The 55,274-nt window shown below is 65.7% G+C and carries 58 protein-coding genes (1 of these 58 running past the window's edge); 17 read left to right on the forward strand and 41 right to left on the reverse strand.

The window, feature by feature from the left end; all coding sequences use genetic code 11:
- A partial coding sequence (locus ABD050_RS18775) for a phosphate acyltransferase (protein ID WP_343891026.1) occupies positions 1–1,914 on the forward strand: 1,914 nt, incomplete at its 5' end.
- 41 nt (positions 1,915–1,955) lie between these two features.
- On the opposite strand, the gene ABD050_RS18780 is transcribed toward ABD050_RS18775, so the two are convergent.
- Both ABD050_RS18780 and ABD050_RS18785 read right to left on the reverse strand, forming a co-directional pair.
- Positions 1,956–2,744, reverse strand: a complete 789-nt coding sequence (locus ABD050_RS18780; RefSeq protein WP_343891027.1) for an SDR family oxidoreductase — start codon at positions 2,742–2,744, stop codon at positions 1,956–1,958.
- Positions 2,745–2,873: 129 nt separating this feature from the next.
- Complete coding sequence (locus ABD050_RS18785; RefSeq protein WP_343891095.1) at positions 2,874–4,016, reverse strand: acyl-CoA dehydrogenase family protein; 1,143 nt, start codon at positions 4,014–4,016, stop codon at positions 2,874–2,876.
- 223 nt (positions 4,017–4,239) lie between these two features.
- Here ABD050_RS18785 and ABD050_RS18790 point away from each other — a divergent pair, with 223 nt between their 5' ends.
- The 3 genes from ABD050_RS18790 (at position 4,240) to ABD050_RS18800 (ending at position 7,284) form a co-directional block, all read left to right on the forward strand.
- On the forward strand, positions 4,240–5,070 hold the full coding sequence (locus ABD050_RS18790) for an SDR family NAD(P)-dependent oxidoreductase (RefSeq protein WP_343891028.1): 831 nt from the start codon (positions 4,240–4,242) through the stop codon (positions 5,068–5,070).
- Positions 5,067–6,530, forward strand: coding sequence for an MFS transporter (locus ABD050_RS18795; protein WP_343891029.1), 1,464 nt, complete (start codon positions 5,067–5,069; stop codon positions 6,528–6,530). The genes ABD050_RS18790 and ABD050_RS18795 overlap by 4 nt, the downstream gene beginning before the upstream one ends.
- Positions 6,531–6,726: 196 nt before the next feature.
- Positions 6,727–7,284: a CHAP domain-containing protein gene (locus ABD050_RS18800; RefSeq protein ID WP_343891030.1), complete on the forward strand. Its 558-nt coding sequence runs from the start codon at positions 6,727–6,729 to the stop codon at positions 7,282–7,284.
- A gap of 106 nt (positions 7,285–7,390) precedes the next feature.
- Here the strand turns inward: ABD050_RS18800 and msrB are convergent, their stop codons facing one another.
- The 4 genes from msrB to ABD050_RS18820 form a co-directional block, all read right to left on the reverse strand.
- Entirely contained in the window at positions 7,391–7,882 is a 492-nt protein-coding gene (gene msrB / locus ABD050_RS18805) for a peptide-methionine (R)-S-oxide reductase MsrB (RefSeq protein WP_343891031.1), read from the reverse strand.
- A gap of 130 nt (positions 7,883–8,012) precedes the next feature.
- Entirely contained in the window at positions 8,013–9,254 is a 1,242-nt protein-coding gene (locus ABD050_RS18810) for a cytochrome P450 (protein WP_343891032.1), read from the reverse strand.
- Between the two features lie 90 nt (positions 9,255–9,344).
- A complete protein-coding gene (locus tag ABD050_RS18815; protein ID WP_343891033.1) occupies positions 9,345–10,586 on the reverse strand; it encodes an ABC transporter permease in 1,242 nt (413 codons plus the stop codon).
- Positions 10,583–11,500 (reverse strand): ABC transporter ATP-binding protein, encoded by a 918-nt coding sequence (locus tag ABD050_RS18820; protein WP_343891034.1) that lies wholly within the window; start codon positions 11,498–11,500, stop codon positions 10,583–10,585. The genes ABD050_RS18815 and ABD050_RS18820 overlap by 4 nt, the downstream gene beginning before the upstream one ends.
- An 82-nt stretch (positions 11,501–11,582) precedes the next feature.
- Between ABD050_RS18820 and queG the strand changes: the two genes are divergently transcribed.
- Entirely contained in the window at positions 11,583–12,731 is a 1,149-nt protein-coding gene (queG, locus tag ABD050_RS18825) for a tRNA epoxyqueuosine(34) reductase QueG (protein ID WP_343891035.1), read from the forward strand.
- Between the two features lie 90 nt (positions 12,732–12,821).
- Here the strand turns inward: queG and ABD050_RS18830 are convergent, their stop codons facing one another.
- Both ABD050_RS18830 and ABD050_RS18835 read right to left on the reverse strand, forming a co-directional pair.
- Positions 12,822–13,199 carry a hypothetical protein gene (locus tag ABD050_RS18830; protein ID WP_343891036.1) on the reverse strand — a complete coding sequence of 126 codons (378 nt, stop codon included), beginning with the start codon at positions 13,197–13,199 and terminating at the stop codon, positions 12,822–12,824.
- Entirely contained in the window at positions 13,196–13,933 is a 738-nt protein-coding gene (locus ABD050_RS18835; protein WP_343891037.1) for an EI24 domain-containing protein, read from the reverse strand. The genes ABD050_RS18830 and ABD050_RS18835 overlap by 4 nt, the downstream gene beginning before the upstream one ends.
- A gap of 54 nt (positions 13,934–13,987) precedes the next feature.
- Here ABD050_RS18835 and ABD050_RS18840 point away from each other — a divergent pair, with 54 nt between their 5' ends.
- The gene (locus ABD050_RS18840; RefSeq protein ID WP_343891038.1) at positions 13,988–14,986 is read left to right on the forward strand and encodes an adenosine kinase; all 999 of its coding nucleotides are present in this window, start codon (positions 13,988–13,990) and stop codon (positions 14,984–14,986) included.
- 91 nt (positions 14,987–15,077) lie between these two features.
- Here ABD050_RS18840 and ABD050_RS18845 read toward each other — a convergent pair whose 3' ends face one another.
- The 9 genes from ABD050_RS18845 to hisB form a co-directional block, all read right to left on the reverse strand.
- A complete protein-coding gene (locus ABD050_RS18845; RefSeq protein WP_343891039.1) occupies positions 15,078–16,673 on the reverse strand; it encodes an amino acid permease in 1,596 nt (531 codons plus the stop codon).
- 87 nt (positions 16,674–16,760) lie between these two features.
- Positions 16,761–17,138, reverse strand: a complete 378-nt coding sequence (locus tag ABD050_RS18850) for a histidine triad nucleotide-binding protein (protein WP_343891040.1) — start codon at positions 17,136–17,138, stop codon at positions 16,761–16,763.
- 11 nt (positions 17,139–17,149) lie between these two features.
- The gene (locus ABD050_RS18855) at positions 17,150–17,470 is read right to left on the reverse strand and encodes a phosphoribosyl-ATP diphosphatase (protein ID WP_343891041.1); all 321 of its coding nucleotides are present in this window, start codon (positions 17,468–17,470) and stop codon (positions 17,150–17,152) included.
- Between the two features lie 45 nt (positions 17,471–17,515).
- Positions 17,516–17,737, reverse strand: coding sequence for a hypothetical protein (locus ABD050_RS18860; RefSeq protein ID WP_343891042.1), 222 nt, complete (start codon positions 17,735–17,737; stop codon positions 17,516–17,518).
- Between the two features lie 35 nt (positions 17,738–17,772).
- On the reverse strand, positions 17,773–18,543 hold the full coding sequence (gene hisF / locus ABD050_RS18865; protein ID WP_343891043.1) for an imidazole glycerol phosphate synthase subunit HisF: 771 nt from the start codon (positions 18,541–18,543) through the stop codon (positions 17,773–17,775).
- On the reverse strand, positions 18,540–19,274 hold the full coding sequence (gene hisA / locus ABD050_RS18870; protein WP_343891044.1) for a 1-(5-phosphoribosyl)-5-[(5-phosphoribosylamino)methylideneamino]imidazole-4-carboxamide isomerase: 735 nt from the start codon (positions 19,272–19,274) through the stop codon (positions 18,540–18,542). The genes hisF and hisA overlap by 4 nt, the downstream gene beginning before the upstream one ends.
- 1 nt (position 19,275) lies before the next feature.
- The gene (gene hisH, locus ABD050_RS18875; RefSeq protein ID WP_343891045.1) at positions 19,276–19,881 is read right to left on the reverse strand and encodes an imidazole glycerol phosphate synthase subunit HisH; all 606 of its coding nucleotides are present in this window, start codon (positions 19,879–19,881) and stop codon (positions 19,276–19,278) included.
- Positions 19,878–20,192, reverse strand: a complete 315-nt coding sequence (locus ABD050_RS18880; protein ID WP_343891046.1) for a YciI family protein — start codon at positions 20,190–20,192, stop codon at positions 19,878–19,880. The genes hisH and ABD050_RS18880 overlap by 4 nt, the downstream gene beginning before the upstream one ends.
- Positions 20,192–20,779: an imidazoleglycerol-phosphate dehydratase HisB gene (gene hisB, locus ABD050_RS18885; RefSeq protein WP_343891047.1), complete on the reverse strand. Its 588-nt coding sequence runs from the start codon at positions 20,777–20,779 to the stop codon at positions 20,192–20,194. Before hisB ends, ABD050_RS18880 begins: the two co-directional genes overlap by 1 nt.
- A gap of 72 nt (positions 20,780–20,851) precedes the next feature.
- Here hisB and ABD050_RS18890 point away from each other — a divergent pair, with 72 nt between their 5' ends.
- The 4 genes from ABD050_RS18890 (at position 20,852) to gmk (ending at position 23,858) form a co-directional block, all read left to right on the forward strand.
- Positions 20,852–21,334 carry an SspB family protein gene (locus ABD050_RS18890; RefSeq protein ID WP_343891048.1) on the forward strand — a complete coding sequence of 161 codons (483 nt, stop codon included), beginning with the start codon at positions 20,852–20,854 and terminating at the stop codon, positions 21,332–21,334.
- Between the two features lie 165 nt (positions 21,335–21,499).
- Entirely contained in the window at positions 21,500–22,885 is a 1,386-nt protein-coding gene (fumC, locus tag ABD050_RS18895) for a class II fumarate hydratase (protein WP_343891049.1), read from the forward strand.
- Positions 22,886–22,937: 52 nt separating this feature from the next.
- Positions 22,938–23,159, forward strand: coding sequence for a hypothetical protein (locus ABD050_RS18900; RefSeq protein ID WP_343891050.1), 222 nt, complete (start codon positions 22,938–22,940; stop codon positions 23,157–23,159).
- A gap of 51 nt (positions 23,160–23,210) precedes the next feature.
- Positions 23,211–23,858, forward strand: a complete 648-nt coding sequence (gmk, locus tag ABD050_RS18905) for a guanylate kinase (RefSeq protein WP_343891051.1) — start codon at positions 23,211–23,213, stop codon at positions 23,856–23,858.
- Positions 23,859–24,285: 427 nt separating this feature from the next.
- Here gmk and ABD050_RS18910 read toward each other — a convergent pair whose 3' ends face one another.
- From ABD050_RS18910 to ABD050_RS18950, 9 genes are all read right to left on the reverse strand, one after another.
- Positions 24,286–24,987: an ATP12 family chaperone protein gene (locus ABD050_RS18910; protein ID WP_343891052.1), complete on the reverse strand. Its 702-nt coding sequence runs from the start codon at positions 24,985–24,987 to the stop codon at positions 24,286–24,288.
- The gene (locus ABD050_RS18915) at positions 24,984–25,205 is read right to left on the reverse strand and encodes a hypothetical protein (RefSeq protein ID WP_343891053.1); all 222 of its coding nucleotides are present in this window, start codon (positions 25,203–25,205) and stop codon (positions 24,984–24,986) included. The genes ABD050_RS18910 and ABD050_RS18915 overlap by 4 nt, the downstream gene beginning before the upstream one ends.
- Positions 25,202–25,864, reverse strand: coding sequence for an HAD-IA family hydrolase (locus tag ABD050_RS18920; RefSeq protein WP_343891054.1), 663 nt, complete (start codon positions 25,862–25,864; stop codon positions 25,202–25,204). The genes ABD050_RS18915 and ABD050_RS18920 overlap by 4 nt, the downstream gene beginning before the upstream one ends.
- Complete coding sequence (locus ABD050_RS18925) at positions 25,861–26,460, reverse strand: FMN-binding negative transcriptional regulator (protein ID WP_343891055.1); 600 nt, start codon at positions 26,458–26,460, stop codon at positions 25,861–25,863. Before ABD050_RS18925 ends, ABD050_RS18920 begins: the two co-directional genes overlap by 4 nt.
- A 257-nt stretch (positions 26,461–26,717) precedes the next feature.
- Positions 26,718–27,176, reverse strand: a complete 459-nt coding sequence (locus ABD050_RS18930) for a hypothetical protein (protein ID WP_343891056.1) — start codon at positions 27,174–27,176, stop codon at positions 26,718–26,720.
- Between the two features lie 47 nt (positions 27,177–27,223).
- Positions 27,224–28,336, reverse strand: a complete 1,113-nt coding sequence (locus ABD050_RS18935) for an RluA family pseudouridine synthase (RefSeq protein ID WP_343891057.1) — start codon at positions 28,334–28,336, stop codon at positions 27,224–27,226.
- Positions 28,333–28,710 carry a fluoride efflux transporter CrcB gene (crcB, locus tag ABD050_RS18940; protein WP_343891058.1) on the reverse strand — a complete coding sequence of 126 codons (378 nt, stop codon included), beginning with the start codon at positions 28,708–28,710 and terminating at the stop codon, positions 28,333–28,335. The genes ABD050_RS18935 and crcB overlap by 4 nt, the downstream gene beginning before the upstream one ends.
- Positions 28,711–28,792: 82 nt before the next feature.
- Entirely contained in the window at positions 28,793–29,302 is a 510-nt protein-coding gene (locus tag ABD050_RS18945) for a GNAT family N-acetyltransferase (RefSeq protein ID WP_343891059.1), read from the reverse strand.
- Between the two features lie 80 nt (positions 29,303–29,382).
- Complete coding sequence (locus ABD050_RS18950; protein ID WP_343891060.1) at positions 29,383–30,159, reverse strand: hypothetical protein; 777 nt, start codon at positions 30,157–30,159, stop codon at positions 29,383–29,385.
- 134 nt (positions 30,160–30,293) lie between these two features.
- Here ABD050_RS18950 and ABD050_RS18955 point away from each other — a divergent pair, with 134 nt between their 5' ends.
- Positions 30,294–30,515, forward strand: coding sequence for a hypothetical protein (locus ABD050_RS18955; RefSeq protein WP_343891061.1), 222 nt, complete (start codon positions 30,294–30,296; stop codon positions 30,513–30,515).
- A gap of 66 nt (positions 30,516–30,581) precedes the next feature.
- Here the strand turns inward: ABD050_RS18955 and ABD050_RS18960 are convergent, their stop codons facing one another.
- From ABD050_RS18960 to ABD050_RS19010, 11 genes are all read right to left on the reverse strand, one after another.
- Positions 30,582–31,010, reverse strand: coding sequence for an OsmC family protein (locus ABD050_RS18960; protein WP_343891062.1), 429 nt, complete (start codon positions 31,008–31,010; stop codon positions 30,582–30,584).
- 90 nt (positions 31,011–31,100) lie between these two features.
- A complete protein-coding gene (locus ABD050_RS18965; protein WP_343891063.1) occupies positions 31,101–31,412 on the reverse strand; it encodes a hypothetical protein in 312 nt (103 codons plus the stop codon).
- Positions 31,413–32,288: 876 nt separating this feature from the next.
- Positions 32,289–33,218 carry a bifunctional riboflavin kinase/FAD synthetase gene (locus ABD050_RS18970; protein ID WP_343891064.1) on the reverse strand — a complete coding sequence of 310 codons (930 nt, stop codon included), beginning with the start codon at positions 33,216–33,218 and terminating at the stop codon, positions 32,289–32,291.
- A gap of 32 nt (positions 33,219–33,250) precedes the next feature.
- Positions 33,251–34,417, reverse strand: a complete 1,167-nt coding sequence (locus ABD050_RS18975) for a dipeptidase (RefSeq protein ID WP_343891065.1) — start codon at positions 34,415–34,417, stop codon at positions 33,251–33,253.
- 111 nt (positions 34,418–34,528) lie between these two features.
- On the reverse strand, positions 34,529–35,011 hold the full coding sequence (locus ABD050_RS18980) for a dihydrofolate reductase (RefSeq protein WP_343891066.1): 483 nt from the start codon (positions 35,009–35,011) through the stop codon (positions 34,529–34,531).
- A 52-nt stretch (positions 35,012–35,063) separates the two neighbouring features.
- The gene (locus ABD050_RS18985) at positions 35,064–35,198 is read right to left on the reverse strand and encodes a hypothetical protein (protein WP_343891067.1); all 135 of its coding nucleotides are present in this window, start codon (positions 35,196–35,198) and stop codon (positions 35,064–35,066) included.
- 118 nt (positions 35,199–35,316) lie between these two features.
- Positions 35,317–36,111: a thymidylate synthase gene (locus ABD050_RS18990; protein WP_343891068.1), complete on the reverse strand. Its 795-nt coding sequence runs from the start codon at positions 36,109–36,111 to the stop codon at positions 35,317–35,319.
- 183 nt (positions 36,112–36,294) lie between these two features.
- Entirely contained in the window at positions 36,295–37,005 is a 711-nt protein-coding gene (locus tag ABD050_RS18995) for a class I SAM-dependent methyltransferase (RefSeq protein ID WP_343891096.1), read from the reverse strand.
- 2 nt (positions 37,006–37,007) lie between these two features.
- A complete protein-coding gene (gene prfB / locus ABD050_RS19000) occupies positions 37,008–38,135 on the reverse strand; it encodes a peptide chain release factor 2 (RefSeq protein ID WP_343891069.1) in 1,128 nt (375 codons plus the stop codon).
- Between the two features lie 148 nt (positions 38,136–38,283).
- Positions 38,284–40,809 (reverse strand): penicillin-binding protein 1A, encoded by a 2,526-nt coding sequence (locus tag ABD050_RS19005; RefSeq protein ID WP_343891070.1) that lies wholly within the window; start codon positions 40,807–40,809, stop codon positions 38,284–38,286.
- 75 nt (positions 40,810–40,884) lie between these two features.
- Positions 40,885–42,147, reverse strand: coding sequence for an N-acetylmuramoyl-L-alanine amidase (locus tag ABD050_RS19010; RefSeq protein ID WP_343891071.1), 1,263 nt, complete (start codon positions 42,145–42,147; stop codon positions 40,885–40,887).
- A 481-nt stretch (positions 42,148–42,628) separates the two neighbouring features.
- Here ABD050_RS19010 and ABD050_RS19015 point away from each other — a divergent pair, with 481 nt between their 5' ends.
- From ABD050_RS19015 to ABD050_RS19035, 5 genes are all read left to right on the forward strand, one after another.
- Positions 42,629–45,379, forward strand: coding sequence for an Rne/Rng family ribonuclease (locus ABD050_RS19015; protein ID WP_343891072.1), 2,751 nt, complete (start codon positions 42,629–42,631; stop codon positions 45,377–45,379).
- A gap of 123 nt (positions 45,380–45,502) precedes the next feature.
- Positions 45,503–46,855, forward strand: a complete 1,353-nt coding sequence (locus tag ABD050_RS19020; protein ID WP_343891073.1) for a M48 family metalloprotease — start codon at positions 45,503–45,505, stop codon at positions 46,853–46,855.
- On the forward strand, positions 46,852–47,619 hold the full coding sequence (locus ABD050_RS19025) for a DsbA family protein (RefSeq protein ID WP_343891074.1): 768 nt from the start codon (positions 46,852–46,854) through the stop codon (positions 47,617–47,619). Before ABD050_RS19020 ends, ABD050_RS19025 begins: the two co-directional genes overlap by 4 nt.
- Before the next feature lie 67 nt (positions 47,620–47,686).
- Positions 47,687–48,628, forward strand: coding sequence for an ABC transporter ATP-binding protein (locus ABD050_RS19030; protein WP_343891075.1), 942 nt, complete (start codon positions 47,687–47,689; stop codon positions 48,626–48,628).
- Positions 48,625–49,392 carry an ABC transporter permease gene (locus ABD050_RS19035; protein WP_343891076.1) on the forward strand — a complete coding sequence of 256 codons (768 nt, stop codon included), beginning with the start codon at positions 48,625–48,627 and terminating at the stop codon, positions 49,390–49,392. The genes ABD050_RS19030 and ABD050_RS19035 overlap by 4 nt, the downstream gene beginning before the upstream one ends.
- Positions 49,393–49,395: 3 nt before the next feature.
- Here the strand turns inward: ABD050_RS19035 and ABD050_RS19040 are convergent, their stop codons facing one another.
- Both ABD050_RS19040 and ABD050_RS19045 read right to left on the reverse strand, forming a co-directional pair.
- Positions 49,396–51,267 carry a CocE/NonD family hydrolase gene (locus ABD050_RS19040; protein ID WP_343891077.1) on the reverse strand — a complete coding sequence of 624 codons (1,872 nt, stop codon included), beginning with the start codon at positions 51,265–51,267 and terminating at the stop codon, positions 49,396–49,398.
- Between the two features lie 209 nt (positions 51,268–51,476).
- On the reverse strand, positions 51,477–52,604 hold the full coding sequence (locus tag ABD050_RS19045; protein ID WP_343891078.1) for a zinc-binding dehydrogenase: 1,128 nt from the start codon (positions 52,602–52,604) through the stop codon (positions 51,477–51,479).
- Positions 52,605–52,751: 147 nt separating this feature from the next.
- Here ABD050_RS19045 and ABD050_RS19050 point away from each other — a divergent pair, with 147 nt between their 5' ends.
- Positions 52,752–53,711, forward strand: a complete 960-nt coding sequence (locus ABD050_RS19050) for a hypothetical protein (RefSeq protein WP_343891079.1) — start codon at positions 52,752–52,754, stop codon at positions 53,709–53,711.
- A gap of 102 nt (positions 53,712–53,813) precedes the next feature.
- Here the strand turns inward: ABD050_RS19050 and ABD050_RS19055 are convergent, their stop codons facing one another.
- Together ABD050_RS19055 and ABD050_RS19060 are read right to left on the reverse strand one after the other, a co-directional pair.
- Complete coding sequence (locus tag ABD050_RS19055; RefSeq protein ID WP_343891080.1) at positions 53,814–55,061, reverse strand: hypothetical protein; 1,248 nt, start codon at positions 55,059–55,061, stop codon at positions 53,814–53,816.
- Positions 55,062–55,106: 45 nt separating this feature from the next.
- Positions 55,107–55,274: the final stretch of a hypothetical protein gene (locus tag ABD050_RS19060; RefSeq protein ID WP_343891081.1), read on the reverse strand. 1,557 nt of this gene lie beyond the right edge of the window; only the last 168 of its 1,725 coding nucleotides appear in the window; the start codon falls outside the window, past its right edge; it ends in the stop codon at positions 55,107–55,109.

Below are 55,274 nucleotides of genomic sequence, written 5' to 3' on the forward strand. Positions count from 1 at the left end.
CATCAGCAGGGTGAATCACAACCCAACCCTTTTGAAAAGACCCCGCCCGGAAATCTGCCCCGGTTACATCTCGAGGACATCAAGTCTCCCGAATGCTTCATCATCGAGCAGACGCTGCGCGCGCGGATGAACATCCCCGTCTTCCATGACGACCAGCATGGCACCGCGATCATCGCCGCCGCCGGGCTGATCAACGCGCTGTTCCTGACCGGGCGCGACATCAAGGATACGAGGGTCGTCGTGAACGGCGCGGGCGCCGCTGCGATCGCCTGTGCCGAGCTGATCAAGGCAATGGGCCTGCCGCACGACCAGCTGCTGATGTGCGACCGGACGGGCGTGATCTGGCAGGGTCGCGAGCATGACATGAACCAGTGGAAATCGGCGCACGCGGTGAAGACCGACCGCCGCACGCTGGAAGAGGCGCTCGACGGCGCCGATGTGTTCCTGGGGCTCTCCGCCGCGGGCGCGCTGCCGGCCGAACTGCTGATGAAGATGGCGCCCAAGCCGATCATCTTCGCCATGGCCAATCCCGATCCCGAGATCACCCCGCCCGATGCCAAGCGCGCGCGGCCCGACGTGATCATCGCGACCGGGCGGTCGGATTATCCGAACCAGGTCAACAATGTGCTCGGCTTCCCCTTCATCTTCCGCGGCGCGCTCGATGTGCGGGCGACGACGATCAACGACGAGATGAAGGTCGCCGCGGCCGAGGCTCTCGCAGCGCTGGCGCGCCAGCAGGTGCCTGAGGAGGTTGCGGTCGCATACGGCGTGCGCCACACTTTCGGGCCCGATTACATCATCCCGGCGCCGTTCGATCCGCGGCTGATGGAGATCGTTCCCGCCGCGGTCGCCAAGGCGGCGATGGATTCAGGCGTGGCGACCAAGCCGATCCTCGACATGGATGCCTATCGCCAGACGCTCCGCGCGCGGATGAACCCGACAACCTCGGTGCTGAGCCTCGCCTATGAAGGCGCGCGGGCGCATCCCAAGCGGGTGCTGTTCGCCGAGGGCGAGGAGGAAGTCGTGCTGCGCGCGGCGATCGCCTTCAAGGACGGCGGTTACGGCACGCCGGTGCTGGTCGGGCGCGAGGACGTCTATGAGCGGCTGAAGGCGCTCGGGGTGAGCGATCCCGAAAGCTATGAGCTGCACAACAGCCGCAACTCGCCGCTCGTACCGAAGATGGTCGAGTTTCTCTACACCCGGCTGCAGCGGCGCGGCTATCTGCGCCGCGACGTCGAGCGGATGATCAATCAGGATCGCAACATCTTCGGCGCCGTCCTGCTCCAGCTCGGCGAAGCCGATGCGATGATCACCGGCATCACCCGCACCTATGCGCACACGATGCGCGAGGTGCGCAAGGTGATCGACCCCCAGGAGGGGCGCACGCCTTTCGGCATGCATCTGATGGTCGGGCAGAGCCATACCGTGTTCATGGCCGACACGACGGTGAACGAGCGGCCGACCTCGGAAGAGCTGGCCGACATCGCCGAGCAGGCGGTTCTGGTCGCGCGGCGCATGGGGCATGAACCGCGGGTGGCGTTTCTCAGCTATTCGAATTTCGGCAATCCCGAAGGCAAATGGCTCGAAAATCTGCGCGGCGCGGTCAAGGTGCTCGACGAGCGCCAGGTCAGCTTCGAATATGACGGCGAAATGGCGCCGGACGTCGCGCTCAACCCCAAGCAGCTGGCGAATTATCCGTTCGCGCGGCTTTCGGGGCCGGCCAATGTGCTGATCATGCCCGGGCTGCAGAGTGCCAATATTTCCGCAAAATTGCTGCGCGAGCTGGGCGGGGATTCGGTGATCGGGCCGATGCTCGTGGGCATGGAAAAGTCAGTGCAGATCGCGCCGATGACCTCGACGGCGAGCGAACTCGTGACCTTGGCGGTGCTGGCTGCGGGAGGTATCGCGCGGTAACCTAAAAAGCCCCTCCCCTGAAGGGGAGGGGCTTATAGGAGTTACGCGTCGATCGATGTCCCCAGCGCGGCGTGGACCAGGCCGCCGTCGACGGTGATCGTATCCCCCACCACATAATCCCCCGCGCGGCTCGCCAGGTAGATCGCCGCGCCGGCCATGTCCTCGTCGACGCCGATCCGTTTCGCCGGAATGCCCTTCGCGATCGCCTCGCCGTGGTCGCGTGCCGCCTTGTTCATCTCGCTGGCGAAGGCGCCGGGGGCGATCGAGGTGACGTTGATCGAATCCTCGATGAGCCGCGCCGCCATGCGCTTGGTCAGGTAGATCAGCGCGGATTTGGAGGCGTGGTAGCTGTAGGTTTCCCACGGATTGAGCCGCTGGCCATCGATCGACGTGATGTTGATCACCTTGGCCGGGCGCTCACGGCTCGCCGCCGCCTTGAGCGCGGGGTGGAGCGCCTGGGTGAGGAAGAAGGGTGATTTGACGTTGAGGTCCATCACCTTGTCCCAGCCTTTTTCGGGGAAGACGTCGAACGGCTCGCCCCAGGCCGCGCCGGCATTGTTGACGAGGATGTCGAGCGAGGTGCTGTGTTCGGTGAACTGGTCGGCAAGCGCCTTGCAGCCGGCGACGGTGGAAACGTCCTGGGGCAGGGGAATGCACTTCTCGCCAAGCGCCTTTGCCGTCTCGAAACAGGCTTCAGCCTTGCGCGAGGAGATATAGACGGTCGCACCCTGGGCAATGAAGCCGGCAGCGATCATCCGGCCGATGCCGCGCGACCCGCCGGTGATGAGCGCGGTGCGCCCGTCGAGGCGGAAAAGGTTCGTCGTGTCCATTGAAATTTCTCCTTCTCCCCTCCCGCTTGCGGGAGGGGCCGGGGGTGGGCCCCCGTCATCCATTTGCGGAGCGCCTGCCGAAGCCGGGCGCCCACCCCTAGCCCCTCCCGCAAGCGGGAGGGGAATCCTTTACCCCCCGCGCCGGATCGTCTCTCGCGCAATGATGATCTGCTGGATCTGGCTCGTCCCCTCATAGATGCGGAACAGCCGCACATCGCGGTACAGCCGCTCGATCCCGTAATCGGCGATATAACCGGCGCCGCCGAAGATCTGGACGGCGCGGTCGGCAACGCGGCCGACCATCTCGCTCGCGAAATATTTCGCGGCGGCTGATTCCATCACCACATCCTTGCCGGCATCCTTGGCAGCGGCGGTTTCGAGCACAAGCGCGCGGGCGGCGAGCGCTTCGGTCTTGGCATCGGCGATCATGCCCTGGATGAGCTGGTGCTCCGCTATCGCCTTGCCGAACTGCTTGCGCTCGCTCGCATAGGCGATCGTGTCGGCGATCAGCCGCTCCGCCACGCCGACACAGACCGCTGCGATGTGCAGCCGGCCGCGATCGAGCACGCGCATCGCGATCTTGAAGCCTTCCCCCTCCTCGCCGAGCCGGTTGGCGGCGGGAACAGCGACATCGTCGAAGATCACGTCAGCGACCTTGGCGCCTTTCTGCCCCATCTTCTTCTCGGGCTCGCCGATCGAGACGCCGGCGAGGTTGCGGGGTACGAGAAAGGCGGAGACGCCGCGAGCCCCTTCGCCGCCGGTGCGCGCCATCACCGTGAACAGGTCGGCCTTGTCGGCATTGGTGATGAAGCGCTTGGTGCCCGAGAGGCGATAGACATCGCCGTCCTTTACTGCCTTGGTCTTCACGGCGCCCGAGTCGCTGCCGACATCGGGCTCGGTCAGCGCGAAGCTGGTGATGATCTCGCCGCTGGCGATGCCGGGCAGCCATGCGGCTTTCTGCTCAGGCGATCCTGCCATGACCAGGCCCTGGCTGCCGATCCCGACATTGGTGCCGAAGGTCGAGCGGAAGGCAGGCGTGGTGCGCCCGAACTCGATCGCGACGCGCGCCTCCTCGCTCATGGTGAGGCCGAGGCCGCCATATTCCTCGGCGATCGAGAGGCCGAACAGGCCCATGTCGCGCATTTCCCGCACGATCTCGGCGGGGATCGCATCGGCTTCCTCGACCGCGCCCTCGAGCGGACGGAGGCGTTCGCTGACGAAGCGGCGGACGGTGTCGATCAGGGCGTCGAAGGTTTCCGGATCCAGCGGCAATATTCTCTCCAAAATCGTCATGCCGGACTCGTTCCGGCATCCATCTCTCCCCCGGCGCCAGCATTGGTGGAACGATGGACCCCGGAACAAGTCCGGGGTGACATTTGGTAGAGACCGGCGCGTCGCCTCGCAAGCGTTCGCAAACCCGAAATTCCAAAAACGCCGGATTGACCGGCCTGAACCCCATACTATGCTACCCAAAAACCAGATGCAGGAGAGTGTGATGCGTTTTGCGGGCAAGCGCGCCGTGGTAACCGGCGGCGCCTCCGGGATTGGCCGCGCGACGGCGCTGAGGCTGGTCGACGAAGGCGCCGAGGTGTGGATCGGCGACATCGACGAGGCGGGTGGACGTGACGTCGCAGAGACGTCGAACGGCCGCATCCATTTCCTGCGCACTGATGTGACCCGGACCGGCGATATCGAGGCATTGATGGCGGCGGCCGATGCGGCGGGCGGGCTCGATGTCGTGTTCAACAATGCCGGCGCGGGCGGATCGCGGGCGCGGATCGACGAAATCTCGGCCGAGGATTGGGACAGGACCCAGGCGTTGCTGCTGCGCTCGGTGGCGATGGGCATCCGCCATGCCGCGCCGTTGATGACCGCGCGGGGCGGCGGGGCGATCGTCAACACCGCCTCGATCGCCGCGTTGCAGACCGGGGCGGCGCCGACTGCCTATTCAGTCGCCAAGGCCGGCGTGCTGCATCTCACCACGCTCGCCGCAGCCGAGCTCTCGCGGCATAATATCCGCGTCAACGCAGTGTGTCCGGGGTTCATCACCACCAATATCTTTACGTCGGGGCTCGGCATCGACGGCGAGAAGCGCGACCAGGCGAACGGCATGATCGCCGGAATCGCGGCGCACGCCCAGCCGATCCAGCGCGCCGGCCGGCCCGAGGATATTGCCGCCGCGGTCGCCTATCTCGCCAGCGACGATGCCTCCTTCGTCACCGGGACTCACATCACCGTCGATGGCGGCATCACGATCGGCCCCCGGCACAGCTGGGACGCGGCGGCCCCCTCGATGTTCTCGGCACTCGAATCCTTCGCTTCGTGAGCGCTGCCGGCTTCACGACGCCGCCGGCGCGCCGGCTCTCCAACGGGACCATGGCGAGCTACGGCTTCGGCGCGGTCGCTTACGGGGTGAAGGACGCCGGCTTCGGCACCTTCCTTCTGCTGTTCTACAACCAGGTGATCGGGCTCGATCCGCAAACGGTCGGGCTGGTGATCATGCTGGCGCTGGTCGCCGATGCGTTCATCGACCCGGCGGTCGGCTTCTTCTCCGATCGGACGCGGGGCCGCTGGGGGCGGCGGCATCCCTGGATGTACGCGTCCGCACTGCCGATCGCGGCCGGGTGGATCGCTCTATGGAACCCGCCCTTGCTGTCCGATCCGATGTTGCTGGTCTGGCTGTTCGGCTGCTCGGTCATCGTGCGCAGCGCCGTCTCCTGTTATGAAGTGCCCTCGGTCGCGCTGACGCCCGAGCTCACCGCCGATTATGACGAGCGGACCCGGATCATGGCGTATCGCTATCTGTTCGGATGGGCCGGCGGGCTCACCATGCTGCTCTCGGCTTACATGGTTTTTCTCGCGCCGACCGCGGCTTTTCCCAACGGCTTGCTGAACCGGGCCGGTTATGGCGGGTTCGCTCTGCTTGGAGCGACATTAATGGTGATCGCCATCCTCGCCTCGGCCCTCGGGACGCATGGCGAGATCGGGCGGCTGCCGCAGCCCGCGATCGAACGGCAGACGTTGCGCCAGAATTTCAGCCAGCTCCGGGCGACCGTCAGGAACCGCGCTTTCGTGATCCTGATGATCGCCAGCGTCTGCGCCTATACCAATCAGGGCATCAGTTATGCGATGTCCAACTATCTCTACAGCTATGTGTGGGGGGTAAGCGGTTTCACCTTCGTCTGGGTGACGATCGCCCTGTTCGTCGGGGTCATCCTCGCCTTCGTCGTCGCGCCGCGGGTGGGCAAGAGAGCAAGCAAGCACCTTGCCGCGGGATGGTTCGTGATCGGCGGCATGGCGCTCAACACGGCGCCCTACTGGCTGCGCCTGCTCGGCCTGTTTCCGCAGGTCGGCGATCCGGCCCTGTTGCCGGTGCTGCTCGGCTTCTTCATTCTCGGCACCGGCAGCAATGTTTCGGCCTTCATCCTGGGCGCATCGATGATGGCCGACGTCGTCGAGGATTCGGAGATCAAGACCGGGCTCCGGTCCGAAGGCGTGTTCTTCGCCGGGTCCTTCTTCGTCCAGAAATGCACCTCGGGGATCGGCATCCTGTTCGCCGGTACGATCCTCGCGGTCGCCGGTTTTCCCAAAAAGGCGGTGCCGGGGCTGGTGCCCTCGGCGACGATCGACCGGCTGACGATCATCTACAGCCTGGTCTATCTGGTGATCGCGGTGACCGGCGCGCTGATGTTCAGGCGCTTTCCGTTCGGGCGGGTCGAGCATGAGGCGCGGCTGGCGCGATTGGCGGGTGCGGCGATCGTCGACGCAGCACCGCGCGAGCCCTGACGATCAGGATGATTCGGAAGGAAATCGCGCGAACGAAAAAGCGCGCGGGCTGATTCAGGCCGCCCCCAGGGGCAGTCATCGCCTCGTCAACACGCTTCGTCGGAAAAGGTTCCATTCGTCGATGCGATGGGGTTTTCACCGCCGGCCCGACCTGCTTTGACAGGATCAACGAGTTAGCGGGACCTGAGGGGGTCACATGAATTTTCGGGCGTTTGCAGCGCGTTTCGCGCTGGTGGTTTCGTGCAGCCTGATGGCAGCGACCCCGGCGATGGCGCAATTCTGGCAGTGCGCCCCTTATGCTCGCGAGATTTCCGGCATCGATATCCACGGCAATGCCAACACCTGGTGGAGCCAGGCGGCCGGCCATTATGCCCGCGGCCATGCGCCGAAGGCCGGTGCGGTCCTTGCCTTTGCGTCGAACGGCCGGATGCGGCTCGGCCATGTTGCGATGGTCAGCGAAGTGATCAGCGATCGCGAGGTTCTGCTCACCCACGCCAACTGGTCGCGCCCCGGCCGGGTGGAGACCAATGTTCGCGCGGTCGACGTGTCCGAAGCGGGCGACTGGAGCCTGGTCAAGGTGTGGTACGGTCCGCAGGGCGGCCTCGGCACCACTGCCTATCCCACCAAGGGCTTCATCTATTCGGATCGCGCTGCGGATAACGGCTCGGATGCAACCGATAGCGACGATGTCCAGGCGCCGCTGCCGACGATGACGATGGCGTCAGTCGATGCCGACGGCGATATCCGCTTCTGATCGTCGTCACCCCGGACTTGTTCCGGGGTCCACTGAGCCGCCCATCAGATAGCTGCGTTCTCGCTGAACCGCGGATGCCGGAACAAGTCCGGCATGACGGATCGCGTCAGGCCGCTCCGGGTCTAAACGTCATCGCCACGCCATTCATGCAATAGCGTTTCCCGGTCGGCTTCGGGCCGTCATCGAACACATGACCGAGATGGCCGCCGCAGCGGCGGCAATGCACTTCAGTCCGCGACATGCCGAGCGAGCCGTCATTGCGCGTGCGAACAGCATTGGGGAGCGGCGCCCAGAAGCTCGGCCAGCCGGTGCCGCTGTCGAACTTGGTCTTCGAGGAATAGAGCGGCAACGCGCAGCCGTCGCAGGAGAAGATTCCGGCGCGATGTTCGTTGTTGAGCGGGCTGGTGAAGGGCGTTTCGGTATTTTCGTGACGAAGCACCTGATAGGCGGCGGGCGAGAGCTTCGCCTTCCACTGCGCGTCAGTCAGCGTGACCTCGAAATGCTCGGGCGCGGCGGTGGCGCCCCGGCAGCCGAACAGGGCGAGCGCGGCTGCGCCGGCGCCGGTCATCGTCAGGAAGGTGCGTCGGTCTGGAGTCATGATTTCCTCGGGCGTGTTCTTTTCCTCATATAGCTACGCGCGAGGGGAACGGCGAGATGCAGCGCGCGCCCGATATCGAACCGGGTGCTGTCGCGCTTTTCGCGCCCGATGGAGACGGCCCGGCCGGTCGTCAGTATTTGCTGATCTCGACCGGCAGCTTGCGATAGCCATGGACGAAGCACGCAGCGACCCGCTCGGGCGCGCCCACGACATTCACCCGCATCCGGCGCTTGCCCATTTCCTCGAGCAGGGTCGCGATCTGCAGCTCGGCCAGCCGGGCGCCGACGCAGCGGTGGATGCCGTGGCCAAAGGCGAGATGCCGCCGCGCATTGGGGCGATCGACGATGATCGAATCGGCATCCTCGAACACGCTCTCGTCGCGGTTCGCCGAGATATACCAGAGCGCGAGCTTGTCGCCGGCCTTGATCTGCTGGCCTTCGAGCTCGGTATCAGCGGTCGCGGTGCGACGCATATGCGCGAGCGGCGTCTGCCAGCGGATGATCTCCTGGACCGCGTTCGGGATCAGCGACGGATCGCCCTCCAGCTTCGCGCGCTGGTCGGGAAACAGGTCCAGCCCGTAGGCGGCCGCGCTCATCGAGTTGCGCGTCGTGTCGTTGCCGCCCACGATCAGCAGGATGAGATTGCCGAGAAACTCCATCTGATCCATCTCGGCCATCGCATCCGAATGCATCATCATCGAGATGAGATCGGGCGTCGGCGGCTTGCCGAGCTTCTGGTTCCACAGATTCTGGAAATAGGCGCCACACTCATACATGTGCTTGAGCCGCTCGAGGCGCAGTTCTTCAGTCTTCACCAGTTCGATATCGCCGGCCCAATCGGACCAGAAGGTCAGCTTGCGGCGATCCTCCCAAGGGAAATCGAACAGGATGGCGAGCATCTGGGTGGTCAGCTCGATCGAGACTTTGTCGACCCAATCGAATTCCTTGTTCCACTCGAGCGAATCGAGAATCTCGGCGGTGCGGGTCCGGATATTGCCCGACAGGCGGACCATCTCGCTCGGCGTGAAGGCAGGGGCGACAGTGCGGCGCTGGCCGGTATGCTTTGGCCGGTCCATCGCGATGAACATCGGCATGCGCACGTCGGAGGTGGAATTTTCGATGAAATCGGCGAGCGTGATGCCGCCGACCTGCGACGAATAGAGATCAGGCAGCGACTCGACCTGGATGATCGGCTTGTAGGTTGACACTGACCAATAGGGCCCGAAGTCGCTATGCTCGACGCGGTGGACGGGGGATGTGGCGCGAAGCTCGCGGAATGGTGCCTGCCAGACATCGTCGCGGTAAAGCTCGGGCCGGCTGACATCGAGCGGATCGACCGCCGGTACCTCCGCCTCGCGCAATTGAGTCGCCATCGTCTCGCTCTCCTTTTGTATAGGAAAGCGCTAACTGACACTCATGTCAATAGCGTTGTGCAACGCGATCGGTGAGGCGTTCGGTTTCTGCTATCGCCCGATCAGGCCCTTCCAGTTGATCTTGCCGCTGCCCGATTGCAGCACGCCGCGGCGGAAGGCGCGGGCGCCAACGGTGATGACGATCGCTACCCACAGCAATTGCCAGGCAAGCGCGACGAGATGCGGCCAGAGTTCGGGCGAATTGGCGGCCCTGGCAGCCATCGCATAGGGCGAGCTGAAGGGGAAAATCTCGGCCGCTGTCGCGATCCAGCTGTCAGGCTGTGATGCGGCGACTGAGGTAACGCCGAAGATCGCGATCTGCAGCACGGTGATCGGGAGCGACAGCATCTGCAGCTCGCGCGGTGTCGTCGCCTGGGCGCCGACCCCGAGGAAGACGCCACCGAGCAGCATATAGGACATCGAGAAATAGGCCAGGAACAGCAGCGCGAAGAGCGGCTCGCCGACCGCCGGGCCGATCTCGCCGAGCGCGCCGGCCACATTTGCCGGCAGGATCGAGCCGACCTGGCTGACCAGGGTGCCCCAGAAGGCGATGAATAGCAGGGCAGTGCCGAACATGCCGATCAGCTTGCCGAAGAACACCGCCTCGAGCGGCACGGCGGCGGCGAGCACCTCGATGACCTTGTTGTTGCGCTCCTCGGCCATGGTGCCGACCGCCTGTCCGGCAAGCAGCAGGGTCAGGAAGAAGATGCCGAAGACAGTGAAATAGGCAGATTGCTTGTGTCCCGACGGTGTCGCCCGGCCGCGCGCGACCGAGGTCAGCGTCGCCTTGCTGAGCGGGGCCGCGCCGCTGCTGCCCGCGCGCAGCGTGCCTTCGGCAAGCTCGGCGAGATAGGCGGCATCGGCCGGGCCATGGCCGCCATAGAGAATGGTCGGATGGGTGAGGTCGCCATATAGCGCAGCCGAGGAATCGGCGCCCTGCGCGCTGAATGCTATGTTCGCCTGGCCTGCCGGATTGTCGCCCGGCGCCTGCATGAGCAGCGGTGGCGGGCGATCTCCCGGGGCGTAGAGCTTGCGCAGCCGCTCGTCAGTGGCGCGCATCGCCGCCTGTTGCGCAGGCGCGACGATGGCGACGATGCGCTGCTTCTCGGTCGATCCGGTCGCCATCGAGGAGGCGCCGAGGCCGCCGATCGCGCCGAACGAGAGCATGATCACCGGGGTGAACAGGAAGATCAGGAAAGTGGGGGTGAAGACGGTCGCGACGAAATCGCGCCGGGCGATGGTCAATGTCTGACGGACCATGCGGCGGAAATTGCTGATTGGCTGGGTGCTCATTTGCCTGCCTCCAGCGCTTCCTTGCCGACGATGCGGACAAAGGCGTCGTGCAATCCGGGTCGTTCGATCGACAGGCCGGAAATACCGAAGCCGGCGTCGATCAGCTTGCGGATAATATCCTCGGCGCCGGTATCCGCGATGGTGAAGCGCCAGGCATCGCCGACATGCTCGGCATCAGCGGGGAGAAGCTCCCGCACGCCGGCACCATCATGATGGGGCACATAATGGGCGCGCATCGGCAACATGCCGCGCGCCTCCGCCACGGTGCCTTCGAAGCGGCGCTTGCCGCCCGCGATGATCGCCAGACGATCGCAAAGCCGTTCCGCATGCGCCATGACATGAGTGGAGAAGAGAATGGTCGCACCGCGATCTCGCTGCGCGACGATCAGCGCTTCGAGCCGCTCCTGGTTGACTGGATCGAGCCCCGAAAAGGGCTCGTCGAGGACAAGCAATTCAGGTTCGTGGACGACCGAGCCGAGCAGCTGGATGAGCTGTGCCATGCCCTTGGAGAGCTTGCGGATCTTGCTGTCGACGGCATGGCCGAGCCCATTCGCCTCCATCAGCGCGACCGCACGCTTGCGCCCGGTCTTGAGATCGAGTCCGCGCAGCGCGCCCATGAAGGCGATCGCGTCCTTGGCGCGCATCGCCGGATAGAGGCCGCGTTCCTCGGGCAGATAGCCGACCTGGTCGCTGACCTCGCGCGGGCGTTCATGGCCGAGCAGGGTGCGCGTGCCGCCATCGGGCTCGATGATGCCGAGCAGCATGCGGAGAGTCGTCGTCTTGCCGGCGCCATTGGGGCCGAGCACGCCGTAGATCATGCCCTTGGGCACTGCGAGATCGACGCCGTCAACGACTCGGCGGCCGCCGAATTTCTTGATCAGCCCCGTGGCGCTGATCGCCAGATTACCCGTCACTCGGATCCCCAGTTTTCCGTTCTTGCCCGAACGGGATATGGACCGGCGCGAGCCGATCTTCCGGCGTTGGTAGCGGGCAAGGATGACCGAAGACAAGTCATTGAGCGAAAGGCTGAAGGCGAAGGCGGCTGAATTCGGCTTCGCTGCGTGCGGGATTGCGCGCGCCGACGCCGCGCCGCGCACCGCCGGCCGCCTGCGCCAGTGGCTCGGCGACGGCATGCATGGCGACATGATCTGGATGGAGGCGCGCGCGCATCATCGCGAAAGCCCGGCGGGATTATGGCCCGAGGTGAAGAGCGTGATCGCGCTCGGCATGAGCTATGCGCCGGCCGGCGATCCCTTCGCGCTCGCTGAGCAGGGCGAGAAGGGGCGTATATCGGTTTACGCGCAAGGGGCCGATTATCATGATGTCGTGAAGCGAGCGCTGAAAGCGCTGGCGCGGTGGCTCGTTGCCGAGGCGCGCGACGCGGACGTGAAGGTGTTCGTCGACACGGCACCAGTGATGGAGAAGCCGCTCGCTGAAGCCGCCGGACTCGGCTGGCAGGGCAAGCATACCAATCTCGTCAGCCGCGACCATGGCAGCTGGCTGTTTCTCGGCGCGATCTACACGACGCTCGATCTGGTGCCGGACAGGCCGGGATACGACAGGTGCGGCTCGTGCGACGCCTGCCAGCGCGCCTGCCCGACCAATGCCTTTCCCACGCCCTACCGGCTCGATGCACGGCGCTGCATTTCCTATCTGACGATCGAGCATGCCGGGCCGATTCCGCACGAGTTCCGCGCGGCGATGGGAAACCGGATTTACGGTTGCGATGACTGCCTGGCGGTTTGCCCGTGGAACAAGTTCGCCGCAGCGGCCCATGCCAACCGTGCCTTTCTGCCGCGGGCGGAACTGGTGGCGCCCGACCTCGCCGACCTGTTGGCACTTGATGACGCCGGTTTTCGATCGGTGTTCGCCGGCTCTCCGATCAAGCGGATCGGGCGGGATCGGATGGTGCGCAATTGCCTGATCGCGGCGGGGAATAGTGGTTCGGGCGCGCTGGTCGAGACGGTTGTGGGGTTGCTGGATGATGCCGCGCCGGTGGTGCGTGGGGCGGCGGTGTGGACGTTGCGGCGGCTGGACCGGGAGCGGTGGGTGAGCGAGCGTGAAGCGCGTTCGGCTGGTGAAGGCGACGAGGTAGTGCGCAACGAGTGGACTGCAGACCCCCCTCCCGCTCCGCGGGAGGGGTAGGGGTGGGCTCCCGGCCAATCGCTGGCGGTATCGCTCGCGGTGAGCGCGAGCCCACCCTACCCCTCCCGCAAGCGGGAGGGGTAGGGTGGGCTACCGCACCCCGTTCCGCGCAACACTCAGCGCCCCCACACAGCTCGCCCGGTCGATCGGGCTGCCGTCGGTCTGCCGCGCATCGAGATAGGTGACGACAGGCTCGCCCCGGCCCTTGGGATACAGATAGGCGTCGAGCACGCAGGTCGCGTTGCCGAACTGGAGCTTGCGCGCGCTGCCCTCGCGGACATCGGCGACGGGTTGGCCGAACATGCCGATCAGCGCCCCGCCGGTCTGCCCGAGGACCCGGTCAAGCCCGGCGACGCCGCCAGGGATCGGGACGGGAATCTCGCGCGCGGGCCGGGGCGCGACTCCCCCGCCACCGCCGCAAGCCGCCAGCAATAATGCCGGGAGGATCGCCAGTCCCGCGCGTTTCATACCCGTCGCCTTCCGTGGAAAAGATGAGTCGCCATCGCAGCGCTTAGCACCGGGGCGAACAGGTTGAGGATCGGCACCAGGAACATCGCTGTGCCGGCCAGCCCCAGGGTGAAACGCTGGAAGGCGGTCGACCCGCGCCAGCTTTTCATCGCCGTGCGCGGAATATGCCGTGCAGCGACCATCTCGCCGAGATCACGGCCGAGCAGCCAGCCATTGACGATGAAGAACAGGAGCGGCAGCCCGACCCCTGTGAAGAACAGCAGCAGATAGAGTGGCGAGACGGCGAGGTTGATCAGGATGGTCCGCCCCGCCGAGCCAAGCCCCATCGCGATCGAGCGGCCGAGCGGCACGTCGCGTGCCTCGGCGAGCGCCTCCGGATAATATTTGCGCTCGACCGCAATCACCACGTCATCGGCGAATACCTCCATCACCCCGATGGCAATCACCCGGAACAGCAGCCAGGCAAGGCACAAGGCAGTCAGCACCGCCGCTGTCTCGACCAAGGTGCCAGCGCTGTCGCCAAGGCCGAATCGCGCCGCCATCCACCCGGCACCGAACCACAGCCCTGCGCACAGGCCAGCAAGCAGCAGCAAGGTGATCGCCAGCGACTTGAGGAAGACCTTGACGATCCCTGGGTCGCCGAGCTGGCCGATCGAGAGGAGGAAGGCGCGGACCATCGAGCGGGTGTAGCCGCGCCGCCCCGATAGTCCAACCCGCGCCACCTCCGGTTGCACTCGCCGCGTCGCACCATTACGGCCGGCCGCGTCCATTTTTCCCGGAGAACCAGCTTGACCACCCCAGCCTATGATGTCGTCGCGATCGGCAACGCGATCGTCGACGTGCTTTCCCAGGCCGACGATGCGTTCATCACCGAGACCGGCATGACCAAGGGGTCGATGCAGCTGATGTTCTCGCCGGCTGAGGCCGATGCGCTTTATGCCAAGATGGGCCCCGGAATCGAGGCGAGCGGCGGCTCGGCTGCGAACACCGTTGCGGCGATCGCTGCGTTGGGCGGCCGTGCCGGCTTCATCGGCCAGGTCGCCGACGACCAGCTCGGCGAGGTGTTCGCGCATGATATCCGCGCTGCCGGCGTCACTTTCACGACCGCGACACGTGACGGCGAGCCGACCACGGCGCGCTGCCTGATCTTCGTCACGCCCGACGGGCAGCGGACGATGAACACCTTTCTCGGCGCCTCGCAGTTCCTGCCGGCATCGGCGCTCGACAACGAGATGATCGCGAGCGGAGCGATTCTTTATCTCGAGGGCTATCTCTGGGATCCCGAGGAACCGCGCCAGGCGATGCGCGCCGCGATCGAGGTTGCGCGCAAGGCAGGGCGCAAGGTCGCTTTCACGCTCAGCGACGTGTTCTGCATCTCGCGCCATGGCGGGGATTTCCGTGATCTAATGGCTAAGGGCCTGATCGACATCATGTTCGCGAACGAGAACGAGATCCTGGCGCTGATGGAGGTCGAGGATTTCGAAACCGCCGTCGCCGCCGCGGCGGCGCAGGTGCCGGTGCTGGTGGTGACGCGCAGCGAGAAGGGCGCGATCGCCATCGCCAATGGCGAGCGGGTGGCGTGCGGCGCCGAGCCGATCGAGAAGGTGGTCGACACCACCGGCGCGGGCGATCTGTTCGCGGCCGGCTTCCTGACCGGCCAGGCGCAGGGCAGGAGCCTTGAGCAATCGCTCCGCCTCGGGGCGATCTGCGCGGCGGAGATCATCTCGCATTACGGCGCGCGGCCGATGTGCGACATGCAGGCACTCGTGGCCGAGAAGCTGGGCTGACCTGACGACCCCATCGAGACGTCGGGGCGCCCATTGAAAGGGGGCCGGGAATTGCTTCCCGGCCCCCTTTTTTCGTGCGTCGCGCCCTGATTCAGAAGGTCGCGGGCCGCGGCGGCATCAGTTCCTCGGCCTCGATCTCGGGAACTTCGTCATGCCCCAGGCCGACATGGCTGCGCGAGCGGCTGTAGAGGAAATAGACGAGCAGCCCGATCACGCCCCAGACCGGCAGCACCAGGATCGCGATCAGCGGCAGCGACAGATAGAGGCCGATACAGCCGACAATCGCGAGCGGCGCGATGATCCAGACCGCCGGGGTCTTGAACGGACGCTTGCGGGAAGGATCCTTCACGCGAAGCACCATGACCGAGATCGCGACCATCATGAAGGCGAACAAGGTGCCCGAGTTCGAATAATCGGCAAGCTTGCCGACCGGCAGGATCGCGGCGGCAATCGTGACGACAAGGCCGGTGACGGCGGTCACGACATGCGGTGTCTTGAACTTCGGGTGGACGCTGGCGAGCTTCTCGGGAAGCAGGCCGTCACGCGCCATCACGAAGAACACGCGGGTCTGGCCGAACATCATCATCAGCACGACCGAGGGCAATGCCAGCACCGCGGCAAGCCCGACCAGGCGACCGATCGCCGGCCAGCCGATCGTGTCGAGCACATGGACCAAGGCTTCCTTCGAGCAGACCAGAGGCTCGGTGATGCCGCTCGAGACGATCGAGGCGCAGCGGCCGGCGAGTTCGGCCGATCCCGGCGAAAGCACGCCGCCGGTGAGCCCGGCGACAGGCTGGGCGCCCATCGCGCCGATCGCGCCGGCGGCGACGACGAGATAGAAGATGGTGCAGATGCCGAGGCTGGCGATGAGGCCGATCGGCACATTGCGTTGCGGGTTCTTGGTTTCTTCCGCCGCAGTCGAGACCGCGTCGAAGCCGACATAGGCAAAGAAGATCGAGGCGGCGGCACCGAGCACGCCAGTCGCACCGGTCGGCGTGAAGGGCGTGAAGTTGGTCGCATTCAGGACCGGGATGGTCAGCGCGACAAAAGCCGTCAGCGCCGTAATCTTGATCAGGACGAGGACCGCGTTGACCCGGGCGCTTTCCGTCGTGCCGAGAATGAGCAGCAGCGTGACCAGCACCGAGATGATCACGGCGGGCAGGTTGAAATAGCCGCCGACCTGGCTCGCGGTGATGAGATCGGGTGACGAGGCGCCGAAGGCCATCTGGACATTGGCGATCAGCGCGTCGCCGTTACTCAGAAAGGCGGGGATATGGAGGCCGAGGCCATTCAACAGCCCGACCGCATGGTTGGACCAGCCGACCGCGACCGCGCTCGCCCCCACCGCATATTCGAGGATCAGCGCCCAACCGACCATCCAGGCGAGGATCTCACCGGTGACGGCATAGGTATAGGTATAGGCGGAGCCCGACACTGGTACCATCGATGCCAGCTCGGAGTAGCAGAGTGCCGCGACCGCGCAGACGAAGCCGGCGATGACGAAGCTGATCATCATGCCCGGCCCGGCCTTTTGCGCTGCCTCGGAGGTCAGCACGAAGATGCCGGTGCCGATAACGGCGCCGACGCCCAGCAGCGTTAGCTGGAAAGCACCGAGCGATCGGTGCAGGCCCTTTTTTTCGGCAGTCGCCAAGATGGCGTCGAGTGACTTTACGCGCCCGAATATCATGAAGAAATCCCCGATTTTCGCAGTCCGGGCCGTGGCCCGGCTGAGTGATGGCGGGAGCCTAACCGGAAAACGAGGCGGTGCAATCCCTTATCGCGCGAGCATCGGCCCCAGCTTGCGCCCGGCAAAGATGTGGACATGGAGGTGCGGAACTTCCTGGTGCGAATCGAGGCCGGTATTGGCGAGCAGGCGATAGCCGGGTGCAACCAGCCCCGCCGCCCGCGCGACCTCGCCCACGGCACGAACGAAGCCGGCGATTTCGGCGTCCGACCCCTTCGCGCTGAAATCGTCCCAGGAGACATAGGGGCCTTTTGGGATCACCAGGATATGAGTTGGTGCCTGCGGGTTGATGTCGTGGAAGGCGAGGGCATAGTCGTCCTCGAACACTTTCTTCGACGGGATCTCGCCGCGCAGGATCTTTGCGAAGATGTTCTGGTCGTCATAGGGCAAGGTGGCGTCGATCGGCATGATTGTCTCCGTCAGCTCGGCCGCGCGGCCTTCTCGTCGATCCCGGATATGCCCTCGCGCCTTCTCAGCTCGGCGCGGACATCGTCGAGCGGGACGCCGGCGTCGCTGAGCAGCACCAGCAGGTGGAAGATCAGGTCAGCCGCCTCGGCGGTCAGCGCGGCCGGATCGTCACCCATCGCGGCGATGACCGTTTCGGTCGCTTCCTCGCCGACCTTCTGGGCGATCTTGGCGCGGCCCTTCGAGAAGAGCCTGGCGACATAGGAAGTGGCCGGGTCAGCGCCCTTGCGTGCGCCGATCACGGCTTCGAGTGTGTCGAGAAAGTCTTCGGCCATGGAACCCGGCTGGCCCAGACGGGCGCGCCCGTCAATCCTTTGGCGTCAATCCTTTGGCGGCTTCGAGAACCGGGCCCGCATTGCCCGGCGGACGAGGAACACGCCCGCGGCCGCCATGACGAAGAGGGCGATGTCCGACAGTTCGGGGCCGGTACGGACCTTGGGCACGCCGGTATGCGCCGGAGTAACCGCGAACGCCGGCGCGGCCAGCAGGAGGACGGGCAGGAGGACGGGCAGGAGGACGGGCAGGAGGAAGCGCATCGCCATGGCCTAGCGCAGACGTTCCTAAATTTCCGTTGTGATCAGGCGGAAAGGGGCGTGCGCACCGGCACGCCGGCCGCCGCGAGCGCGGCATGAGCGTCTGCGATGCTCGCCTCGCCGAAATGGAAGATCGAAGCGGCGAGCACCGCGCTGGCATGGCCCTGAAGGACACCGGCGACCAGATCGTCCAGGCCGCCGACGCCGCCCGAGGCGACCACGGGCACCGCGACCAGGTCGGCGATCGTTCGGATCAGGTCGAGATCATAGCCGTCGCGCGTGCCGTCGCGGTCCATCGAGGTGACGAGCAGCTCGCCGGCACCGAGTGCGACGAGGCGGAGGGCATGCTCGACGGCGTCGATCCCGGTCTCGCGGCGGCCGCCATGCGTGAAGACTTCCCAACCCGCGCCGACGCGCCGTGCGTCGATCGAGGCGACGCAGCACTGGCTGCCGAAGCGATCGGCGATGTCGGCGATAACTTCGGGTCGCGAAACGGCAGCCGAATTGACCGCGACCTTGTCGGCACCGGCGAGCAGCAGCGCCCGCGCGTCCCCGGCGCTGCGGACGCCGCCGCCGACGGTCAGCGGCATGAAGCAGACTTCGGCGGTGCGGCGCACCACGTCGAGGATGGTGCCGCGGGCCTCATGGCTGGCAGTGATGTCGAGGAAGCAGAGTTCGTCGGCGCCGGCCGCATCATAGGCGCGCGCCTGTTCGACCGGATCGCCGGCATCGCGCAGGTCGACGAAGTTCACACCCTTCACGACCCGGCCGTTCGCCACGTCGAGGCAAGGGATGACGCGGGCGCGGACTGTCACGCCGCCGCCGCCACGCTCAGCGCCGCGGCCAGGTCCAGGCGGCCGTCGTACAGGGCGCGGCCGGTGATGACGCCTTCGATCCCGTCGCGCGCGTGGAGCGCCAGGACGTGGATCTCGGCAATGCCCTTGACCCCACCGCTGGCGATCACCGGGATATCGACGGCGCGGGCGAGATCGACGGTCGCCTCGACATTGCAGCCCTTGAGCATGCCGTCGCGGCCGACATCAGTAAAGAGGAGGGCAGCGACGCCGGCATCCTCGAAGCGGCGGGCGAGATCGATCACCTCGACGGTAGAGACATCGGCCCAGCCGCGGGTCGCGACCATGCCGTCCTTCGCATCGACCGCGACGACGATGCCGCCGGGGAAGTCGCGCGCTGCTTCGCGGACCAACTCGGGATTCTCGAGCGCTGCGGTCCCGATCACCACGCGCGACACGCCGAGATCGAACCAGCGCTCGATCGATTCCCGGGTGCGGATGCCGCCGCCGAGCTGGACATGGCCCGGGAAGCTCCCGACGATCGCCGCGACTGCTTCGCCATTGACCGAGGCGCCGGCAAAGGCGCCGTCGAGATCGACGACATGGAGATATTCCGCGCCCTGATCGGCGAAGATCATCGCCTGGGCGGCGGGATCGTCGCCATAGACGGTGGCGCGGTCCATATCGCCCTCGGCGAGGCGCACGACCTGGCCGGCCTTGAGGTCGATCGCCGGGAAGACGATGAGGGTCATATCACGGCCGCCATGTCAGGAACCTCGTCAGCAATTCGAGCCCGTAGCGCTGGCTCTTTTCGGGATGGAACTGCACCCCCAGCATATTGTCGCGGCCGATCGCGGCCGTGACCGGGCCGCCATGGTCGGTCGCGGCGATCACGTCCTCGCCGTCATAGGCGTAGCTGTGCAGGAAATAGGCCTCGCCCGGCTCGATCAGCGGATGCGCGCGGGCCGGCACGACATCGTTCCAGCCCATATGCGGCACCTTGGCGGTGGGATCGTCAGGCGTCAGGTGGCGGACGGTGCCGCGCAGCCAGCCAAGCCCGGGATGCGTGCCCATCTCCTCGCCGGCATCGGCCATCAGCTGCATGCCGACGCAGATGCCGAGGAACGGCACGCCATCGCCGCGCACGCGCCGGTCGAGCGCCTCGACCATGCCCGGCACCGCGCGGAGCGCCGAGGCGCAGGCGCCGAACGCGCCGACGCCCGGCAGTACGATCCGGTCGGCGCGCGCCACCATTTCGGCATCGGCGGTGATCGCGACACCCTCGGCGCCCGCCGCCTTCAGCGCATTGGCGACCGAGTGGAGATTGCCTGCGCCATAGTCGATCAGTGCGATGCTCATGCGAGGAGGGCGGTGAACCCGGTCGCCGCCATGCTCGCATTGAACTCGATCACCTCGGCAGCCGCTGCGCCGCTCGACACGAAGGGATCAGTGGCGGCGAGCGCTTCGACCTCGCGCTTGTGGCCGCGGGTCAGGATGATCCCGCCGATCCGCGGCACCTGCCGGCCGGAGGCGAGGAAGATGCCCTCGGTATAGCCCCGGGTCAGCCATGCGACATGATCGGCCATGCGCCGGTCGACTTCCTCGATCGGCACGATGTAGCGCAGGACGATCACGCAGAGCGGCACCTCGGGGCGTTCGACGCCGGCCATCAGAGCATCCCCTTGGTCGACGGGATCGCGTCGGCCTTGCGCGGATCGATCTCGACCGCGATGCGCAGCGCCCTGGCAAGGCCCTTGAAGGCGCTTTCGATGATATGGTGGTTGTTCTTGCCGTAGAGCGTCTCGACATGAAGGGTGATGCCGGCCGAGCCCGAGAAGCTGTGGAACCAGTGTTCGAACAGCTCCGTATCCATCTCGCCGAGGCGCTTCTGCGAGAACTCGCATTTCCACACCAGATAGGGCCGGCCCGATATGTCGAGCGCGACGCGGGTCAGCGTCTCGTCCATCGGCGACAGCGCATCGCCATAGCGGCGGATGCCCGTCTTGTCGGCGAGCGCCTGTGCCACCGCCTCGCCGATCGCGATGCCGACATCCTCGACCGTGTGGTGTTGGTCGATATGCAGGTCTCCGACCGCCTTCACGGTGAGGTCGATCAGCGAATGGCGCGAGAGCTGCTCGAGCATATGATCGAGGAAACCGATGCCGGTTTCGACCGTATAAAGGCCGGTGCCGTCGAGATTGACGGTCACGTCGATCGACGTCTCCTTGGTGGAGCGCGAGATGGTTGCGGTGCGCATGGGGCCCCACATAGCGACCGCGACCGCTCATGCAATCTTGACGGTGCTTCAAAGCCCGCTAGTCCATGCGCCATGAGTGATGGTTTGCCCGATAGCCTGATTCCCTATGACGAGATCGTCCAGGAGGCGCTGCGCGCCGTTGTCGGCCGGGTGCTCGGCTCGGTCGCCGAGAATGGTGGATTGCCCGGTGACCATCATTTCTACATCACCTTCAAGACCCAGGCGCCCGGCGTCGACATTCCCAAGCGGTTGATCGAGCGCTTTCCCGACGAGATGACGATCGTGATGCAGAACCGCTATTGGGACCTGGTCGTCGACGATACCGGCTTCTCGATCGGCCTCAGCTTCAACCAGGTGCCCTCGAAGCTGGTGATTCCCTATTCGGCGGTGACCGGTTTCCACGATCCTTCAGTCAATTTCGAGTTGCGCTTCCAGGCGCAGGAGGGGCCGGAGGGGCCTGATCCGCATGACGCGGCCGAGAATGACGGGCCGACGGTGACTCCGGTCGAGGATGGATCGAACGTCGTCTCGGTGGATTTCAAGCGGAAGAAGTGACTTTCTCCCTCTCTCCTTGTGGGAGAGGGAAGGGGCCCATCGCGCAGCGATGGGAAGGGTGAGGGGGACAGTCGCTTGTGTCTCGAGCCTCATCCCCCTCACCCTTCCGTCGCTTCGCTCCTCCCTCCCTCTCCCACAGGGGGAGAGGGAAAATCGGGAATGCCCATGTCCGACACCCGCATCGAGACCGATTCGCTCGGCCCCATCAACGTCCCCGCCGACTCGTACTGGGGCGCGCAGACTCAGCGGTCGATCGAGAATTTCCCGTTCGGCGCGCAGGAGCGGATGCCGCTCGGCATCGTCCATGCGCTGGCGATCGTGAAGCAGGCGGCGGCGCGGGTGAATCGGGCGCATGGCCTCGATGCCGTCCTCGCCGACGTGATCGAATCGGCGGCGGCCGAAGTGATCGCGGGCCAGCTCGACGACCAGTTCCCGCTGGTCATCTGGCAGACCGGGTCGGGCACCCAGACCAACATGAACGTCAACGAGGTGATCGCCGGTCGCGCCAACGAGGTGCTGGCTGGCACGCGGGGCGGAAAGGCGCCGGTCCACCCGAACGATCACGTCAATATGAGCCAGTCGTCCAACGACAGCTTCCCGACCGCGCTTCACATCGCCGCCGCTCGTGCCGCGCATGCCCAGCTCTTCCCGGCGCTCGACCGGCTGCACGCGGCGCTGAACGCCAAGGCGGACGCCTGGGCCGATATCGTCAAGATCGGCCGCACGCATTTGCAGGACGCGACCCCGCTGACCCTGGGCCAGGAATTCTCCGGCTATGCGCACCAGATCTATCGTTGCCGGCAGCGGATCGACCCCGCGGTCAATCACGGCATGATGGCGCTGGCGCAGGGCGGGACGGCGGTCGGCACCGGGCTCAACGCCCCGCGTGACTTCGGCGAGGCGGTGGCGCGGGAGATCGCCGACATCACCGGCCTGCCGTTCAGGAGCGCCGACAACAAGTTCGAGGCGCTCGCGTCGAATGACCCGATCGTCCATCTCTCGGGGACACTCAGCACGCTTGCGGTGGCGCTGACCAAGATCGCCAATGATATCCGCCTGCTCGGCTCGGGTCCGCGATCCGGGCTCGGCGAGATCGACCTGCCGGCGAACGAGCCGGGCAGCTCGATCATGCCGGGCAAGGTCAACCCCACCCAGTGCGAGATGCTGACGATGGTGGCCGCGCAGGTGATCGGCAATCACCAGGCGATCACCATCGGCGGGCTGCAGGGGCATCTCGAGCTCAACGTGTTCAAGCCGATGATCGGCGCCAATCTGCTTCGCTCGATCGACCTGCTGAGCGTCGGCATGGCGAGCTTTGCCGAACGCTGCGTCGAGGGGCTCGAACCCAACCGCAGCCGCATCGCCGAGCTGGTCGACCGCTCGCTGATGCTCGTCACCGCGCTCGCGCCCGAGATCGGTTACGACAATGCAGCCAAGATCGCGAAACATGCCCATGCCGAAGGGCTGACGCTGAAAGAGGCGGGCCTCGCGCTCGGGCTGGTCGATGCCGAAACCTTCGACCGGCTGGTGCGGCCCGAGACGATGGTGTGACCGGAACCCAAGCTGGTTTCGCGCGCTCTGCTCCCCGAAACGGAGGGACTTCATGAAGACGAGCACGATGCTGGGCGGCCTGATCGGCAGCGCGATCGACGGTCGCGACGGTGATGACAGCACGGTGGACGGCGCGCTGATCGGCGCCGGGGTGGTGACGGCTGTGCGCATCATCCTGCCGATCGCGGTGACCTTCGCGGCCGGCTGGTTGGTGCTGCGCGGACTGAACAAGATGACCGATGCAGTGCTCGGCGCGCGGGCGCCCGAAAACTGATCCACCTCAAGACGGGTTGACGCGGACGGGGCGCCCGCGCCACTAGCGCGCATGGACGCCCCAGATTCCGATCCGCATGGCTTCAAACGCCGTGGCGTATTGTTCGTCCTTTCCTCGCCTTCGGGTGCCGGCAAATCGACGATCGCGCGCGCGCTGCTCGCCGACGAGCCCGAACTGGGCATGTCGGTTTCCTACACCACCCGCCCGCCGCGGCCCGGCGAGGTGGACGGGGTGGATTATCATTTCGTCGACCTCGAGACGTTCCGCGAGATGGTGGCGAACCACGAATTCCTCGAATGGGCGCATGTCTTCGGCCATCGCTACGGCACGCCCAAGGCGCAGGTGTGGAGCGTGCTCGAACAGGGCAGGGACATATTGTTCGACATCGACTGGCAGGGCGCGCAGCAGCTCCACCAGCTTGCCGGCGGCGACGTCGTCCGCGTCTTCATCCTCCCGCCCTCGATGGCGATCCTGCGCCAGCGGCTGATCGACCGGAGGACCGACACGATGGAGGTCATCGAGGCGCGCATGGACCGGGCCGCGAACGAGGTCAGCCATTGGGACGGCTATGATTATGTCCTGGTCAACGACAATGTGCAGCGCTGCTTCGAATGCGTGAAGACGATCCTCGCGGCCGAGCGGCTCAAGCGATCGCGGCAAACCGGGATCATCGGGTTCATCCGGAAGCTGATCCGCTGAAGCGGTGCGCCGGCGGGAATTCCCGCTGTTCCCAGCTGTTCCTGGCAAAATATTTTTTCCCCGCTGTTATGTTGGATTTTGCGGGGGAATTCGTCTTTTGTTCTCAATGCTTTGTGGGCGATCCCGCTGTTATCGAATAACAGCGGGGAACAGCGAGAAGAACAGCGAAAACGCCCGCTGTTACCGCGACGGAGCAGCGGGGAACAGCGGGATGGCCCGCCCGCGGCGGCCATCGTCCTGCAGATACCGGTCATGTCAAAGAGCCGGGCGGAAGCGCTTGGCGCTTCGTCCGCCGTCATCCTTTCGTGATCTCCGCTGCGATTGAATCGACGGAGGCATTTTCAATGCCTATCGGAGCTCAAAATCCTTGCTTCTTTCCGGCCTTCGCCGGGGAAGCGAAAAGGACCAGGGCAAAGCGCCCCGTGGTTCAGGCTGAGCCCGAGGGGTTCTGCAGCAGGCCCAGGAACCGCACCCCCGCATCGAAATCGCGTCGGCGTGATTCGAGTGCTGCTTCGGAGAGGGGATCGCGGCCCCATTGCTCGGCCTGGAAATCCTCGTCGAGTTCAGCCGCGCGCCACACGGCCTCGGCGGTCGCGGCATGCTCGACCAGCGCGAGGGCGGCGACGAGCGAGCCGCTGATCGTGACGATCGGCGACAGGCCGGCGAGCTCGAACGCGCTCCGGGCCGCGACAGCATCGCGCAATCGCGCCAGCGTGGCGGGTGGCTGGGGGCGGTGCATGATGCCGGCCGTCACCTCGAAATGGACATCGTAGCGGATGCGCGCCCAGTCGAGCAGCGGATCCCACAAGGCCGCCTGCCGCTCGACCAGGGCCGGCGGGCTCTCCGCGCGGTAACAGAGCAGGTCGCTTTCAGCGAAGACAGCGAGGCCGGCGGCAAAGGCGGAAGGATCGGGTTCGATCCGGTCGATCGCTGCATTGGCGAGGCCCGTCAGCGTCATGAGCCGCGGATCGACCGTGTCGCCCACGGCGCGCCATTCGTCGGCCACCGCTTCGGCGAGCGCCGGCTGCGGCAAGGTGAGCGGCCGCCGCCCCGGGGTGCGGACCGGCTTGCCGTCGAGCCGGATGACATGGTCCGAATCGATCGCGACTGTCGTCCAGAAGCGCTTCACGGCTTTGGGGGTGTCCGCCAGCGATGGGCCAGCGAGCGCGGGACGATCGCCATCATCGCCAGCGCCGACAGCACGATTGCCGCGCCGAGGATCTTCGGGCCGATCGTCGGGGCGCGGGCGAGCAGGATCACGCCGAGGACGGCACCCCCTGACCCGGCGACCCGAGTCAGGGTGATCGCGAGCCAGCGGTTGCGGGCGGTCGTGTCGGCGTCAGTCATAACGTCTCCATCTGGGCCGGCAGGCCAGCCACGGTCTCGGCGATGGCGTGGGCACCGGCCGAGGTCAGTTCTTCGGCGGGGTGATAGCCCCAGGCAACGCCGAGCGCGCTGGTTCCAGCGGCCCGCGCCATCAGCATGTCATAGCTTGTGTCGCCGATCATCACCGTCGTTTCGGGCGATGCGCCAGCCTCGGCCATCGCCAGCTCGACCATCGAGGGGTGCGGCTTGGACGGGTGGCGGTCGGCGGTCTGCAGCGTGACGAAACGGTCAGCGATGCCGTGATGCGCGAGGATTCGGGCAAGGCCCCGGTCCGACTTGCCGGTCGCGACGCCCAGCACCCAGCCGGAGTCGGCGAGGGCATCGAGCGCCGCGATCATCCCGTCGAACAAAGGCTCCTCGTCCATCGCGCCCGAGGCGCGCAGGCGGAAAAAGGCTGATTTGTAATCCTCGGCGAGCGTCCGGTGGCGGGCGTCGTCGAGCTCTGGGCTCAGCGCGGCGATCGCCTCGACCACGCTCAAGCCGATGATCCGGCGGATCGCGGGACGGGTGGGGGCTTCGAGCCCGCCAAGCACGAATGCCTCTTCCATCGAGCGGCAGATATTGGCCTGGCTGTCGACGAGGGTGCCGTCGCAATCGAACAGGGCGAGGCGGTTGGTCATGCTTTTCTCATCAGATCGGCGAGCGCCGTGTTGCCGGTGCGGGCAAGGCCAAGGATCGTGCCGGCGCGGTCAGCCTCGCTCTTGTTCTGGCTGAGCTTGTTGGTGCCGCGCACCGCCTCGATCTCGACCTCGAAGCCGATGATCGCGCGCAGCATGGCGCCGAAGCGGGCATCGTCCATCTTGGCGCGGGTCCAGGGATTGTCGGGCGCGACGCGGGGTTCGTGGATTTCAGCGAGCCTGTCGAGCAGATCGACAAGGGCGTCTTCGTGGATGGTGCGGCAGGTGCCTTCGATCTCGACCGCGACATAGTTCCAGGTCGGGACCTGCTGGGCCGGATCGGCATACCAGTTGGGGGTGATGTAGCCGTCAGGGCCGGCGACGCTGAGCGCCACGCGGGTGCCGTCGAGAAGCGGGGCGAGGCGATTGGCGCGGGCGAGGTGGAAGCGCGCCGTATTCTCTCCGGCCGGGACGATGGGGGCGTGGGCCGTCATCGGGCCTTGCGGGGTGACGGCGAGGATATGTGCGAAGCCGCGCGCGAAAGCCCAGTCGAGCATCGCGACGTCGTCTTCGAAGCGGAAGGCCTTGTTGGGGTGCATATCGGTGGCCGTAGCGTGGGCGGCGGGGGAATCAATCGTGGTTGCTGTCTCTTTCCCTCTCCCAGCGGGAGAGGGAGGGGCCCGCTGCGAAGCAGTGGGAGGGAGAGGGTGCTTATCATCGACCGATCATCCTCACCCTTCCACCGCCTTCGGCGGTTCCCTCCCTCTCCCGCTGGGGGAGGGAATTTCAGGTTGCGCGGTCGCGATTCCGCGCCCCGCCGCGCGTGGAGTCGATCGCCGAATCGTCGTGGTTTCGGTCAATCCGCCGATTGAAAGAAGACGAGCTCGTAATCGAGCAGGTCGAGGCCGGGCTCGTCGTTGAAGGCCACGGTGACGTTCAGACCGGGAAAATCGGCCTTGAGCTTCAGCGTGTAGATGTCCTTCAGCAGGCGGCCCAGATACCGAAGTTGCGCTTCATTGGCCTCGACATCATTGCAGTGGATGTCGATCATGTGAACATGGTTCATCACGGCTTCGACCGCCACCCGGTTGCCGTTCGTCACCTCCTCGAAACCGCGGAGCGACTCTTCCGAGAATCCCTCGCGTAGCAAATAGCCCTCGAACAGCACGAACCGGGGCCAGAAGATCAGGGAATAGCCAACCGCCAGCTGATAGTTCCCGACGCAGGCGATCCATTCTTCGGGCGCAATTCCGGCGCCGTTGTTCCACGCCGGCAATTCCGGAATCATGGAAATGAAGTCATCGTTCTGTTTCATCGCGAGTAGGCCGCCTCAGTCAGCACTGCGCCGAAAGGCAGCGCTGATCACGTTGTCCCCCGGCTCCGCCGCTCGCCGCGCCGCGCCTTGCGGACCGTCTTGGCGTGCTGCTTTGCCTGCTGCTTCTTGACCGCCTTGCTCGGCGGCGGCGGCGTATCGAGCGGCATGGTGTTGCCGAGCATCTCGTCGAAGCCGAGCTGCTTCAGGCTCTCGGCGAAATGCTGGGGGAGCTCGGCCTGGATATCGATCTTGCCGCCATCGGGATGGTCGACCGCGATCCGGCGCGAATGGAGGTGCATCTTGCGGCTGATTCCGCCGGTCAGGAAGGCTGCCTGGCCGCCATATTTGCCGTCGCCGACGATCGGGTGGCCGATCGCGGCCATATGGACGCGGAGCTGGTGGGTGCGGCCGGTATGCGGGGTCAGCTCGACCCAGGCGGTGGTGTTGCCGGCGCTTTCGATCACGCGGTAGCGGGTGCGGGCGAGCGCGCCCTCGGCCTCGTCGACATGCATCTTCTCGCCGCCGCTGCCGGGCTGCTTGGCGATCGGCAGGTCGATCGTGCCGTCCTCGATCGAGGGCACGCCGACGATCAGCGCCCAATAGGTCTTTTTCGCGCCGCGTGACGAGAAGGCCTTGGCGAAATGCGCCGCCGCGCGGGTGGTGCGGGCGATCAGCAGTGCGCCACTGGTGTCCTTGTCGAGGCGGTGGACCAGCTTGGGGCGGCTCTCGCCGTCGAACTGAAGGCCGTCGAGCAGGCCGTCGACATGCTCGTGAGTCTTGGTGCCGCCCTGGGTCGCGAGGCCCGGGGGCTTGTTGATGACGATCGCCTGCTTGTCGCGGTGGATGACCATCTCGCGGATGAACTCGGTCTGCTCGGGGCTGAGCGGCGGGCGTTCGCGCTTCTTCGGCGCATCCTCGCGCACCGCTTCGGCCGGGGGCACGCGGATCGTCTGGCCGGCGGCGATTCGGTCGCCCGGCGTCGCGCGGGCGCCGTCGACGCGGAGCTGCCCGGTCCGCGCCCATTTGGCGACGGTGGTGAAGCTCGTGTCGGGAAGGTGCCGCTTGAACCAGCGATCGAGCCGGATGCCGTCATCATCGGCGCCGACGTTGAACTGGCGGACGTCACTTTCGCTGCGCCCTTCATTCCTGGTGTCGCTCATGCCGCCACCCGCACCAGCGCGAGGCCGGCGAACAGGGCGGCGATAGCGCCGACCACGGAGAGGAGGATATAGACCGCCGCGCTGGCCATGTCGCCGCGCTGAATCATGTTCACGACGTCGAGCGAGAAAGCGGAGAAAGTGGTGAAGCCGCCAAGCACGCCGACCCCGAGCAGCAGGCGCCAATTCTCACCGGGGACCGACATCCGCGCGAGCGCGCCGACGAGCACGCCCATCGCGAAGCCGCCGATCAGGTTCACCGCGAGCGTGCCATAGGGATAGTTGGGGCCGAACAGCGCAAGCGTGGTCCGCCCGGTCAGATGCCGCGCGCCGGCGCCCACGGCACCGCCGAGCATGACGAGAATAAGTTGGAACATCGGCCTCCGTTAGCGCGGATCGGCCGAAAATAGAACCTCTGTTCCCCAGCGGCCCTCCGGAAGCCGGGCAATGGCCGCCCGATCAGGGCATTTCGAGGCGCCGGGACATGAAGACAAGGTCGAGCCAGCGGTCGAACTTGCGGCCGACTTCGGGGAAACGGCCCACTTCCGAAAAGCCGAGCCGGCGGTGCAGGCCGATCGACGGCTGATTGTCAGCGTCGATCCCGGCGACCATCACATGCTTGCCCATCATGGTCGCGCGCTCGAGCAACGCCTCCACCAGCTTGAGTCCGATCCCCTGGCCGCGTGCGTCAGCATGGACATGAACGCTGTGCTCGACCGTGTGACGGTAACAGGGCCAGGCCCGGAAGTCGCCGAAGCTGCCGAACCCCAGGCACCGCCCCTCCCGGTAGGCGGCGAGGATCGGATAGCCCTGCTCGATCCGGCCGGCATACCAGGCCTCGCGATCGGCGAGGGTGACGGGTGCCTCGCTATAGACCGCAGTCGTGTGCGCGATGACCTCGTTATAGATGTCGAGGATCGCCGGCAGGTCGGCCCGGCCAGCGTCGCTTATCTCGATCGGAAATGCCATCGGCGCAGCCTAGGCGGTGGCATGCCGCGCTGCAATATCCGCAGTGCTTGCCCCGCTGGAGCGGCGTGCCGCCTCGTGGTTCAATTTCCGTTGTTCGCCAGCAGATCGACATCGGTGCCGCCATCGGCGCGGCTCGTCAGGAACAGGGCGAAGGCGCCATCGTCGCGGTCGCGGGTGCCGCCGAGCACATGCTCGCGGCCATCGGCCTGGTGCTCGGCCGAATAGCCCGCCCTGGTGGCGCGGGTATAATACCAGTCGAGCACGGTCTGCAGCGAAGCCGAGCTCGCGAAGCTGACCGCCCGGAGCGCGCAGCCGCCGCCATCGCTGCCCGCCGCTTCCGAGACGCGGGCATCGGGATAAAGCGGGAGATCGGCGGGGAGCCGCTCGGCCCAGCGCGCCGAATAGCGCATGCTGCCGGCGCAATTCCTGGTGCGCTTGTCCTTCTGCCGCGAGGCGAGCGCGCCGAGCGTCAGCGATTCGCGCGCTGCCGTGCATTGTGGGCAGCTTGCCCCCGGGGCGGGCACCGGCTTGAGGTTTTCGCCGGTCGCGATGGCTTTGCCTGCCGCAGCGCCGGAGGGCGGCACGGCGACGCCGTCCGGCGGCACCCCGCCCGAATAGGGTTGGGCGGGCGGGCGAACCGCGTCGTTATTGGCTTGTTGCGCGAGGGTGGGATCGACCATGATCTGGTCGTGCAGCGCGCTCATCAGGGCCGGATCGCGCGATGTGGCGCTGTTGCTGTCGACCAGCTCGTTGTCGAGCGTATCGAGGTTGCGGTCGCCGTCGCTCCGCTGCCCGCACGCAGCAAGCGCCACGGGCAGAGCGAGCGCCATCAGGCACCGGAACCGTTTGCGAACCATCAGAACAAAGCCTCCGCTTTCAGCGCCATGGCATGGCGCATTTTCGGTTAAGGAAGCGTTGGCGACGTTCGGGCCTCACTTGCCGGTTAACCAACGCGCTTGCGTTGCAGCCTCAGCCTCGCCATGTTCAGCCGATGCTGAATATTCTCTCGATCCTGGTCGGTCTGCTCGTGCTGGTACTCACCATGATCGGGTTCATCCCGTTCCTGGGCTGGCTCAACTGGCTGACCATCCCGCTCGGCATTGTCGGCCTCGCGCTCGGTGCCTTGTCGTCGCACAATATGGGGCGCAACCTGAACATCGTGCTGATCATCGTCTGCGGCATCCGCCTGTTTGTCGGCGGCGGCATCTTCTGAGCTGATCCGCGACGTCCGCGCAAAGGAAGGGCCCGGCGGGCATCGCCGGGCCCTTCGTCGTTCCGGCTATTGATTGAGCCGATGGGTCAGGGTTATCTCGGCGTTTAGGACTTTCGATACCGGGCAATTGGCCTTGGCGTCGGCCGCGATCGAGTCGAATTGCGCCGGGTCGATGCCGTCGATCGTCGCGGTGAGATCAAGGTCCGAGCGCGTGATGCTGAAACCATCACCATCCTTGTCGAGCGTCACCTTCGCCCTTGTCTCGAGCGTCCCGGCGGAAAAGCCGGCGCGGGCGAGCGCGAAGCTCAGCGCCATGGTGAAGCAGCTGGCATGCGCGGCCGCGATCAGCTCTTCGGGGTTGGTGCCCGGGCCATCCTCGAAACGGCTCCTGAAGCCATAGGGCTGGTTGTCGAGGGCGCCCGACTGAGTCGAGACATGGCCCAGCCCGTCCTTGCCGAAGCCTTCATATTTCGCCGATCCGCTGCGAGTCGTCATTGGTCAGTCTCCGAATTGCGGGGTGCCGATATATACACAAAAAGGGCGCGGATCGCGCCGCGCCCTTCTTCGTATTGGGATAGCCGGGCCTTAGCGGCAGCGCTTCTTCGCGGTCATGGAGCGATCGATCGCGCGGCCGCCAAGGGCGCCGCCGACACCGCCGACGATGGCGCCGAGCGGGCCATGGCCGATGATCGCGTCGCCGACTACCGCACCGCCGACGCCGCCGACGATCAAGCCGGTCGTGCCGTCCGAATGGCGGCAATAGGTGTGGCCGTTACGCGTGTAGACACGCGCCGGATAATGATGATGGCGGCGAGCTTCCGCGCCGCTGACCGGAATCGCCATCGTGGCTGGAATGGCGAGCGATGCGGCGCTGAGCGCCATGATGAAATTGCGCATTGGAAAACTCCCTTGTCGAACTTGCTTTCAATCAAGCTAGAACCGTAACGCTTCCGTTCCCACAAGAGTTTCATGAATATAAAACAACCTCCCGTTCATCGCCGCGGTGCAGCGTCGAAGGCAGTCGAATCTTCTCCACGATATCCACGTTATCCACAGTTCGGGAAGGTCGTTTGAGACTATGCCCGACTCGGATTCAGTGACACCATCATGACTGTAGGCAGCGGTTGAGGAAGCGAGAAATCGCAGAGACATCAGTTGCTTATGCCAAGGCTTCCGAAAAGGTGCCGCAAGGAAACCGTTCGGGATCGTGGCGGGGCATCGGCCCTGCAGGTCGTCTGGCGTCGCGCAAGCGAAGGCTCGGCAGACAGGCGGGAATGGTGTTCCAAAGCGTCCTTTCCGATCCCCGCGATATGGAAGGGCGTTGGCCGTGAAGGATGGATGCGCGTTGCCCCTCACCGGGTGGAAGGCGATCCGGAGACAGCGGCCAAAGCGAGGCAGTCAGGCTTCGGTCTGAATGTCGAGCAGGCCGCCGGAGGTTGCTGCGCTGAGGCCCGAAAGGGTATCGCGCCCGACCCCGGTGACCGAAATGCGAAGCCGGCGCCGTTCGCGGCGCGGGTGGAGCAGCCGCCGAACCGAAAGGTGAGGCTGTTTTCTTCGGGAGGCAGCCGATCAGATCGAGGCGAGGCGACAGGGGGCCGGCAGCAATGCCGGCCCCCATTTCGCGTGGCCGGCCTGGATTGAGCCCATGCCGGCCTGCAAAACGCGATTTCCTGCGCTTCGGTGCTCACGTGCCGTAAGCACGCTGCGCTCCGATGCTCGGAAATCACGTTTTTCGGCTCGGCCTGAACTCAATCCAGACCGGCCACGCCGTCGTCAGTCAGCCGCGAGCAGTGCTTTTGCCTTGGCGCAGTCGAGCGCCATCTGGGCTTTCAGGGCTTCGAGATCGTCGAACTTCGCCTCGGGGCGGAGGAAGTCGACCAGCGCCACCTCGATCGTCTGGTTGTAGAGATCGCCCGTGAAATCGAAGAAATAGGGCTCGAGCAATTCACGCGGTGGATCGAAGCTTGGCCTGACGCCGAGATTGGCCGCTCCGTCCAGGATGCGGCCATCGGCCAGCCTGCCGCGCACTGCGTAGATGCCGTAAGCGGGGCGCAGATAATTGCCCATGTCGATATTCGCGGTCGGGTAGCCGATCGTTCGGCCGACCTTGTCGCCATGCTGGACCACGCCCTCGATCGCGAAGGGCCGGGTGAGCAGCCGTGCCGCGCCGCGCGGATCGCCCGCGACGAGCAGGGCGCGAATCCGGCTCGATGACACTGCCTCGCCGTCGAGCGATACCGGTGCCACCGTATCGACCGAGAAGCCGTTCTTCGCGCCGAGATCGGCCAGCACATCGACATTGCCGCTGCGGGCCTTGCCGAAAGTGAAATCGTCGCCCGTCACCACCCCGCCGGCGCCGATCTTGTCGAGCAGGCGATCGGCGACAAATTCGAGCGCTGTGAGCCCGGCGAGCGCTTCATCGAAGTGGAAGACGATCATCGCATCGGCGCCCGCCGCAGCGAACAGGCGCGCGCGCTGGTCGAGGGTCGTCAGGCGAAAGGGCGGGACGTCGGGCTTGAAATGGCGGACCGGATGGGGATCGAAAGTGGCGACCAGCGCCGGGCGGCCTTCAGCGCGGGCGCGTTCGACCGCCTGGCCGACCACCGCCTGATGCCCCAAATGGAACCCGTCGAAATTCCCCAGCGCGACGATCCCGCCCCGAAGCGCGGGGGGCACCATCGAGCCGCCGTCTAGCCGCTCCATGGGGCGGCTATAGGGGGGGCAGGCGGGGCGCGCTAGCCTTGCGGCGATATACCCGCGCGCAACAGGCGCAACACGTTGCCGCCCATCACCTTGGCGATGTCGGCATCGGAGAAGCCGCGATCGATCAGCGCCTGGGTAACGGCGGCGATCTGGCTCGAATCGAAGCCGGTCGTCACCGCGCCGTCGAAATCGGAGCCGAGCCCGACATGGTCGATCCCGACGAGATCGCGGACATGGGCAATCGCGGTTGCGGCTGCCTCGGGCTTGTTGGAGCAGATCGCCGCATCCCAATAACCGATACCGATCACGCCGCCGGTGCGGGCGATGCCGCGGACCTCTTCATCGGTCAGGTTGCGGTTGACCTTGCAGGTCGCCTGGACCCCGCCATGGCTGGCGACGATCGGGCGATGCGCCATCGCGATCACCTGGGCGATCGTCGCGTGGCTCGAATGCGCGACGTCGACGACCATGCCGAGCGCTTCCATCCGCCGCACCACCCGGACGCCGAGCGGGGTCAGGCCGCCCTTCGCCTCGCCGTGCATCGAGCCGGCGACGTCATTGTCGAAGAAATGCGCAAGGCCGGCCATGCGGAAGCCGGCATCGTGAAGCCGGTCGAGATTGGCGAGCTTGCCCTCGAGATCCTGGAGGCCCTCGATCGAAAGCATTGCGCCGACCACTTTCTTCCCCGCCGCGCGATCGGCAAGGAGACGGTCGAGCTCGGCGGGCGTGCGGATCAGCCGCAGCCGGCCGTTCGAGGCGTCGGCGTAGCGCATGAGCCTGGTGGCGTGCCACAGCGAACGCTGCAGCAACGAGCCCCAGGTGCGGATCGGCTGGAGATCGGCGATGGCGAGGCTGGTGATATTGTCGGTATCGGCTGAATTGGCGTCGTAATTCTGGCCTTTTGGCGTCTTGGTCACCGACGAGAAGACCTGAAGCGCGTAATTGCCGTCGAGCAGCCGGGGGAGGTCGACCTGGCCGCGGCTCGAGCGGTCGAGCAGGCTGCGTTTCCAGAGCAGGGTGTCGGCATGCATGTCGGCGATCTGGAGCGTGGCATGCATGGCACGGGCGCGGGGCGTGATCTTCAGCGCGACGGGCTCGACCTTGTTCATCGAGTTTTCGACATAGCCGGGGGCGAGGGTGAAGAAGGCGATCGCGGCGATGACGAGGAAGGCGAGGATACCCCAGAGCCATTTGCGCATTCCAACCCCCTCGTCGTACCGGACCGGTTCCGGCATCCACGGCGCCGGCTATCCAATTATCACATTCTATGCGGGACCATGGACCCCGTAACAAGTCCGGGGTGACGATGGTCAGGGGCGGACAAGCGTCACGAAGCTATAGGCCGGCCGCTCGTCTTCGGCGGGATGATCTTCGCGTGCTATTTCGCGCCAGCCGGTGAAGGCGGGCACGACCGCATCCCCTTCGGGCGACGCATGGACCTCGGTCAGCTCGACGCGATCGGCGCGGGCGAGCAACAGGGCGAAGATCTGCGCGCCGCCGATCACGGCAATCTCCGGCGCGGCGGCGAGCGCGATCGCTGCATCGACATCGGGCGCGACTTCGGCACCTGGCGCAGACCAGCCGGCATCGCGCGTCAGCACGATGTGGCGGCGGCCCGGCAGGGGCGCCGGGAAGCTCTCGAAGGTCTTGCGGCCCATGATCATCGGCTTGCCCATGGTCTGCGCCTTGAAGCGCTTGAGATCGGCGGGCAGGCGCCAGGGCAGGCCGCCGTCCCGGCCAATGACGCCATTGTCGGCGCGGGCGAGATGGAGCGTGATGTGGGGAGAAGGCATGGTGCCGCTTATGCGCCGGGTCGCGCTGTCGTGCCACCGGCTTGTGGCTGGTTCATGCGCGGTGCGGCAGCGGGGCCGGCGTGCAGGCGAGAAGCGCTTTGCCCTGGGCCGGGGGGAGTTGCTGCTGAAACTGCAGCAGCAGAGCCGCCAGCGTCGCGGTAATAAGTGTCAGCCGGATTTCCCTCATCTGATTTCTCCCTTGAGCCCTGTCCGACTACATATGTAGTCGATCGACTGAACCCTGGGTGAATTGGGATTGGCGGGGCTGTCGACAGTGCGCGCGGCAAATACAGGAAATAGGGGGGTCAGACCGCCACCGCCGCCTTGATGTGCGGCTGGGCGGCATAATCGTGCAGAACGAAATCCTCATACTCATAGTCGGCGATCGAGGCGGGGCGGCGCAGGATCTCGAGCGTCGGCAGGACGCCGGGCACTCGCCCGAGCTGCTCGCGCGCCTGGTCGAGATGGTTCGAATAGAGATGGCAATCGCCGCCGGTCCAGATGAACTCGCCGGGCTCGAGCCCGCATTGCTGCGCCAGCATATGGGTGAGCAGCGCATAGCTCGCGATGTTGAACGGGACGCCGAGGAAGATATCGGCCGAGCGCTGGTAGAGCTGCAGGCTCAGCCGCCCGCCCGCGACATGAGTCTGGAACAGGCAGTGGCAGGGCGCCAGCGCCATGGCGTGAAGGTCCCCCGGATTCCACGCCGAGACGATCTGGCGGCGCGAGGCGGGCTGGGTCTTGATCTGCTCGATCAGCTCGGCGATCTGGTCGATATGGCGGCCGTCAGCCGTCTCCCAGTCGCGCCATTGCTTGCCGTAGACAGGGCCGAGCTCGCCCGCCTCGTCCGCCCATTCGTCCCAGATGCTCACCTTGCGGTCGCGCAGCCATTGTATGTTGGTGTCGCCGCGCAGGAACCACAGCAGCTCGACGATGATCGAGCGCAGATGGAGCTTCTTGGTGGTCAGCGCCGGGAAGCCGTCCGCCAGATCGAAGCGCATCTGGTGGCCGAACACGGACAGGGTGCCGGTGCCGGTGCGGTCCATCTGCTTCGTGCCAGTCGAGAGCACGCGCTGCATGAGATCAAGATATTGCTGCATCCGGGAAAGGGATAGCGTGCCCCGCTGCACGCGCCAAGCGGCTGGTGCGAATGATCCGAAATGGAGGTTGCTTGGCACGCGCCATATGCCTTCGAGAGCGCCCGATGCGCTCGGGATGCAGCTGGTCGACCATCTCATCTTCGCCGGTGACGATGATACCAGCTTCAGCGGGCTGGGCCTGCTTTAGCTGCCCAGGCGGCAGGGCCTGATGTCGGCCGGATCGGGCCGTGGCCCGGTGGCGCGGAAAGTCGCGAGATAGCCGCCGGCCGACGGCATGTCGTCCATGTCGACCAAGGTATAGCCGACCGCGCCGAACTCGCATTTCAGCAGCGCCGGGGGCGTGCCGTGATTCTGGGTCAGCCGGTCGGCGTCGACCACCACGACCAGCCCGTCGGGCTTGAGCGCCGGGCGCATCCGCCACAGGAATTCATAGGGCTGCTCGATCTCATGGTACATGTGCACCATCAGAACCCGGTCGAAGCTCGCATCGGGCAGCTTTGGATTGGCGGGTTCGCCGAGCCTGACGCTGACATTGTCGAGCCGCTCGCGCGCGACGCGCTCGGCAAGCGTATCCCGCACGCCGGCGACGATGTCCTCGGCCAGTACCCGGCCGTCCTTGCCGACCCGGGCGGCGAGGCGGATGGTGTAATAGCCTTCGCCGGCGCCGATATCGGCGACGGTCATGCCGGGCTTGATGCCAGCCTTGTTCATCACTTCGGAGGCTTCGTTGAGGCGGTCGCGCGCTTCCTCGGTCGACCATCGCGACGAGACGATGTGCGCGACGGGACGATCGGCGGGCGGGAAGGGGCCGATCTTGTCCTTGTGCTTCACGAACACGGGGCCGCCATCGCAGGCGGCGAGCAGGAGGGCGGCGATCAACGGGATCGCGGCCAGCCTCACTCGACGTCCTCCACCTCGACCGTCTCGCCGGTCACGCGCTGCGACAGGGCAGCCGCCATGAACGGATCGAGATCGCCATCGAGCACATCGGAAGGGCTAGTCGACGTCACGCCGGTGCGCAGGTCCTTCACCAGCTGATAGGGCTGGAGGACATAGGAGCGGATCTGGTGACCCCAGCCGATGTCGGTCTTGGTGGCGTTCTCGGCGTTGGCGGCGGCTTCGCGGATCTGCAGCTCGCGCTCGTAGAGCTTGGCGCGGAGCTGGTTGTACGCTTCGGCCTTGTTCTTGTGCTGGCTGCGCTGGTTCTGGCACTGAACGACGATGTTGGTGGGGATATGCGTGATCCGCACCGCCGAATCGGTCGTGTTGATATGCTGCCCGCCGGCGCCGCTCGCGCGATAGGTGTCGATGCGCAGCTCGCTCTCGTTGATCTCGATATCGATATTCTCGTCGATCACCGGATAGACCCAGACGCTGGCGAAGCTGGTATGGCGGCGCGCGGCGCTGTCATAGGGGCTGATCCGGACGAGGCGATGGACGCCGCTTTCGGTCTTGGCATAACCATAGGCGTTCTCGCCCTTGATCAGCAGGGTCGCCGACTTGATGCCGGCCTGCTCGCCCGAATGCTGGTCGACCAGCTCGACCTTCATGCCGTGGCGCTCGGCCCAGCGGGTGTACATGCGCTGCAGCATGCCCGCCCAGTCCTGGCTCTCCGTGCCGCCGGCGCCGGCATTGACCTCGATATACGTGTCGTTGCCATCGGCCTCGCCGGCGAGCAGGGCCTGGATCTTGTCATGCTCGGCGCGTGCGGCGAGCTCGGCGAGGCTCTGCGTGCCTTCGGTTGCCATCTCCTCATCGCCCTCGGCCTCGGCCATCTCGATCAGCTCGGCGGTGTCGCTGAGCTCGCTCTGGATCGCGCGCGTCGCGGTGATCGCCTCCTCGAGGCGGCGACGCTCGCGCATCACCTCCTGGGCGAGCTTGGGGTCGTTCCACAATGCCTGATCCTCGACGCGCGCGTTGAGCTCGTCGAGCCGGCGCAGCGCGCGATCCCAGTCCAGGAAGCGGCGCAAGAGCGCGAGGGCATCGTTGATCGTGTCGATATGGGCCTGCGCTTCGGCGCGCATCATTCACTCCAAAATTCTTTTGTCATCTCGCGATGAACAGAGACCATCTCGATCATCCTGATGGTCACGATATGGTCGCGATCGGGGGCAATACGGGAGACGGGCCCCGCTTCGCGGGCATGACACTATATAGGCGGTTGTCGGACCGCTAATAGATACCGCCCTGTCTTTGCAAGAAATCGGTGTCCTTCGGCGCTTCCTGCCTCTGGACGGGCTTGGCTTCCTTGGGCTTGTCAGCATCGTCGGCAAGGTCGTGGCGCGCGTTGCGGCGCGGTTCGCTCTCGGGCTTGAAGGCCTCCCAGATCACCGGCGCCTTGGGGTCGCTGGTCGGCCAGGCACCGAATACCGGCTTGCCCGAGGCACGGTCGATTCGCACCATCCGGATGCCGGCGGGCGCGCGGAACGGTATCTTCTCCATCCCGTCATAGGCCTTCAGGGCGAATTCCTTGAAGATCGGTGCGGCGATCGTGCCGCCCTGGGCATAGCCGCCGAGCGGAGACGGCGTGTCGTAACCGATATAGACGCCGCCGATCATCTGCGGCGTGCCGCCGATGAACCACACGTCAGTCGGCCCCGAATTGGTGCCGGTCTTGCCGAACATCGGCCGGTCGAGATCGCGCAGCACCGTCGCGGTGCCGCGCTGGATCACGCCCTCGGCGATGTGGATCATCTGATAGGCGCTCATCGCGTCCACGATCTGCTTGCCGCGGATCTGCGGGCGCGGCATCGCCTTGCCGTTCCAGTCGGATGCGTTGCAGCCGTTGCAGGCGTGCCAATTCTCGGGCCACACGACCTTGCCGTGGCGATCCTGGACGAAATCGATCAGCGTCGCCGGATGCGCGCGGCCCTGATTGGCGAGGATCGCATAGGCATTGACCATCCGCGACACCGTCGTCTCGCCGGCACCGAGCGCGAAGGAGAGATAGGGCGGATATTTGCCGACGCCGATCCGGTCCATCAGCGAGACGACATGCTCCATGCCGGTCTGCGAGGCGGCGCGCACCGTCATCAGGTTGCGCGACTGCTCGACGCCCCAGCGCATCGTGTGCGGCCCCGCGCCGGCGCTGTTGCCGAAATTCTTGAAGCATTTCTGCCCCAGATTGGCGCCCTGATAGACACAGAAAGGCCCATCGATGATGATCGAGGCCGGCGTCATCCCCCCCTCGAGCGCCGCTGCATAGACGATCGGCTTGATCGTCGATCCCGGCTGTCGCATCGCCTGGGTCGCGCGGTTGAAGGCCTGGACGCTCGAATCGAAGCCGCCCTGCATCGCCAGCACGCGACCGGTCTGCGGTTCCTCGACGACGAAGCCGCCTGAAATCTTGGGGATCGAGCGCAGGCCGAAGCTGCCGCCTTCAGGCGCGACGGCGATCACGTCTCCCACCTTGAGCGCATCGAAGGCAGCGCCGCCCTCGCCACGCACCGGCATTTGCGCGCCCGATCGGGGCAGGACACCGGTCTGGCCATTCGCGAAGCCGAGCGTCGCACCGCCCTGGTCGACCGCAGCGACGATCGCCGCGCGCCAATCCGAATAGTCGAGCGCGATATTGGTGTTGAGCAGCGCCGGCAGCCACTGGCCGCTGGCGATATCGACATGACGCAGCGGGCCGCTCCAGCCGCGGCCACGATCGAAGCGAAGCAGGCCGTCGCGAAGCGCTGTCTGCGCGTCGGCCTGGAGAGCGGGGTCGAGCGACGTCCGGACCCATAGCCCGCCGTCATAGACGCTGTACGGGTTGCGCCCGCCTTCCGATGTCTCGCCGAACTTGTCGATCAGCTGACGGCGCACTTCCTCGACGAAATAGCCGGCGCCGGCGATCTCGGTCGTCGGCGTCTGGCGGAGCACAGCGCCGAGCGGTTCTGCAACAGCCTGGTCGTGCTGGGCCTGGTCGATAAAGCCGTTCTTGAGCATTTCGCCGAGCACATAATTGCGCCGATCGAGGGCGCGCCGGGTGTGGCGGATGGGATCGTAGTTGGAAGGACCCTTGGGCAGGATTGCCAGATAGGCGAGCTGCGCGAGATCGAGCTCCTTCAGCTCCTTGTTGAAATAGGCATAGCTCGCCGCCTCGACGCCGAACGCATTCCGGCCGAGTGCGATCTGGTTGAGATAAAGCTCGAGAATCTGCTGCTTGGTCAGCGCATCCTCGATCCGGTAGGCGAGGATCGCCTCCTTGATCTTGCGCGTCTTCGAATATTCATTGCCGATGAGCAGGTTCTTGGCGACCTGCTGGGTGATGGTCGAGCCGCCCTTGGCGCGCCGGCCGGAACCGATCTTGCTGACATAGTCGACCACGGCGCCTGCGAGGCCGGGATAGTCGACGCCATGATGCTCGAAAAACGTCTTGTCCTCGGCAGCGAGGAAAGCCCGGACGAGGAGCGGCGGATATTCCTCATAGCTCAGCTCGACGCGGCGCTCGCGGGCATAGCTGTGGATCGGGGTGCCGTCGGCGCCGCGCACATTGGTGGGCATCGGCGGCTCATAGGTGCGCAGCTTGTCGACCGAGGGCAGGTCGCGCGCGAAAATCAGCCAGACCAGGGCATAGGTGATCGCCGCGAGCACGGCGAGCACGGCAAGGACCTTGACCCACCAGCGCCGCCAGGAACGCTCGAAGAATCCGCGGATTCCCTCAACCTCCCGGCGCAGACGGAAATTCACGGTGGATTCGGGACTGGTCATATGTGGGCGAGGCTCTAGCAAGTTTCTTGGCCGTTGCCAGCCTCACTCCTGCCTTCACCTGGCAAGCTTGCCAGGTTAATCGTTCGACGCCAGCCGTCGTGCGAAATGGATGTCGACTGCGCGCCGCACGCTTTCGGCGATGCGCTCGCGTCCCTCGGGCGAATCGATGAACTTCGCGTCGCTCGGATTCGAGATATAGCCGGTCTCGAACAGGATTGAGGGCATGTCCGGCGCCTTGAGCACGACCAGCGAGGCCATGCGATGGAAATTGGCCTTCACCGGAATCAGCGGCTGCGCTTCGCGGCCGAGCAGCCGGGCGAAGTTCGCCGAACTGTTCATCGTCTCGCGCTGGGTGAGGTCGATCAGGATCGACGAGATATCCGCAGATGTCGAGGCGAGATTCACGCCCGAGATGATATCGGCCTTGTTCTCGCGTGCCGCGAGCCGTGCCGATTCCTTGTCCGACGCGACCTCCGAAAGCGTATAGACCGAGGCGCCCGACGCGTTGCCGGAACCGACGCTGTCGCAATGAACCGAGATGAACAGATCGGCGTGGAGCTTGCGGGCGATGCCATAGCGTTCCTGGAGGACAAGGAACCGGTCATCCTCGCGGGTCAGGGCGACGCGGACTCGCCCCGATCGCAACAGCTCGTCCTTGATTGCCCTGGCGATCTTGAGCGTCACATCCTTTTCGCGGCGCCCGTCGATCGGCGAGACGGCGCCCGGATCGACGCCGCCATGGCCGGCATCGATCACCACCAGCGGACGGCTGTCATCGTCGCCATAGACGCGCGGCAAGGCCAGCGTGCGGCTCGGCGGCGGGATCGGGACCGACACTTCATATTTGCGCGCCGGGCCGGCCGATCCCAGATTGAACGGCGGCAGGAAGCGTAACCGACGCTCGGCCGCGGCCCGCGCGAAACTGGCATCGTCGACAGTGCGGAGCTCGAGTGTCAGCTCGCGGCCGTCATCACCGAACGCACCTTCGGTAACGATGGCCGGGCGGGCGAGATCGAACACGATTCGCGCGCCGCCATTGCCGCGCGGCGCCTGGCGTATTGCCGAGACCAGCCCCGGATGCCTGCCGCCAATCTGTTCGCCCGGCCTGGCCCCGCCGACGTCGACCGCGATCCGTTCGGGCGCCGCGAGCACGAAGCTCGATGCGTCCGCCACGCTCTGGTCGAAGCGAATCACGATACGGTCGTGCCTGATCTCGACGCGCTCGATCGTCGCGGCCCAGCCAGGCGTACCGCCGAGCCAGCAGGCCAATAGGGCAAGGACGAAGGACACCGGGCGGTAATGCCGCGCCGGTGTGGCAACGGTCCAGCGAAAATCCATGGGCTGTGGGTCCCACTGAGAATGACGAGCGATGAAACATGGTTAGAGCGGGGCCGTTCAAACACGGTGAACCGACTGGGTTAACACGCTATTCGGCATGAAATGGCCGGCAGACCGGCGGAAACGTGCCGGTTGCTGTGCGGGGGCTGTGGTGCTAGTCGTGGCATTGCACCGGGAAACGCTTCAATCCAGCGCCTATCCGGTCATATGGCCGCACCGGCTTTTCGGGATGCGGCTCTTCAGGTTGACGTTCGCATGATGCATTTCCCCCATCCCTTGCACCGCCCGGTTCCGACCGGCGGGATTGCGGGCGTGCGGGGTGCCCTGGGCCAGATGGCCGGGCGTGCATCGCGAGCAGAGGCATTTTTCGAAACCATCCGCACTCCCGGCTCCGGCGGCGATTCCGCCGGCGCGAGGATGCACAAAAATCGCGCGCGGCCAGCGCTGCAAGGCCCCGGACCGCGCGCCCGGAGAACAATAAATGACCATGCGTATGCTGATCGACGCACGCCACCGGGAAGAAACCCGTGTGGCTGTCGTCAAAGGGAACCGAATCGAGGAGTTTGATTTCGAGTCCGCCGAGCGCAAGCAGCTCAAGGGCAATATCTATCTGGCCAAGGTTACCCGGGTCGAGCCGTCGCTCCAGGCGGCGTTCATCGACTATGGCGGCAATCGCCACGGCTTCCTCGCCTTTTCGGAAATCCACCCCGATTATTACCAGATCCCCAAGGAGGATCGCGACGCGCTGCTGCGCGAAGAGGCGGAGCATGCCGCCGAAGAGGCTGCTTTGCGCGCCCAGCATGATGACGAGGAAGACCTTCATGAGGATGAAGGCCATGACGACGATCATCATGACGACGAGAATGCAGGCGATGCCGATGAGGAATCGGTCGAGCGCTTCGAGGATGATGGCGGTGCCGATCCCGAAATAAGCGGCGAGCAGGAGAGCCGCGGTCGTGGCCGCCGCAAGCGCAGTGCCGCCGACGAGGCAGTCGACGATCTGCGCGAGCGCCGGATGAACCTGCGCCACCGCTACAAGATCCAGGACGTGATCCGCCGCCGCCAGGTGCTGCTGGTCCAGGTCGTCAAGGAAGAGCGCGGCAACAAGGGCGCTGCGCTGACCACCTATCTCTCGCTGGCCGGTCGTTACTGCGTGCTGATGCCCAACACGTCGCATGGCGGCGGGATCAGCCGGAAGATCAGCAATGCGGGCGACCGCAAACGCCTCAAGACGATCATGTCGGACCTGAAGCTGCCGCCGTCGATGGGCTGCATCGTCCGCACCGCGGGGCTGCAGCGCACCAAGGTCGAGATCAAGCGCGATTTCGATTATCTCGCCCGGCTGTGGGACGGAATCCGCGAGACGACGCTTGCGTCGTCGGCGCCGGCGCTCGTCTATGGCGACAGCGACCTGCTCAAGCGCGCGATCCGCGACATCTATAATCGCGATATCGATGAAGTGATCGTCGAGGGCGAAGCGGGATACCGCCAGGCCAAGGAGTTCATGAAGCTCCTGATGCCGAGCCATGCCCGCAAGGTGAAGCATTATTCCGATCCTGTGCCGCTGTTCCAGCGCAGCCATGTCGAGGAGCAGCTGGCGGCGATGTACCACCCGGTCGTCCAGCTCAAATCGGGCGGCTATCTGGTGATCAACCCGACCGAGGCGCTCGTCTCGATCGACATCAACTCCGGCCGTTCGACCCGCGAGCACAGCATCGAGCAGACCGCCACCGCGACCAACCTCGAAGCAGCGAACGAGATCGCGCGCCAGCTGCGCCTGCGCGACATGGCCGGGCTCGTCGTCATCGATTTTATCGACATGGACAATGGCTCCAATGTCCGGAAGGTCGAGAAGGCGATGAAGGAGGCGCTCAAGAACGATCGCGCCCGCATCCAGGTCGGCCGCATCTCCAGCTTCGGCTTGATGGAGATGAGCCGCCAGCGCCTGCGCACCGGCGTGCTCGAGGCATCGACCCGCCAGTGCCCGCATTGCGAGGGCACCGGGCTGGTCCGTACCGCCTCGTCAGCCGGCCTCTCGGCGCTGCGTCTCCTCGAGGACGAGGCAGCACGCGGCCGTGGCTCGCAGCTGCTGCTCCGCGCCAGCCAGGAAGCCGCCTTCTACCTGCTCAACCGGAAGCGCGCCGAACTCGCCGAGATCGAGGAGCGCTACGGCGTGATGGTCGAGGTCGCGCCTGACGGCGAGCAGGAGGGCGCCCGCATGTCGGTCGACGTCTCCGGCCCGCCGCCCGCGCATGCGCCGCGTTTCGAAGCGGCGATCGAGGAGTTCGACGAGGATCTGCCCGAGGAGATCGAGGACGAGATCGACGCCGAGGAAGAGGAAGAGATCGAGCAGCCCCGGGGCCCGCGCGAGCGCACCGAGCGCCCGGCCGAGCGTCAGGGTGAGCGGGCCGGCGATGACGAAGGCGGTGCACGCCGCCGTCGCCGCCGTCGCGGTCGCCGGGGTCGCAACCGGCCTGAGGGCGAGGAAGGCACGCCTGAGCGCGCTGAAGGAGCCGAGGAGGGTTCGGAAGGTTCCGAGCAGGAAGCCGGCGCCGAGAGCGAAGGCGAGTTTGCCGGCGAGCAGCCGGTCGCCGGTGAAGGCGAGGGCCGTCGCCGCCGTGGCCGTCGCGGTCGTCGTGGTGGTCGTCGCGCCGAGGGCGATCGCGCCGAGGGTGCGCCGGTCGAGGCGGGCGAGGCCGTGATCGTGGAAGCGCCGGCGGCAACGCCGGAAGAAGCGCCGATCGAGGCCGAAGCGCCCAAGAAGGGCCGTCGCCGGCCCAAGGCACGGACTGATGTTGCGGAAGCAGCACCGGCCGCGCCCGTCGAGGAAACCGCGCCGGCGGAAGCGGAAGCTGAAGCCGCGCCGGCCAAGCCAAAGCGTGCGCGCCGCGCCAAGGCGGCACCGGTCGAGGCTGAAGTCGTGGCGGCAGAGCCCGTCGCTGCGGAAGCCGAGCCGTTGGTTGTGGAAGTGGCCGAGGCGCCGGTCGAGGCAGCCAAGCCCAAGGCGCGCGCACCACGCCGCAAGGCAGGCGCAAAGGCCGGGGCAGAGGTTGAAGCGGCCGCGGAAGCTCCTGCCATCCCGCTCAGCGACGAGGCGCCGGCAAATGTGACGGCAAGTGATGCGCCAGCCAATGACGCGCCAGCCAATGATGTCGCTGCGGGCATCGATCCCGATCCGGGCGAGGCGGGCTCCACCCGTCGCGGCTGGTGGCAGCGCACTTTCGGGCAGTGAATGAGTCAGCCCCTCCCCGTTGCGGGAGGGGCTTGACCTTCTTCACCGGCGGTTCAGCCGTTTCGCCGCAAGCGGACGGTCGTGCCAATTGCCTGTGAAGGAAATCTCGGCGATATGTCGGTCATGAAGCGGCTCGTCGCGGCCTTCGCGATTTCCCTCCTGATCTGGACACAGCCGGCGGCTGCGCAATCGATCCTGCGCGACGCCGAGACCGAGGCGATGTTCAACGACATGTCGCGGCCGCTGATTCTCGCGGCGGGGCTGTCGCCCAACAATGTCCGCGTCGTGATGATCAACGACGATTCGATCAACGCGTTCACCGCCGGCGGACAGACGGTCTATATCAATTCGGGGCTGATCCACGCGGCCGACAATGCCAATCAGGTCCAGGGCGTGATCGCCCACGAGCTCGGCCATGTCGCCGATGGCCATGTCATTCTGCAGGATGCCGGCATCAGGCCGGCGCTCGGCATCACGATCCTCAGCATGGTGCTCGGCATCGCCGCGATGGCGGCAGGGGCGGGCGACGCCGGCGCTGGAATCCTCGCGGCGGGACAGGCGGCGGGGCAGGGCAAGTACCTCGCCTTCAGCCGGGTCCAGGAAGCGACCGCCGACGCGACCGGCGCGAAGTTCCTGCGCGAGGCGGGTATCAGCGGGCGCGGCATGCTGAGCTTCTTCAAGAAGCTGCAGAATGAGGAATATGCTTATGGGCTCAAGAATATCGACCCCTATGAGCAGAGCCATCCGCTCAGCGGCGAGCGCGTCGCGAACCTCACTGCCGACCTGACCAACTCACCGGCCTGGAACGCGCCGCCCGATCCGGCGCTCGAGGACCGGTTCAAACGGGTGAAGGCGAAGCTGGAGGGTTATGTCGCGCCCTATCAGCAGACGCTGAACGACTATCCCGAGAGCGACCAGTCGATCTACGCCCATTATGCGCGGGCCTATGCGTGGCACAAGGCGGGTTATCCGGACAAGGCCGATGCCGAGGCCGAGGCGCTGGTAAAGGCGCTTCCGCACGACCCCTATTTCCTCGAGATCAAGGGCCAGATCCTGCTCGAGGCAGGCAAGCCGCAGGAGGCACTCGCCCCATTGCGCGAGGCGACCGACCTCTCGCGCAACGCGCCGCTGATCGCGACCACTTTCGGCCATGCGCTGATCGCCACCGAGGACAAGGCGCATTATCCCGAGGCAGTGAAGATCCTGCGCCAGGCGGTTGCGCGGGACGACGACAACCCCTTTGCCTGGTACCAGCTCGGCACTGCCTATACGCTGGTCGGCGACGAGCCTCGTGCCAATCTCGCGACCGCCGAGCAGGCGAGCCTGACGGGGGATTCACGAACCGCCGCCTATACGGCGAAGATCGCGATGCAGGGCCTGGCGCCCAACACAAGCGACTGGATCCGCGCGCAGGACATCGCGATGACCGCGCAGAACGACATGGACGACAACCCCAAAAAGTATAAGCGCCGATGATTGACCGCCTCGCGAAGAACCCGCTCATGCTGGCCGCGCTGGCGCTGGTCGCGGCGCTGATCGGCGCGGGCGCCTTCTGGCTGTTCCAGCGCGCCGTGCCGTCGTCGCTCGCCGCGGTGGATCGCGGGCGGATGGAAGTCGTGGTTCATGACTATATCCTCGCCCATCCCGAAATCCTGCCCGAGGCGATGCAGAAGCTGCAGGAGCGCGAGACGGCGCAGCAGCAGAGCGAGGCGGCCAAGGTCGTCGCCGCCAATGCCAGTGCGATCCTGCGGCCGGTCGGCAGCGCCTGGGCGGGCAATCCCAAGGGCGACGTCACCGTGGTCGAATATTTCGACTATAATTGCGGCTATTGCCGCGCCAGCCTGCCGACGATCGCGCAGCTCATCGCAAGCGATCCGCAGGTGAAAGTAGTCTATCGCGAGCTGCCGATCCTGAGCGACGAAAGCGGCGTCGCCGCCAAGCTCAGCCTCGCGGCCGCTGACCAGGGCAAGTTCCAGGCATTCCATGACGCGCTCTATGCCGGCGGGCCGCTTACCTCGGAAAGCATGGCGGCCGCGGCGAAGTCGGCCGGGCTCGATATGGCGAAGGCGTCGGCCTATGCGCCGCGCGCGCGGGCCGAGATTTCCTCGAATCTCGAGCTTGCGCACAAGATGGGGATGACCGGTACGCCGAGCTGGGTGATCGGCGACAAGGTCGTCTCGTCCGCACTGCCGCTCGAGGAACTGCAAAAGGCAGTCGCTGCGGCCCGCGTGAAGGGCTGAATGCGCCGGCCCGTGGTTGTAGCCGCGCCGGCGCCACCTTATCTGGGCCCCAACAAAAAGGGGCTTCATGGCAACCATCCTTTCCGTCGCCGGCGTCTCCAAGACCTATGCTTCCGGCCAGCGCGCGCTCGAACCGATCGACCTCGATATCGAGAAGGGCGAGATTTTCGCGCTGCTCGGGCCGAATGGCGCGGGCAAGACCACGTTGATCAGCATCATCTGCGGGATCGTGACGCCTTCCACCGGCACGATCACGGTGATGGGTCATGACGCGCTGAAGGATTTCAAGGCAGCGCGGCGGCTGATCGGGCTGGTGCCCCAGGAATTGTCGGTCGACATGTTCGAGACAGTGATGGCGACGATCCGCTTCAGCCGCCGGCTGTTCGGCAAAGGGCGTGACGACGCCTATCTCGAACAGGTGCTGCGCGACCTGTCGCTGTGGGACAAGCGCAATACCAAGATCAGGGAGCTTTCGGGCGGCATGAAGCGCCGCGTGCTGATCGCCAAGGCGCTCAGCCACGAGCCCGACATTCTGTTTCTCGACGAGCCTACCGCAGGCGTCGACGTATCGCTGCGCCGCGACATGTGGAAGCTGATCCACCGGCTGCGCGACAAGGGCACGACGATCATCCTGACTACCCATTATATCGAGGAGGCCGAGGAGATGGCCGACCGGGTCGGGGTGATCGACAAGGGCAGGCTGATCCTGGTCGAAGAGAAGACCGAGCTGATGAAGCGGCTTGGCAAGCGCCAGATGCTGATCTCGCTGCAGGAGCCGATGACCGCGATTCCGCCTGAGCTCGCCGACTGGCATCTCGAGATCGAGGATGAGGGCGAGAGGCTACGGTATATCTTCGACGCCCGGGCCGAGCGCACCGGCATCCCCTCGCTGCTGCGCACGCTCGGCGACCTGCATATCGGCTTCAAGGACCTCGAGACCTCGAAAAGCTCGCTCGAGGACATTTTCGTCGACCTGGTCGACCATGACCGGGCGGAGGTCGCGGCATGAACATCAACACGCATGGTATCTGGGCGATCTACCGCTTCGAGATGGCGCGCGCGCTGCGCACCTTGTGGCAGAGCCTGGTTACGCCAGTCATCACCACCTCACTCTATTTCGTCGTGTTCGGCGGGGCGATCGGCTCCCGCATGAGCACGATCGACGGGGTCGGTTATGGCAGCTTCATCGTGCCGGGCCTGATCATGCTCTCGCTGCTGACCCAGAGCATCTCGAACGCGTCGGTGGGAATCTACTTCCCCAAATTCACCGGCACCGTCTTCGAGCTGCTCTCGGCACCGGTCACCGCAATGGAGATGGTGGTGGGCTTCGTCGGCGCAGCGGCGACCAAGTCGATCGTGCTTGGCCTCATCATCCTTGCGACCGCGGCCTTGTTCGTGCCGCTTCATATCGCCCATCCCTTCGCGATGCTGGCGTTCCTGCTGCTGACGAGCATTGCGTTCAGCATGTTCGGTTTCATCATCGGCATCTGGGCCAATGGCTTCGAGCAGCTGGCGTTCGTGCCGGCCCTGCTCATCACGCCGCTGACCTTTCTCGGCGGCGCGTTCTACGCGATCGACATGCTGCCCCAGCCCTGGCGGACGGTGACCCTGTTCAACCCGGTGGTGTACCTGGTCAGCGGGTTCCGCTGGAGCTTTTTCGACAAGGGCGATGTCAGCGTCGGGCTGAGCCTCGGGGTGACGATGCTGTTCCTGGTGGTGTGCCTGCTTGTGATCGGATGGGTCTTCAAGACCGGGTGGCGGCTGAAGAACTGACGGTCAGTGCACCACCGGCAGCAGGATCTTCGAACCCGAACACACCTTCTGGGTCGCCTTGACGAAATCACCCGGCTTCGCGCGCATGATGTTGGGCACGAAGCGCTGTGGGTTGCGGTCGATCACCGGGAACCAGCTTGATTGCACCTGGACCATGATGCGGTGATCCTTGAGGAAGACATGATCATGCTCGCGCAACGGCACGTCCCAGGCGGTGATCTTTTCGGGCACCAGGGGCTGCGGCGTGGTGTCGCTCGCGAGGAAGCGACCGCGGCGGACGTCCATTGCGATCGGCAGTTCATAGCCGTTGAGTGACTTCGCATAGTCGCCAGGCTGGAGCTGGGCGTGCGATTTCTCGAAATCGTCGGGATAGACGTCGATCAGCTTCACGACGAAATCGCTGTCGGTGCCGCTGGTCGCTGCCATCAGCCGGGCAGCGACAGTGCCGGTCACGGTGAGGTTGTCGGTCAGCGGTGCGCTGACATAGCTCAGCACATCGGGTCGGCCGCCGAGGAAGCGCTGGTCGGCAGCTTCCCACCAGCGCCAGTCGGGGCTGAGATAGGTGCCCGACATCGGCCGCTGGCGGAACGGCACCGGATTGGCCGGGTCGGAGACATAGTCGCGGCATCCCTCGCTCGCCGCCGGGGCAGTGAAGGAGAGCGTGCCGTTGGCATGGAGATAGAGGTCAGTCTTCTTCGCCTCGGCGGGCGGCCAGCTCTTGTAGCTGTGCCAGGTCCAGCTGCCGCTCTGGAAACTCTTCACCCCCGCGCCGGGCTTCTCGCCCTTGCCGTGGAGCCAGTAAGCGAAGAAGGGCGCCTCGACCTGTTCCTGGAATTGCTGGCCGCTCGCGACATTATAGGGGATCGGGCCAAGCGAGTCGGCCGGGGTGCGCCAGAAGCCATGCGCCCAGGGGCCGGCGACGATCGAGGCGAGGTGATCGGGATCGTTCTTCGCCTGCCTGAAATAGATCTGCCAGGAGCCCCAGGGATCCTCCTGGTCCCAATAGCCGGCCACGTTGAGGGTCGGCACCACTGTCTTGCCGAGCGAATCGCTCCAGCGCTGGCTTGTGTAAAAGCTGTCGTGATTGGGGTGATCGAGCAGCGATGTGAACATCGGCACCCGGCCCTTGAAATAGAGCTTGTCGATATTCTCGACCGGACCGGTTTTCAGGAACCAGTCATAGGTGTCGTAGGTATCGTAATGGAATTCCTTGTTGTCGTTCTTGTCGAGCTGGAGCGAGGAGACCCAGTCAGTCGCATAGCTCAGCCGGAGGGCCCCGTTGCGGTGAAGGTCGTCATTCTGCCAGTAGTCGATCCAGGCCGCCTGCGGGCTGACTGCCTTGAGCGCAGGGTGGGGATGGGCGAGCGCGACGGCGGCGGCGAAGCCGGGATAGGAGACGCCCCACATGCCGACCTTGCCGTTGTTGTTCGGCACGTTCTTCACCAGCCAATCGATCGAATCGTAAGCGTCGGTCGATTCGTCGATCGCGGTCGGATCGTTGGGATGGACTGCGGTTGAAAGGGTGAAGACGCCATCCGACTTGAAGCGCCCGCGCATGGACTGCGAAACGTAGATATAGCCGTCCTTGTCGAGCGCCGCCCAGTTCTTCGGGACTGATCTGGGCGCGGCCGTGTTGACGCCGTAGGGCGTGCGCGAGAACAGGATCGGCAGCGGGCCTGACTGGTTGCGGGGGCGCAGGATGACCGTCTGCAGCTTCGCGCCGTCGCGCATCGGCACCATCACTTCCTCGACGGTATAGGGAGATTCGGCTGCGGCTTCGACGGCAGGGGCTGCCTGGGGCCGGCCGGCAATGACTGGAGTGGCAATGCCAAGGACGAGCGCGGCGATCGCGCAGGCGGATTTCAGGCGATTCACGCGATTCTCCCCGGGGTGAATGTCGCGCATCCTGCAAGGGACACGGCGGAAGTCAATCAGTCCAGCCGAAGCAGCAAACGTTCTGGCGGCACCTCGATCACAGTCGAATCCGGGAGGATGCGCAACACCGTCCGTTGCATATCTTTCGCGCAGAGTGGCGATCGTCAGCGGGCAGGTTCAGCTGACGAGTCACCACAGAGCGACCTTCGCTACGCGCTCGGGTCGATCAGATATTTCTCGCCCGTCGTCTTGCGCTCATAAGCCTCGACAATTTCGGGGCGGAGCGCATCCGCGAGGCTGATCGTCGCGGTGTAGTGGCTGGCGAAGGTGGTTTTCAGCTCGTCGGCGACGCGCTGGCGGAGGCGGGCGATCACCTCCTCGCCGGCCTTCATCAGGAAAGGGGTCAGTAGCCAGCCGCAAAGCCCCCAGGAAAACCCGAAGGTTCGGTTGATGATGGTCGGGCCGGGATCGAGCATGCCGTAGATATAGACCTGTTTGTAGGTCGTCGAACCATAGCGGCTATACCCGGTGGCGTTGCGGTTCGCGGCGACCTCCATTGCATTGAGGATCTGGCCGGCGAGCTTGCCGCCGCCGATCGCGTCGAAGCCGATGGTGGCGCCGGTCTCCGCGATGGCATCGGCGAGGACAGCTTCGAAATCCGGTGCGCTGCTGTCGACGATGTGGGTCGCGCCGATGCCGCGCAGGATTGCCGCCTGCACGTCGTTGCGAACGATGTTCACGAGTGGAATGCTGTCAGCCAGGCAGATCTTGTTGAGCATCTGGCCGAGATTGGACGCGGCGGCGGTGTGGACGATCGCCTTGTGCCCTTCAGCGCGCATGGTCTCGACAAAGCCGAGCGCGGTCAGCGGGTTGACGAACATCGAGGCGCCGTCGGCGGCACTCGCTCCCTCGGGCAGGATGATCACGTCGCGCGCCGGCAGCTTGCGATATTGCGTGTACATCGCGCCGCCGATCATGCCGACCTTCTTGCCGAGGAGATGCCGGGCGTTCTCCCCTGCCTGGACGACGGTACCGGCGCCTTCATTGCCGACGGGCATCGGTTCGTCGAGCCGGGCGGTCATCGCCCGCATGCGCTGCGGCGGGATGGTCGCGGTGAGGGTCGGGCGATCAGCGGTGCCGCCGGCCTTCATCGTGGCAATGTCGGCCGGACCGAGCAGCAGGCCGAGATCGGACGGGTTGATCGGCGCAGCCTCGACCCGGACGATCACCTCGTCGGGACCGGGCGGGTCGAGCGTGACCTCGGCCAGAGTGAGCTGCAGTTCACCGCCGCTGGTGACCGTCGATCGGAGTTCAAGCCCCGTCAGTGCTTCGCTCATATCCGCTCTCCTGTAGTTGCCGATGCTCTGGGCTGGCAGGAGGGGCCGGGTCAACCGGCTTTTCGAGGGCTAGAGCCGTCTGCTTGCCGAGGTCGGTCCGACGACGATATCATATCGCAGCCGATTCGTTTCCGGGGGGACTACGCCATGGCCCGATTCTTCACGCACCGCGCCGCTATGCGCGCCCTCGCGATTGCCGCCCTCGCCACCGCGGGAGGCGCCGTCGCCGAAACCATCACCATTTCGGGGCGCTTTCCGGCGCAGAATCGCGAGGCGAGCTATCTCCGGCGACTGGCGATCGAGCGCTTCTCGGGCCGCGATGGGGAGCAGCTTGCGAATGCGATCGGCGGCGCGCTGCTCCAGGCCGAGAATGGCGGCGGCCGGCATTTCACCCTGCTCGGGGGCGGTGCGGGGCCCGCGCGCGCTGAGGGCGTGTTGAGCGGATCGGCGACATCGGACTGGGAGGAGCACCGGGTCAAGCTGATGCGCAATCGCTGCGTCGAGCGCGCCGCCCCCGAGTCCGGGGAGAGCGAGGGCAAATGCACCAAGAATGAGGATGTGCCGGTGCCGTGCACCGAGCGGACGACGAGCCTGACCGCTTCCTTGCGCATCGTTCGCGTGGCTGACGGCGCGATCGTCTATACCGCGACCAAGCCGCGCAGCGAGACGATCAGCTGGTGCCCCGGCGAGAGCCCGTCGCAAAGCGCAGAGGCGACGATCGCAGATATGATCAGCGGTATTGCGGGCGAGACGCGCAGCGAGATCGCGCCGCACGGCGAGACCTACAAGATCCGCTTCCGCGAGGACCGCGCAGGTCTCTCGAAAGAGCTGGGCGTGCGTTTCAGGGACACCGTGAAATTGTCGCAGCGCGATCTCCGCGCGGCCTGCACGGCATGGGAAGGGATCGATCAGGAGCAGCCGGGCCAGCTTTCGACGGTGTTCAACCTCGGCCTGTGCGCCGAGCAGCGTGGCGACTATCCGACAGCGCTCGCCCTGTATCGGCGCGCCGCGGCGATGAAGCGGGCGGGGGACATCGACACGGCGATCGGCCGCGCGCAGGCGCTGATCGCGGGGGCCGAGGACGAGGCGCGGTTTCGGCGGCGATAGAAGTCGAGAGACCGGCAACGCCCCAGCGCGGGACGGTGAAACGATGCTTCACGGCCTTCCCTATCTGCGCCGGGCCGAAAACGGCCGGAGCGACGACCGACCCTATTTCGCCGAGCAGAAGCGCGACTTCGTCTCGGGCGGCTTGGTCGTGTCGTCGATCGCGCAGAAGGGGATCGACCAGACGAAATCGGCCGGCAGCGCGATCCGGGTCAGGTCCTGCTCGCCGACCAGGCTCGGATAGGAAGGCGGGCCGCCCGCGACCCAGTACCAGCGCGAATCGATCGGGCCGATCGGGCCATTGCCGGCGTTGCTGGTCAGCGGCGTGTTGATCGTCAGCGGATCGAAGCCTGCGAAGCTTGTGGCATGGCCGGTCGCGTCGAAGGCAGCTCTGCCATGGCAGGACATGCACGATGCCTGGGCGACGAAGCCCTGCTCAGTGACTGAGTTGCCGACCCGGATCACCAGCCCCGATGGATCGGTGAAATCCGATTGCGACCCCTTGAGGCAATAATTGGTGAAGGCGGGGTCGATCTTCGCCTGCGAAAGCAGGGCGGTCAGCGCGGCGGTCTTCGCGCAATTCGGATAGTGAGTCTTGGATTCAACCGTCGAGAGTGGCGCGACATAGGGGATCTGGGCGCCGAAGCTGTCGCGGCAGCCGAGAATGTCACAGCGGCCGGGATTGTCCTTGTGCTCGAAGGTCGCCCAGGTCCAGTTCGGCACCAGCTTCGAGATGATGTGGAAGGCGACCAGGGCATATTGCTTCCCGCCCGCTGAATTGACGTGATAGATTTTGGCGGCATCGGCCGGCGTGCCGGTAAAGCCGTTGAACTCCTTCAACCGGCCTACCTCGACCCAGTTGGCCTTCACTTCCATCGAATCGATCGGGAAGGTGAGCGTCTTGCCGGCGGTGAAGGCGGCCTGCAGGCCTGACACCTTGAACAGCCTGTTCTGGACGATGAAGTCGAAATCGGGCCGGTTGTGGCGGGTTTCCTCGCTGACCAGATCAGTGCCGCCCGGCACGACCTCGACGATCGGGCCGACATGCGCGGCATGGGCGCGCTGCAGTACGAGGGACAAGGCACGCGGGGCCGCCTTGCCGGCCGAAGGCGTGGTCGGCCAGGCGGGAACCGGCTTGAACGTGTCGCCGTCATTTGCCCATGTCTCGAACAGCGCGTCGTTGGCGCCCGGGCGCGGGACCTTCTGGTTGACGGCCAGGAACAGCCGCCAGGCCTGCTGGTCGGGATCCGTCATCGCCGGATTGGGGACCTGTTGCGGGCCCTGGGCGATGCCGACGCCCAATCCAACGAAGATCGCCGTGATGGCGGCGAGGACGAGAAACAGATTTCGCATGATGAGCCCCCTCACTGATCGAACATGGAATGGACGAGGACTCGCCTATTCATTCCTCTTCGCGCGCAGTACCGCAGGCGGCGGGGTCGTCGGGGCGGCGCCGCCGGCGTAGCTCGCTTTTTGCGCCATCAGCCAGGAGAAGTCCCCGGTGAGCTGGCCCGACTGGGTGTTGGCTCCGGTCTTGGGATCGTAGCTGGTATAGATGCCCGCCGA

The organism is Sphingomonas oligophenolica (assembly GCF_039522915.1).
Taxonomy (GTDB): Bacteria; Pseudomonadota; Alphaproteobacteria; order Sphingomonadales; family Sphingomonadaceae; genus Sphingomonas; species Sphingomonas oligophenolica.

Excerpts from the sequence above, each read along its gene's own strand:
- ABD050_RS19045 (WP_343891078.1), bottom strand. The coding sequence starts at position 52,604 with ATGAGCGAAGCACTGACGGGGCTTGAACTCCGATCGACGGTCACCAGC.
- ABD050_RS19010 (WP_343891071.1), bottom strand. The coding sequence starts at position 42,147 with ATGGATTTTCGCTGGACCGTTGCCACACCGGCGCGGCATTACCGCCCG.
- ABD050_RS18990 (WP_343891068.1), bottom strand. The coding sequence starts at position 36,111 with ATGCAGCAATATCTTGATCTCATGCAGCGCGTGCTCTCGACTGGCACG.
- ABD050_RS18970 (WP_343891064.1), bottom strand. The coding sequence starts at position 33,218 with ATGGAGCGGCTAGACGGCGGCTCGATGGTGCCCCCCGCGCTTCGGGGC.
- ABD050_RS19025 (WP_343891074.1), top strand. The coding sequence starts at position 46,852 with ATGATTGACCGCCTCGCGAAGAACCCGCTCATGCTGGCCGCGCTGGCG.
- ABD050_RS19030 (WP_343891075.1), top strand. The coding sequence starts at position 47,687 with ATGGCAACCATCCTTTCCGTCGCCGGCGTCTCCAAGACCTATGCTTCC.
- ABD050_RS18815 (WP_343891033.1), bottom strand. The coding sequence starts at position 10,586 with ATGAGCACCCAGCCAATCAGCAATTTCCGCCGCATGGTCCGTCAGACA.
- hisH (WP_343891045.1), bottom strand. The coding sequence starts at position 19,881 with ATGAGCATCGCACTGATCGACTATGGCGCAGGCAATCTCCACTCGGTC.
- ABD050_RS19005 (WP_343891070.1), bottom strand. The coding sequence starts at position 40,809 with ATGACCAGTCCCGAATCCACCGTGAATTTCCGTCTGCGCCGGGAGGTT.
- ABD050_RS18945 (WP_343891059.1), bottom strand. The coding sequence starts at position 29,302 with ATGGCATTTCCGATCGAGATAAGCGACGCTGGCCGGGCCGACCTGCCG.
- ABD050_RS18955 (WP_343891061.1), top strand. The coding sequence starts at position 30,294 with ATGCTGAATATTCTCTCGATCCTGGTCGGTCTGCTCGTGCTGGTACTC.
- ABD050_RS18790 (WP_343891028.1), top strand. The coding sequence starts at position 4,240 with ATGCGTTTTGCGGGCAAGCGCGCCGTGGTAACCGGCGGCGCCTCCGGG.
- ABD050_RS18780 (WP_343891027.1), bottom strand. The coding sequence starts at position 2,744 with ATGGACACGACGAACCTTTTCCGCCTCGACGGGCGCACCGCGCTCATC.
- ABD050_RS18915 (WP_343891053.1), bottom strand. The coding sequence starts at position 25,205 with ATGACTGACGCCGACACGACCGCCCGCAACCGCTGGCTCGCGATCACC.
- ABD050_RS18900 (WP_343891050.1), top strand. The coding sequence starts at position 22,938 with ATGAAGACGAGCACGATGCTGGGCGGCCTGATCGGCAGCGCGATCGAC.
- ABD050_RS18975 (WP_343891065.1), bottom strand. The coding sequence starts at position 34,417 with ATGCGCAAATGGCTCTGGGGTATCCTCGCCTTCCTCGTCATCGCCGCG.
- crcB (WP_343891058.1), bottom strand. The coding sequence starts at position 28,710 with ATGTTCCAACTTATTCTCGTCATGCTCGGCGGTGCCGTGGGCGCCGGC.
- ABD050_RS19050 (WP_343891079.1), top strand. The coding sequence starts at position 52,752 with ATGGCCCGATTCTTCACGCACCGCGCCGCTATGCGCGCCCTCGCGATT.
- prfB (WP_343891069.1), bottom strand. The coding sequence starts at position 38,135 with ATGCGCGCCGAAGCGCAGGCCCATATCGACACGATCAACGATGCCCTC.
- ABD050_RS19015 (WP_343891072.1), top strand. The coding sequence starts at position 42,629 with ATGACCATGCGTATGCTGATCGACGCACGCCACCGGGAAGAAACCCGT.
- ABD050_RS18890 (WP_343891048.1), top strand. The coding sequence starts at position 20,852 with ATGAGTGATGGTTTGCCCGATAGCCTGATTCCCTATGACGAGATCGTC.
- ABD050_RS18880 (WP_343891046.1), bottom strand. The coding sequence starts at position 20,192 with ATGGCCGGCGTCGAACGCCCCGAGGTGCCGCTCTGCGTGATCGTCCTG.
- ABD050_RS18845 (WP_343891039.1), bottom strand. The coding sequence starts at position 16,673 with ATGATATTCGGGCGCGTAAAGTCACTCGACGCCATCTTGGCGACTGCC.
- ABD050_RS18830 (WP_343891036.1), bottom strand. The coding sequence starts at position 13,199 with ATGAAACGCGCGGGACTGGCGATCCTCCCGGCATTATTGCTGGCGGCT.
- ABD050_RS18950 (WP_343891060.1), bottom strand. The coding sequence starts at position 30,159 with ATGGTTCGCAAACGGTTCCGGTGCCTGATGGCGCTCGCTCTGCCCGTG.
- hisA (WP_343891044.1), bottom strand. The coding sequence starts at position 19,274 with ATGACCCTCATCGTCTTCCCGGCGATCGACCTCAAGGCCGGCCAGGTC.
- gmk (WP_343891051.1), top strand. The coding sequence starts at position 23,211 with ATGGACGCCCCAGATTCCGATCCGCATGGCTTCAAACGCCGTGGCGTA.
- ABD050_RS19035 (WP_343891076.1), top strand. The coding sequence starts at position 48,625 with ATGAACATCAACACGCATGGTATCTGGGCGATCTACCGCTTCGAGATG.
- ABD050_RS19055 (WP_343891080.1), bottom strand. The coding sequence starts at position 55,061 with ATGCGAAATCTGTTTCTCGTCCTCGCCGCCATCACGGCGATCTTCGTT.
- ABD050_RS18980 (WP_343891066.1), bottom strand. The coding sequence starts at position 35,011 with ATGCCTTCTCCCCACATCACGCTCCATCTCGCCCGCGCCGACAATGGC.
- ABD050_RS18925 (WP_343891055.1), bottom strand. The coding sequence starts at position 26,460 with ATGCACCCCAACAAGGCCTTCCGCTTCGAAGACGACGTCGCGATGCTC.
- ABD050_RS18935 (WP_343891057.1), bottom strand. The coding sequence starts at position 28,336 with ATGAGCGACACCAGGAATGAAGGGCGCAGCGAAAGTGACGTCCGCCAG.
- ABD050_RS18965 (WP_343891063.1), bottom strand. The coding sequence starts at position 31,412 with ATGCGCAATTTCATCATGGCGCTCAGCGCCGCATCGCTCGCCATTCCA.
- msrB (WP_343891031.1), bottom strand. The coding sequence starts at position 7,882 with ATGACTCCAGACCGACGCACCTTCCTGACGATGACCGGCGCCGGCGCA.
- ABD050_RS18850 (WP_343891040.1), bottom strand. The coding sequence starts at position 17,138 with ATGCCGATCGACGCCACCTTGCCCTATGACGACCAGAACATCTTCGCA.
- ABD050_RS18920 (WP_343891054.1), bottom strand. The coding sequence starts at position 25,864 with ATGACCAACCGCCTCGCCCTGTTCGATTGCGACGGCACCCTCGTCGAC.
- hisB (WP_343891047.1), bottom strand. The coding sequence starts at position 20,779 with ATGCGCACCGCAACCATCTCGCGCTCCACCAAGGAGACGTCGATCGAC.
- fumC (WP_343891049.1), top strand. The coding sequence starts at position 21,500 with ATGTCCGACACCCGCATCGAGACCGATTCGCTCGGCCCCATCAACGTC.
- ABD050_RS18800 (WP_343891030.1), top strand. The coding sequence starts at position 6,727 with ATGAATTTTCGGGCGTTTGCAGCGCGTTTCGCGCTGGTGGTTTCGTGC.
- queG (WP_343891035.1), top strand. The coding sequence starts at position 11,583 with ATGACCGAAGACAAGTCATTGAGCGAAAGGCTGAAGGCGAAGGCGGCT.
- ABD050_RS18860 (WP_343891042.1), bottom strand. The coding sequence starts at position 17,737 with ATGGCGATGCGCTTCCTCCTGCCCGTCCTCCTGCCCGTCCTCCTGCCC.
- ABD050_RS18930 (WP_343891056.1), bottom strand. The coding sequence starts at position 27,176 with ATGAAACAGAACGATGACTTCATTTCCATGATTCCGGAATTGCCGGCG.
- ABD050_RS19020 (WP_343891073.1), top strand. The coding sequence starts at position 45,503 with ATGAAGCGGCTCGTCGCGGCCTTCGCGATTTCCCTCCTGATCTGGACA.
- ABD050_RS18960 (WP_343891062.1), bottom strand. The coding sequence starts at position 31,010 with ATGACGACTCGCAGCGGATCGGCGAAATATGAAGGCTTCGGCAAGGAC.
- ABD050_RS18985 (WP_343891067.1), bottom strand. The coding sequence starts at position 35,198 with ATGAGGGAAATCCGGCTGACACTTATTACCGCGACGCTGGCGGCTCTG.
- ABD050_RS18810 (WP_343891032.1), bottom strand. The coding sequence starts at position 9,254 with ATGGCGACTCAATTGCGCGAGGCGGAGGTACCGGCGGTCGATCCGCTC.
- ABD050_RS18855 (WP_343891041.1), bottom strand. The coding sequence starts at position 17,470 with ATGGCCGAAGACTTTCTCGACACACTCGAAGCCGTGATCGGCGCACGC.